The sequence below is a fragment of the Onishia taeanensis genome (assembly GCF_003268885.1).
Taxonomy (GTDB): domain Bacteria; phylum Pseudomonadota; class Gammaproteobacteria; order Pseudomonadales; family Halomonadaceae; genus Onishia; species Onishia taeanensis_A.
In genome coordinates, this window is record NZ_QLSX01000002.1 from 212,280 (window position 1) to 269,950 (window position 57,671).

At 62.5% G+C, this 57,671-nt stretch carries 47 protein-coding genes, 2 tRNA genes and 1 pseudogene (1 of these 50 only partly in view); 15 read left to right on the plus strand and 35 right to left on the minus strand.

What is annotated here, in order from left to right:
• The 6 genes from BCL93_RS03730 to purL all read right to left on the minus strand — a co-directional run bounded on the left by BCL93_RS03730 (position 1) and on the right by purL (position 9,190).
• Positions 1-76 (minus strand) — tRNA-Lys (locus BCL93_RS03730).
• Positions 77-138: 62 nt separating this feature from the next.
• Entirely contained in the window at positions 139-996 is an 858-nt protein-coding gene (rluB, locus tag BCL93_RS03735) for a 23S rRNA pseudouridine(2605) synthase RluB (protein WP_112053774.1), read from the minus strand.
• Positions 993-1,931, minus strand: coding sequence for an SMC-Scp complex subunit ScpB (gene scpB / locus BCL93_RS03740; protein ID WP_112053775.1), 939 nt, complete (start codon positions 1,929-1,931; stop codon positions 993-995). Before scpB ends, rluB begins: the two co-directional genes overlap by 4 nt.
• Before the next feature lie 9 nt (positions 1,932-1,940).
• Positions 1,941-2,915: a segregation and condensation protein A gene (locus tag BCL93_RS03745; protein WP_425339112.1), complete on the minus strand. Its 975-nt coding sequence runs from the start codon at positions 2,913-2,915 to the stop codon at positions 1,941-1,943.
• A gap of 146 nt (positions 2,916-3,061) precedes the next feature.
• Positions 3,062-5,002, minus strand: coding sequence for a DEAD/DEAH box helicase (locus BCL93_RS03750; protein ID WP_112053977.1), 1,941 nt, complete (start codon positions 5,000-5,002; stop codon positions 3,062-3,064).
• Positions 5,003-5,269: 267 nt separating this feature from the next.
• Positions 5,270-9,190: a phosphoribosylformylglycinamidine synthase gene (purL, locus tag BCL93_RS03755; RefSeq protein WP_112053776.1), complete on the minus strand. Its 3,921-nt coding sequence runs from the start codon at positions 9,188-9,190 to the stop codon at positions 5,270-5,272.
• Between the two features lie 160 nt (positions 9,191-9,350).
• Here purL and mltF (BCL93_RS03760) point away from each other — a divergent pair, with 160 nt between their 5' ends.
• Together mltF (BCL93_RS03760) and BCL93_RS03765 are read left to right on the plus strand one after the other, a co-directional pair.
• A complete protein-coding gene (mltF, locus tag BCL93_RS03760) occupies positions 9,351-10,823 on the plus strand; it encodes a membrane-bound lytic murein transglycosylase MltF (protein ID WP_112053777.1) in 1,473 nt (490 codons plus the stop codon).
• Positions 10,820-12,787, plus strand: coding sequence for a GGDEF domain-containing protein (locus BCL93_RS03765; protein WP_112053778.1), 1,968 nt, complete (start codon positions 10,820-10,822; stop codon positions 12,785-12,787). The genes mltF (BCL93_RS03760) and BCL93_RS03765 overlap by 4 nt, the downstream gene beginning before the upstream one ends.
• A 73-nt stretch (positions 12,788-12,860) precedes the next feature.
• Here the strand turns inward: BCL93_RS03765 and tadA are convergent, their stop codons facing one another.
• Positions 12,861-13,316 carry a tRNA adenosine(34) deaminase TadA gene (tadA, locus tag BCL93_RS03770; protein ID WP_112053779.1) on the minus strand — a complete coding sequence of 152 codons (456 nt, stop codon included), beginning with the start codon at positions 13,314-13,316 and terminating at the stop codon, positions 12,861-12,863.
• Between the two features lie 77 nt (positions 13,317-13,393).
• On the opposite strand from tadA, the gene BCL93_RS03775 reads away from it, so the two are divergent.
• Both BCL93_RS03775 and BCL93_RS03780 read left to right on the plus strand, forming a co-directional pair.
• A complete protein-coding gene (locus BCL93_RS03775) occupies positions 13,394-14,218 on the plus strand; it encodes an acyl-CoA thioesterase (protein WP_112053780.1) in 825 nt (274 codons plus the stop codon).
• 120 nt (positions 14,219-14,338) lie between these two features.
• Positions 14,339-14,414: transfer RNA gene (locus BCL93_RS03780), tRNA-Thr, on the plus strand.
• 100 nt (positions 14,415-14,514) lie between these two features.
• On the opposite strand, the gene BCL93_RS03785 is transcribed toward BCL93_RS03780, so the two are convergent.
• The 6 genes from BCL93_RS03785 to BCL93_RS03810 all read right to left on the minus strand — a co-directional run bounded on the left by BCL93_RS03785 (position 14,515) and on the right by BCL93_RS03810 (position 20,724).
• On the minus strand, positions 14,515-14,673 hold the full coding sequence (locus BCL93_RS03785) for a YqaE/Pmp3 family membrane protein (RefSeq protein ID WP_112053781.1): 159 nt from the start codon (positions 14,671-14,673) through the stop codon (positions 14,515-14,517).
• Positions 14,674-15,017: 344 nt separating this feature from the next.
• Positions 15,018-15,830, minus strand: a complete 813-nt coding sequence (locus BCL93_RS03790; RefSeq protein ID WP_112053782.1) for a DUF1206 domain-containing protein — start codon at positions 15,828-15,830, stop codon at positions 15,018-15,020.
• Between the two features lie 196 nt (positions 15,831-16,026).
• Complete coding sequence (locus tag BCL93_RS03795; protein ID WP_112053783.1) at positions 16,027-16,878, minus strand: ABC transporter permease; 852 nt, start codon at positions 16,876-16,878, stop codon at positions 16,027-16,029.
• Positions 16,879-16,882: 4 nt separating this feature from the next.
• Complete coding sequence (locus tag BCL93_RS03800; RefSeq protein WP_258395954.1) at positions 16,883-18,136, minus strand: ABC transporter permease; 1,254 nt, start codon at positions 18,134-18,136, stop codon at positions 16,883-16,885.
• Between the two features lie 131 nt (positions 18,137-18,267).
• Positions 18,268-19,395, minus strand: coding sequence for an ABC transporter substrate-binding protein (locus BCL93_RS03805; RefSeq protein ID WP_258395955.1), 1,128 nt, complete (start codon positions 19,393-19,395; stop codon positions 18,268-18,270).
• A 192-nt stretch (positions 19,396-19,587) separates the two neighbouring features.
• Positions 19,588-20,724 (minus strand): ABC transporter ATP-binding protein, encoded by a 1,137-nt coding sequence (locus BCL93_RS03810; RefSeq protein ID WP_112053785.1) that lies wholly within the window; start codon positions 20,722-20,724, stop codon positions 19,588-19,590.
• Positions 20,725-21,165: 441 nt separating this feature from the next.
• Here BCL93_RS03810 and BCL93_RS03815 point away from each other — a divergent pair, with 441 nt between their 5' ends.
• The gene (locus BCL93_RS03815; protein ID WP_112053786.1) at positions 21,166-22,446 is read left to right on the plus strand and encodes an MgtC/SapB family protein; all 1,281 of its coding nucleotides are present in this window, start codon (positions 21,166-21,168) and stop codon (positions 22,444-22,446) included.
• Positions 22,447-22,535: 89 nt separating this feature from the next.
• Here BCL93_RS03815 and BCL93_RS03820 read toward each other — a convergent pair whose 3' ends face one another.
• A complete protein-coding gene (locus tag BCL93_RS03820; RefSeq protein WP_112053787.1) occupies positions 22,536-23,396 on the minus strand; it encodes a PA4780 family RIO1-like protein kinase in 861 nt (286 codons plus the stop codon).
• Between the two features lie 223 nt (positions 23,397-23,619).
• On the minus strand, positions 23,620-24,687 hold the full coding sequence (locus BCL93_RS03825; protein ID WP_112053788.1) for an NAD(P)-dependent alcohol dehydrogenase: 1,068 nt from the start codon (positions 24,685-24,687) through the stop codon (positions 23,620-23,622).
• A gap of 305 nt (positions 24,688-24,992) precedes the next feature.
• Between BCL93_RS03825 and BCL93_RS03830 the strand changes: the two genes are divergently transcribed.
• The gene (locus BCL93_RS03830) at positions 24,993-25,928 is read left to right on the plus strand and encodes an AraC family transcriptional regulator (protein ID WP_112053789.1); all 936 of its coding nucleotides are present in this window, start codon (positions 24,993-24,995) and stop codon (positions 25,926-25,928) included.
• Between the two features lie 197 nt (positions 25,929-26,125).
• Positions 26,126-28,945 carry a bifunctional acetate--CoA ligase family protein/GNAT family N-acetyltransferase gene (locus BCL93_RS03835; RefSeq protein ID WP_112053790.1) on the plus strand — a complete coding sequence of 940 codons (2,820 nt, stop codon included), beginning with the start codon at positions 26,126-26,128 and terminating at the stop codon, positions 28,943-28,945.
• A 12-nt stretch (positions 28,946-28,957) separates the two neighbouring features.
• Here the strand turns inward: BCL93_RS03835 and BCL93_RS03840 are convergent, their stop codons facing one another.
• Both BCL93_RS03840 and dbpA read right to left on the minus strand, forming a co-directional pair.
• Positions 28,958-29,233, minus strand: coding sequence for a YrhK family protein (locus tag BCL93_RS03840; RefSeq protein ID WP_112053791.1), 276 nt, complete (start codon positions 29,231-29,233; stop codon positions 28,958-28,960).
• A 59-nt stretch (positions 29,234-29,292) separates the two neighbouring features.
• On the minus strand, positions 29,293-30,684 hold the full coding sequence (dbpA, locus tag BCL93_RS03845) for an ATP-dependent RNA helicase DbpA (RefSeq protein ID WP_112053792.1): 1,392 nt from the start codon (positions 30,682-30,684) through the stop codon (positions 29,293-29,295).
• 168 nt (positions 30,685-30,852) lie between these two features.
• Here dbpA and BCL93_RS03850 point away from each other — a divergent pair, with 168 nt between their 5' ends.
• Positions 30,853-31,569, plus strand: coding sequence for a YebC/PmpR family DNA-binding transcriptional regulator (locus BCL93_RS03850; protein ID WP_112053793.1), 717 nt, complete (start codon positions 30,853-30,855; stop codon positions 31,567-31,569).
• 179 nt (positions 31,570-31,748) lie between these two features.
• Here BCL93_RS03850 and BCL93_RS03855 read toward each other — a convergent pair whose 3' ends face one another.
• The 3 genes from BCL93_RS03855 to BCL93_RS03865 all read right to left on the minus strand — a co-directional run bounded on the left by BCL93_RS03855 (position 31,749) and on the right by BCL93_RS03865 (position 36,308).
• Positions 31,749-33,479, minus strand: a complete 1,731-nt coding sequence (locus tag BCL93_RS03855) for a PAS domain S-box protein (protein WP_112053794.1) — start codon at positions 33,477-33,479, stop codon at positions 31,749-31,751.
• On the minus strand, positions 33,476-34,720 hold the full coding sequence (locus BCL93_RS03860; RefSeq protein WP_220086226.1) for a substrate-binding domain-containing protein: 1,245 nt from the start codon (positions 34,718-34,720) through the stop codon (positions 33,476-33,478). Before BCL93_RS03860 ends, BCL93_RS03855 begins: the two co-directional genes overlap by 4 nt.
• 277 nt (positions 34,721-34,997) lie before the next feature.
• Positions 34,998-36,308 (minus strand): sensor domain-containing diguanylate cyclase, encoded by a 1,311-nt coding sequence (locus tag BCL93_RS03865; protein ID WP_112053795.1) that lies wholly within the window; start codon positions 36,306-36,308, stop codon positions 34,998-35,000.
• Positions 36,309-36,502: 194 nt separating this feature from the next.
• Here BCL93_RS03865 and mltF (BCL93_RS03870) point away from each other — a divergent pair, with 194 nt between their 5' ends.
• Complete coding sequence (gene mltF / locus BCL93_RS03870; protein WP_112053796.1) at positions 36,503-37,924, plus strand: membrane-bound lytic murein transglycosylase MltF; 1,422 nt, start codon at positions 36,503-36,505, stop codon at positions 37,922-37,924.
• A gap of 164 nt (positions 37,925-38,088) precedes the next feature.
• On the opposite strand, the gene BCL93_RS03875 is transcribed toward mltF (BCL93_RS03870), so the two are convergent.
• Positions 38,089-38,955, minus strand: coding sequence for an NAD(P)-dependent oxidoreductase (locus BCL93_RS03875; RefSeq protein WP_112053797.1), 867 nt, complete (start codon positions 38,953-38,955; stop codon positions 38,089-38,091).
• Positions 38,956-39,002: 47 nt separating this feature from the next.
• Positions 39,003-40,007, minus strand: coding sequence for a zinc-binding alcohol dehydrogenase family protein (locus BCL93_RS03880; RefSeq protein WP_112053798.1), 1,005 nt, complete (start codon positions 40,005-40,007; stop codon positions 39,003-39,005).
• Between the two features lie 194 nt (positions 40,008-40,201).
• Between BCL93_RS03880 and BCL93_RS03885 the strand changes: the two genes are divergently transcribed.
• Together BCL93_RS03885 and BCL93_RS03890 are read left to right on the plus strand one after the other, a co-directional pair.
• Positions 40,202-40,570, plus strand: coding sequence for a winged helix-turn-helix transcriptional regulator (locus BCL93_RS03885; protein WP_112053799.1), 369 nt, complete (start codon positions 40,202-40,204; stop codon positions 40,568-40,570).
• Positions 40,571-40,740: 170 nt separating this feature from the next.
• Complete coding sequence (locus BCL93_RS03890) at positions 40,741-41,052, plus strand: hypothetical protein (protein WP_112053800.1); 312 nt, start codon at positions 40,741-40,743, stop codon at positions 41,050-41,052.
• Positions 41,053-41,450: 398 nt separating this feature from the next.
• Here the strand turns inward: BCL93_RS03890 and BCL93_RS03895 are convergent, their stop codons facing one another.
• From BCL93_RS03895 to BCL93_RS03905, 3 genes are all read right to left on the minus strand, one after another.
• On the minus strand, positions 41,451-42,023 hold the full coding sequence (locus BCL93_RS03895) for a cytochrome b/b6 domain-containing protein (RefSeq protein WP_181463023.1): 573 nt from the start codon (positions 42,021-42,023) through the stop codon (positions 41,451-41,453).
• A gap of 134 nt (positions 42,024-42,157) precedes the next feature.
• Complete coding sequence (locus tag BCL93_RS03900) at positions 42,158-42,517, minus strand: hypothetical protein (RefSeq protein WP_112053802.1); 360 nt, start codon at positions 42,515-42,517, stop codon at positions 42,158-42,160.
• Between the two features lie 40 nt (positions 42,518-42,557).
• Positions 42,558-43,049 (minus strand): hypothetical protein, encoded by a 492-nt coding sequence (locus BCL93_RS03905; RefSeq protein WP_220086227.1) that lies wholly within the window; start codon positions 43,047-43,049, stop codon positions 42,558-42,560.
• Positions 43,050-43,786: 737 nt separating this feature from the next.
• On the opposite strand from BCL93_RS03905, the gene BCL93_RS03910 reads away from it, so the two are divergent.
• Together BCL93_RS03910 and BCL93_RS03915 are read left to right on the plus strand one after the other, a co-directional pair.
• A complete protein-coding gene (locus BCL93_RS03910; RefSeq protein ID WP_112053804.1) occupies positions 43,787-44,440 on the plus strand; it encodes a hypothetical protein in 654 nt (217 codons plus the stop codon).
• A 200-nt stretch (positions 44,441-44,640) separates the two neighbouring features.
• Complete coding sequence (locus BCL93_RS03915) at positions 44,641-44,856, plus strand: TIGR02450 family Trp-rich protein (RefSeq protein ID WP_112053805.1); 216 nt, start codon at positions 44,641-44,643, stop codon at positions 44,854-44,856.
• Between the two features lie 113 nt (positions 44,857-44,969).
• On the opposite strand, the gene BCL93_RS03920 is transcribed toward BCL93_RS03915, so the two are convergent.
• The 6 genes and pseudogenes from BCL93_RS03920 to BCL93_RS03940 form a co-directional block, all read right to left on the minus strand.
• On the minus strand, positions 44,970-46,220 hold the full coding sequence (locus BCL93_RS03920) for a dicarboxylate/amino acid:cation symporter (protein ID WP_112053806.1): 1,251 nt from the start codon (positions 46,218-46,220) through the stop codon (positions 44,970-44,972).
• Positions 46,221-46,438: 218 nt separating this feature from the next.
• A complete protein-coding gene (yghU, locus tag BCL93_RS03925) occupies positions 46,439-47,314 on the minus strand; it encodes a glutathione-dependent disulfide-bond oxidoreductase (protein ID WP_112053807.1) in 876 nt (291 codons plus the stop codon).
• A gap of 220 nt (positions 47,315-47,534) precedes the next feature.
• Positions 47,535-48,467, minus strand: a complete 933-nt coding sequence (locus BCL93_RS03930; RefSeq protein ID WP_112053808.1) for a putative RNA methyltransferase — start codon at positions 48,465-48,467, stop codon at positions 47,535-47,537.
• A 165-nt stretch (positions 48,468-48,632) separates the two neighbouring features.
• Positions 48,633-48,782 carry a hypothetical protein gene (locus BCL93_RS17220; protein ID WP_181463024.1) on the minus strand — a complete coding sequence of 50 codons (150 nt, stop codon included), beginning with the start codon at positions 48,780-48,782 and terminating at the stop codon, positions 48,633-48,635.
• Positions 48,783-48,784: 2 nt separating this feature from the next.
• A complete protein-coding gene (locus BCL93_RS03935; RefSeq protein ID WP_258395963.1) occupies positions 48,785-49,324 on the minus strand; it encodes a zeta toxin family protein in 540 nt (179 codons plus the stop codon).
• 281 nt (positions 49,325-49,605) lie between these two features.
• A pseudogene (locus BCL93_RS03940) lies at positions 49,606-49,839 on the minus strand (glutamine-hydrolyzing GMP synthase); the annotation flags it as partial.
• A 239-nt stretch (positions 49,840-50,078) separates the two neighbouring features.
• Between BCL93_RS03940 and BCL93_RS03945 the strand changes: the two are divergent.
• On the plus strand, positions 50,079-50,969 hold the full coding sequence (locus BCL93_RS03945; RefSeq protein ID WP_112053980.1) for a pseudouridine synthase: 891 nt from the start codon (positions 50,079-50,081) through the stop codon (positions 50,967-50,969).
• Between the two features lie 183 nt (positions 50,970-51,152).
• Positions 51,153-51,386: a hypothetical protein gene (locus tag BCL93_RS17225; protein WP_181463025.1), complete on the plus strand. Its 234-nt coding sequence runs from the start codon at positions 51,153-51,155 to the stop codon at positions 51,384-51,386.
• A gap of 365 nt (positions 51,387-51,751) precedes the next feature.
• Here the strand turns inward: BCL93_RS17225 and BCL93_RS03955 are convergent, their stop codons facing one another.
• From BCL93_RS03955 to guaB, 4 genes are all read right to left on the minus strand, one after another.
• Positions 51,752-53,170 carry a hypothetical protein gene (locus tag BCL93_RS03955; protein ID WP_112053809.1) on the minus strand — a complete coding sequence of 473 codons (1,419 nt, stop codon included), beginning with the start codon at positions 53,168-53,170 and terminating at the stop codon, positions 51,752-51,754.
• The gene (locus tag BCL93_RS03960) at positions 53,167-54,888 is read right to left on the minus strand and encodes a VPA1262 family N-terminal domain-containing protein (RefSeq protein ID WP_112053810.1); all 1,722 of its coding nucleotides are present in this window, start codon (positions 54,886-54,888) and stop codon (positions 53,167-53,169) included. Before BCL93_RS03960 ends, BCL93_RS03955 begins: the two co-directional genes overlap by 4 nt.
• 238 nt (positions 54,889-55,126) lie before the next feature.
• Positions 55,127-56,704 carry a glutamine-hydrolyzing GMP synthase gene (gene guaA / locus BCL93_RS03965; RefSeq protein WP_112053811.1) on the minus strand — a complete coding sequence of 526 codons (1,578 nt, stop codon included), beginning with the start codon at positions 56,702-56,704 and terminating at the stop codon, positions 55,127-55,129.
• Between the two features lie 161 nt (positions 56,705-56,865).
• Positions 56,866-57,671, minus strand: partial view of an IMP dehydrogenase gene (gene guaB / locus BCL93_RS03970; protein WP_112053812.1) — the 3' portion only. 664 nt of this gene lie beyond the right edge of the window; only the last 806 of its 1,470 coding nucleotides appear in the window; its start codon lies beyond the right edge, outside the window; the stop codon is at positions 56,866-56,868.

Consider the following 57,671-nt stretch of genomic DNA (forward strand, 5'->3'; position numbering starts at 1 on the left):
TGGTGGGTCGTGTAGGATTCGAACCTACGACCAATTGGTTAAAAGCCAACTGCTCTACCAACTGAGCTAACGACCCGCTCGACAGGGCGCATAGGTTACTCGTATCGCCCTGTCTTCGCAAGTCTTTTCAGGCAATTTTCAGCGCTTGCGCTGTCCGGTCGGCTTGCGCATGCCTTGCACCGGGCGACGCTTGCGCTTGTCGCGGCTCCAGCGGTTCTTCTCGTCCGGGGTCAGCTCCGGCACCTTGCGCGACTCGAGGCCAGCAAGGGTCGACAGGTTATCGACTTCGGCCTGGGTCAGCTCGGTCCATTCGCCGGCCTTGGCCCGCTTGTCGAGGAAGATATTACCGTAACGCACGCGCTTGAGGCGGCTCACGGTCAGCCCCTGGGATTCCCACAGACGACGCACCTCGCGGTTGCGGCCCTCCATGATCACCACATGGAACCAGGTGTTGATGCCTTCGCCGCCGAACTCCTGCACGTCGGTGAAGTGCGCGGGGCCATCGTCGAGCATCACGCCCTCGACCATGGTCTTGACGTGGGCCTGGGTCACGTCGCCCATGACCCGCACCGCATATTCGCGCTCGACCTCGGTGGACGGATGCATCAGCCGGTTGGCCAGTTCGCCATCGGTGGTGAACAGCAGAAGACCGCTGGTGTTGATGTCCAGGCGGCCAACGGCCACCCAGCGCTCGCCCTTGAGGCGCGGCAGGCGCTCGAAGACGGTGCGACGCCCTTCCGGGTCCTTGCGGGTGCACAGCTCGCCCTCGGGCTTGTTGTACATGATGACCCGCCGGGTGCTCTCGGCGGCGGTCTTCAAGCTGACCGGCCGGTCGTCGAGGCTGACCCGATCACGGGGCTCGACGCGATCGCCGAGGCTTGCCACCTGGCCGTTGACCTTGACGCGCCCGGCGCTGATGGCGGTTTCCATCTCGCGGCGCGAGCCGAAGCCGGCACGGGCCAGCACTTTCTGCAGTTTTTCGCTTGTGGTGTTCATGACTCTGAGGGTGTCTCGTCAGATGAGTGATCCGTTCCCGCGCGGCCGTCATCATCGACGGTCGGCGCTTGGCGGGCGCGGTCGGCCAGGCGTGCTTCGAGATCGGCGAAGCTGAGCCCGGCCTGCGTGGACGCCTTCCCGGCGTGTGGGTCCGCGTCGGCCATCCCGACCGTCGCGTGTTCATCGTCGGGCGCCGTAGCTCCCGCCTGCGGAGCCTGGGCCCCGTCCTGCTGTGCTGGCGATGCTGCCTCTTCTTCTGCGGCAGTGCCGCCAGCATGTGTCTCGTCTTCGCCTGATGGGGTCTCGCGGGTCTCTTCGTCGTGTAACGCTGCGTCGTCGCCTGCGGCCTCCCCGCTCGACCTCTCTGAACCATCAGCAGACTGCTCGAGCTCGTTGAAGCGCGCCTCGAAGTCCTTCAGCTCGTGCATCGGCGGCAGCCCGTCCAGGGTCTTGAGGCCGAAGTCGTCGAGGAAGGCGCGGGTCGTGGCGTACACCGAAGGTCGCCCGGGCACATCCCGCTGACCCACCACACGAATCCAGCCGCGCTCGCTCAGGGTGCGCATGATCGAACTCGATACCGCCACGCCGCGCACCTCTTCGATATCGCCACGGGTCACCGGCTGACGATAGGCAATCAGCGCCAGGGTTTCCAGCAGCGCGCGGGAATAGCGCTGCGGACGCTCGTCCCACAGCCGCGACACCCAGGGCGACAGGCGCTGGCGAATGCGCAACTGAAAGCCCGAAGCGGTCTCGATCAGCTCCAGGGCGCCGGATTCCAGGCGCTCGCCGAGCCGGGCCAGCGCCTCTCTAAGGTCGCGCCGCGGCGGCCGCTCATGATCGTCGAACAGGCTCTCCAGGCGCTCCGTCGACAGCGGCTCGCCGGCGGCCAGCAGGGCCGCTTCGAGAATCTGATCGAGATGGTGGCGCTCGTTCATGGCGCGGGCTTACTCCTGCTCGGCATCGGTGAGCGGCGGTGGGCGCCGCCCCGGGTCTTGCGTGTCATCGGTGGCCTCGAAGGGGCTTTCCTCTCCCCTTTCCGCCTCGCCGGCCACAGGCTCGTCGGCTTGCTCAGGCTGATAGGCCTGCTCCGGCTCGGCCAGCCGCGCGCGGACGTGAATCGGCGACAGTGGCGCATTCTGCACGATCTCGATCATCGCTTCCTTGGCAAGCTCGAGCAGTGCCATGAAGGTCACCACCACGCCTGCTTTGCCCTCCTCCAGCGTAAAAAGCGCTTCAAAGGGGGTATAGCGCTGATGATGCAGCGCCTCCATGATCTTGAGCATGCGTTCGCGGGTCGACAGCACCTCGCGGCTGATATGGTGCTCCTGGGTCAGCTCGGCGCGCTTCATGATGCCCGCCAGGGCACCGAGAAGCTCGTCGAGCTCCACGTCCGGATGCACCACCCGCGTCTCGAGATCGGGCAAGGCGGCAGTGGCCGGGAACCAGTCGCGGCCGACCCGGGGCAGTTCGCCGAGCGACTCGGCGGCCTCCTTGAGGCGCTCGTACTCCTGCAGGCGACGGATCAGCTCGGCCCTGGGATCGCCTTCGTCATCCTCGTCGTCGCCCTTGGGCGGGCGCGGCAGCAGGGTGCGCGACTTGATCTCGGCGAGCATCGCCGCCATCAGCAGATACTCGCCGGCAAGCTCGATCTGCATCGCCTTCATCAGCTCAACGTACTCGATGTACTGACGGGTGATCGCGGCCACGTCGATGGACAGGATGTCCAGATTCTGGCGGCGGATCAGGTACAGCAGCAAATCCAGCGGGCCCTCGAAGGTTTCGAGAAAGACCCGCAGCGCTTCGGGAGGAATGTACAGATCCTCCGGCATCTGGGTGATCGGCTGATCGAACAGCCGCGCGAGGATATCCGCCTGCTCGGCGGCGGCAGCTGGCTCATCGTCACGCGCCGTCTCGGATATCTCGCTCACACCCTGGGGGATCTCCTGCCATCGTGGCGCCGGCCCGCGTGACCGGCAAAGTCGCGCAGTCTACCAAGAGTCATGCCCCGGACGTAAGCCAGCCGTGACGCTGGCTATCTCGTTCAAGGACGAAACCCAAAGCGACATCACCTATCCGGGCCGGCCGCCTCGGCCTTGCGGTAGCGCCCCTGATAATCGAAGAGCTTGTCGCGCACCTGCCAGAAGCGCCCCACCTTGCGGCCTACCACGAAATCGGGCGCCTTGAGCCGGGCTTCGCCCTGTACCACTTCCTGAATGCTGGTCGGCCGCCAGTCGGTGCCTGGGGCCCGCAGATGCCGGGCGAGAAAGGCACGCTGGAAGGCGTGGCGCTGGGCCGGCGTCTCCAGCGCAAACCACTCGGCGAGCGCGGTGCCATCTTCATCGTAATAGCTGATCTTGAGTCGCTCCAGGCCTCGACCATTGCGCGCCGTCTCGAGCTGCATGGCGCTGACCCTCAGCACCCGGGCATCGCGCAGCTTGAGGGCCTCACGCAGCTTGTCGTCAGGGTCCACCAGCCGCTCGCCACAACCGTGGCAGGTCCGCGCCGCGATGTCATTCTCCGCACCGCAGCATTCGCAGGCCTTGAAGCGAAAGCGAAACGAGCACTGTTCACTGGCGCCCGACGCCGCGCCTTGACCTTTATTGCCGCCCGAAGCCGCGCCTTGCCCTTTATTGGCGCCCGACGCCGCGCCTTGACTCTTATTGGCGCCCGACGCCGCGCCACCTTGCCTGTCGCTTTCGTCCTTCATACCCGGTTCGTTGCGTTCGATCAGCCCCTGACAGCGCCGGCCAAAGTGCTCGATGACCAGCTCGCCGTCCATGCGCCCCCAGAACAGGTTGGCGTGGCCGCACTCGGGACATTCCACCTGCACCGGCTCGGTGTCACCGGCCGGGCGCGGCGCGGCGACCTCGGGGGCATAGATATCCCAGGGGTTGCCGGCGTAGTCGAGGATCAGGCAATCGCGCTTGCCCGGCGCCAGCCGCAGGCCGCGACCGATGATCTGCTGGGAGAGACTCACCGACTCGGTGGGTCGCAGTATCGCGATCAGATCCACGTGCGGCGCATCGAAGCCGGTGGTCAGCACCGAGACGTTGACCAGGTACTTGAGCGCGCGGGCCTTGAAGGCCGCGATCAGCCGCTCCCGCTCATCCGAGGCCGTGGTGCCAGTGATCAGCGCCGTCTCGGCGGCGGGCAGCAGGCCGGTCACTTCCTCGGCGTGCTCGACGGTTGAACAGAACAGCATCACGCCCTGTCGGTCCTCGGCGCGGGCCATGACATCGGCGACGATGCCGGGCGTGGCTCGGGCGCCCTTGACCACCTGGTTCATCTCCTGCTCATTGAAGCTGCCGCCGATGCCTGGCGCCAGCGCCGAGAAGTCATAACCCTCGATGGCCACGTCGATGCGCCGGGGCTCGCTCAGGTAGCCCTGGCGCACCATCAGCCGCAACGGCTGCTCGAAGACGCAGTCCTTGAAGAAGCAGTCCTCGTCGCCCCGCACCATGCCATGGTGATGACGATGGAAGATGAAGCCCTGCCCGAGGCGATAAGGAGTGGCGGTCAGGCCCAGCACCTTGAGGCGGGGATTGGCCTCGCCCAGAGCGCTGATCACGCGACGGTAGCTGGCATCTTCACCCAGCGAGACCCGATGGCACTCGTCGATCACCACCAGGGTAAAGTCCCCCGCCGAGAAGGCATCGAGGCCGTTGATCACCGACTGCACCGAGCCGAACACCACCTGCCGGGTCGCCTCCTTGCGCTTGAGCCCGGCGCTGAAGATATCCGCCGAGAGGCCGTAGGCCTCGTACTTGGCGTGATTCTGCTCGACCAGCTCGCGCACATGGGCGAGCACCAGCACGCGGCCGCGGGCGATGCGGGCGAGCTCGGCGATCACCAGCGACTTGCCGCTGCCGGTGGGCAGCACCACCACGGCCGGCGCGTCACTGCCACGGAAATGGGCAATGGTGCGTGCCACCGCCTCGTGCTGGTAGGGGCGCAGGGTTGGCACGTCGGAGGCGAGCGGTGTCGCGGAGGGGGCGGTTTGCGTCATGGCGCGCATTCTACCTTAGCGCCGGGCCAAACGTAGATAACCAGAGAACCAGAGAGATAGAGAGACAGGGCGTGGGTGGCAAAGGGCAAAGGCAAGCGATCAGCACCAAGAGATCGCAACGAGAGCGCCAAGAGCAGCACAAAAAAGCGCCGCCCCGAGGGGCGGCGCTTGCTGGCTTGAGATCGGGCCGGTGCCTGACTGGCCGGGCGTGGCTAGCCTGACCTGACAGGCCGAGCCCTTCGGCTCGGCGCGTCAGGGCTCCCGGGCTCAGCCCAGCCAGGCGCGAGCGTTGCGGAACAGCCGTAGCCAGGCGCCGTCCTGCGTCCACTCGGCTGGACGCCAGGAGTTGGTCACCGCACGCGCCACCCGCTCAGGGTGCGGCATCATGATGGTGACGCGCCCGTCCGGCGTGGTCAGGCCGGTGATCCCCGAGGCGGAGCCGTTGGGGTTGGCCGGATAGCGGCTGGTGACCTGGCCGTAGTTGTCGACGTAGCGCAGCGCGATCTGATCGCTGCCCTGCATGGCGCGCAGGTGGCCCGCGTCGCGGAACTCGGCACGGCCCTCGCCGTGGGCCACGGCGATCGGCAGTCGCGAGCCTTCCATGCCGGCGAGCAGGATGGAGGGGCTCTTCTCGACCTGCACCATCGACACCCGGGCCTCGAACTGCTCGGACTCGTTGCGCACGAAGCGCGGCCAGTTCTCGGCGCCGGGGATCAGCTCCTTGAGCTGGGAGAGCATCTGGCAGCCGTTGCACACGCCCAGCGAGAAGCTGTCCTCGCGCTCAAAGAAGGACGCGAACTGCTCCCGGGCGCGCTCGTTGAACAGCACCGACTTGGCCCAGCCGCCGCCGGCGCCCAGCACGTCGCCGTAGGAGAAGCCGCCGCAGGCGACCAGCCCCTTGAACTCATCGAGACTGACGCGGCCGGCGAGGATATCGCTCATGTGCACATCCACCGCTTCGAAGCCGGCGCGATCGAAGGCCGCCGCCATTTCGACGTGGCCGTTGACGCCCTGCTCGCGCAGGATCGCCATCGGCGGGCGGGCCAAGTTGACGAACGGCGCGGTGATGTCCTCGTCAACGTCGAAGCTCGGGGTCGCCGAGAGGCCCGGGTCACGGGCGTCGAGCAGGCCGTCGAATTCGTTCTTGGCGCACTCGGGATTGTCGCGCAGCGCCTGCATCCGGTAGCTGGTCTCGCTCCAGGTGCGCTGGGTCAGCTGGCGAGTGGTCTCGAGCAGCGGCTCCTCGAACAGCGTCACACGCACCTGATCGTCGTAGCGTGGACGGGCGATGACGCCGCAGGTATCGATGCCGGCGGCGGCAAACTGCGCCAGCACCGCCTCGGTGTCGCGGCGATTGACCTGGATCACCGCACCAAGCTCTTCCGCGAACAGGGCATCGACCGCCTCGACCGGCTCGTCGACCAGCCAGTCGAGCTTGATCTCGAGGCCCGCGTGAGCGGCGAAGGCCATTTCCAGCAGGGTGGTGATCAGGCCACCGTCGCTGCGGTCGTGGTAGGCCAGCAGCTGGCCGTCGGCATTCAGCCCCTGGATGACACTGAAGAAGGCCTTCAGGTCTTCGGGATCGTCGACGTCCGGGCAGTCATGGCCGACCTGGCCGTAGACCTGAGCCAGGGCCGAGCCGCCGAGGCGGTTCCGCCCGGCGCCGAGATCGATCAGGATCAGGTCGGATTCGTCCTGCTCCAGGTTGATCTGCGGGGTCAGGGTGCGCAGCGCATCGCTGACCGGGGCGAAGCCGGTGATCGCCAATGAGAGCGGCGCGGTGACGCTCTTGTCCTCGCCTTCCTCGTCCTGCCAAGCGGTGCGCATGGACATCGAGTCCTTGCCCACGGGGATGGCAATGCCCAGCGCCGGGCACAGCTCCATGCCCACCGCATGCACGGCGTCATACAGTGCCTGGTTCTCGCCGGTGTGGTCGGCGGCGCTCATCCAGTTGGCGGACAGCTTGATGTCGGAAAGCTTGCCGATCGGCGCCGCGGCCAGGTTGGTGATCGACTCGGCCACCGCCAGCCGGGCGCTGGCGGCCGGGTCGATCAGCGCCACCGGCGGCCGCTCGCCCATCGCCATGGCTTCGCCCTGGTGGGTATCGAAGCTGGCGGTGGTCACGGCGACATCCGCCACCGGCACCTGCCAGGGGCCGACCATCTGGTCGCGGGCGACCTGACCGGTGATCGAGCGGTCGCCGATGGTGATCAAAAAGCTCTTGGAGGCCACGGCGGGCAGACGCAGCACCCGGTCCAGCGCTTCGCGCAGGTCCAGGTTATCCAGCGCCACGCCGGGCATATCACGCTCTTCGCGACTGAACTCGCGCTGCATCTTGGGCGGCTTGCCGAACAGCACGCTCATCGGCAGGTCGACCGGCTTGGTGTCGAAGTGACCGTCGCGGACTTCGAGGTGATGGGCCTCGGTGGCCTCGCCGACCACCGCGAAGGGGCAACGCTCGCGCTCGCAAAGCGCCTCGAAGGTCGCGAGCTGCTCGGGCGGCACCGCCAGCACATAGCGCTCCTGGGCCTCGTTGCACCAGATTTCCAGCGGGCTCATGCCCGGCTCGGCGTTGGGCACCGCACGCAGCTCGAAGACACCGCCGCGCCCGCCGTCCTTGACCAGCTCCGGGAGGGCGTTGGACAGGCCGCCGGCACCGACGTCGTGGATAAAGCAGACCGGATTCTCATCACCCAGTGCCCAGCAGCGGTCGATGACTTCCTGGGAGCGACGCTCGATCTCGGGGTTGTCGCGCTGCACCGAGGCGAAGTCGAGATCTTCGCTGGAGCTGCCTGAAGCCATCGAGGAGGCTGCGCCACCGCCGAGGCCGATCAGCATCGCCGGGCCGCCCATCACGATCAGCTTGGCGCCGACGGGGATATCGCCCTTCTCGACGTGGCCGTCACGGACGTTGCCGTAGCCGCCGGCCAGCATGATCGGCTTGTGGTAGCCGCGGCGCTCGATACCGCCAGCGCCCAGGGCGTCCTGCTCGTAGGTACGGAAATAGCCGGCGAGGTTCGGGCGGCCGAACTCGTTGTTGAAGGCGGCACCACCGATCGGCCCTTCGAGCATGATGGAGAGCGCCGACTGGATGCGCTCGGGCTTGCCGTAGTCGAAGGCTTCCCAGGGCTGCACGAACTCGGGGATACGCAGGTTCGAGACCGAAAAGCCGGTGAGGCCGGCCTTGGGCTTGCCGCCGAGACCGGTGGCACCCTCGTCGCGGATCTCGCCGCCGGCACCGGTGGCCGCACCGGGATGCGGGGCAATGGCGGTCGGATGGTTGTGGGTCTCGACCTTCATCAGGATCTGGATCGGTTCCTGATGGCTTGCGTAGGTGGCCCGCTCACCCGCCTTGCCGGTCAGCGGCGCGGCGAAGAAACGCCCCGCCTCGCTGCCACGAATCACCGCAGCATTGTCGCTGTAGGCTGAAAGAGTATCTTCCGGCGACTGCTCGTGGGTATTCTTGATCATCTTGAACAGCGAGCGCGGCTGCGCCTCGCCGTCGATCACCCAGTCGGCGTTGAAGTTCTTGTGGCGGCAGTGCTCGGAGTTGGCCTGGGCGAACATCATCAGCTCGACGTCGGCCGGGTTGCGGCCCAGCCCTTCGAAGGCTTCGAGCAGGTAGTCGATCTCGTCTTCGGCGAGCGCCAGACCGAGCGCCTGGTTGGCCTCGACCAGGGCCGCGCGGCCCTTGGCCAGCACATCGACCTGGCCAAGCGGGGCCGGCGACTGATGGGAGAACAGCTTGGCCGCATCGGAGGCATTGGTCAGCACCGACTCGGTCATGCGGTCGTGGATCGTCGCCACGATCGCCTCGAAGGCTTCCTCGGAGAGAGTGCCGTCGAGCTGCACACGATAAGCGATACCGCGCTCCAGGCGCTGGATCTTGTCCAGGCCACAGTTGCGCACGATATCGGTGGCCTTCGAGGACCAGGGCGACTGGGTGCCGATACGCGGCACCACCAAAAACAGATGACCGTCGCGCGCGCCGGCCGGGGCCGCGGCCCCATAGTCCAGCAGACGCTCGAGGGTCGCGGTTTCTTCGGCGGACAGATCGCCGTCATGGTCGATGAAATGGACGTAGTCGGCCGTGAGGGAGGCGACTTCCGGTACCTGAGTACGCAGGGCGGCCATCAGCTTGGCATGACGGAAATCAGAGAGGGCGGGCGCACCTCGCAGTTCGAGCATGTCGTTCGAGCCTCGGGAACAAAGCATGAAATGGGGGCCGCGGCCTGCGGCAACGAATTCCCCATGATACTGGAAAGGCCGCGCCACCGAAATCCGCGAGGTGGCAGCCTGTAAAAGGGTAGTTTAAGGTGAGCTTTCCTTATTGCGACTGAATCTACTAATGCTAAAGGCCGTCGCCCGACATCTGCTGCACTACCATCGCTGGTACCTGTCGCTGGGCGTTGCCGTCACCCTGGCCCTGCTGCCGCATCGTCAGAACCCGGCTCCAAACCGCCATTTGGAGGAGGTTCGCGACCGCGACTTCCTGACTGTCGTCAGCCGCAACACCCCGACCAGCTACTACGAAGGCCGCCGCGGACCGACCGGCTTCGAGTACGAATTGGCGCGCCGCTTCGCCGACCACCTGGGCGTCAGCCTGTCGATGGAAACCAAGAGCGACATCGCCAGCGTGCTTCAGAGCGTCGCCAGTGGCGAGGGCGATATGGGTGCCGCGGCGCTGACCCTGGCGCCGTCCAGAACCGACCTCAACTTCAGTACCGCCATCCTCGAGCTACAGCCGCAGGTGGTCTATCGTCGCGGACTACCCCCGGTGGACAGTGTCGACGACCTCGTGGGTCTCGAGATCGCTACCATTCGCGACTCCGGGATCGGTGGCGTGCTGCGCGGCCTGCAGGAAGAGTTTCCCGAACTCAGCTGGCGCGAGGCCGCCGATCTGGAGGTGGCCGACCTGTTACAGCGCGTCGAGGAGGGTGAACTGGATGCCGCGGTGATCTTCACGCATCAGTTCACCCTCAACCGCCTGTTCTTCCCCGGCGTCGATGATGGCGTCACTCTCGGTGAACCCCTGAGCATGGTCTGGGCCTTTCCGGCCGACTACGGCCTTGGCCTGCAGCGCGAAGCGAACGACTTTCTGGCGTCGCTACGGCGCGACGGCACGCTCAATGCTCTGATCAAGCGTTACTTCGGTCAGGAGGACTATCTCGAGTACGTCGGCGCCCGCACCTTCATTCGCCAGCTTCAGGAGAAGCTCGACGACTACGATGACCTGTTTCGCAAGGCCGCGAGGGAGACCGGGTTCGACTGGAAACTGCTGGCAGCGCTCGGGTATCAGGAATCCCACTGGGAGCCACGCGCCACCTCGCCTACCGGGGTACGTGGGCTGATGATGCTGACCAACGCCACCGCCTCCGAAATGGACGTCAGCAACCGTCTCGACCCTGCACAAAGCATCGACGGCGGTGCCCGCTACCTGCGCGAGATGATGGACCGCCTGCAGGAAGAAATCACCGGCGATGACCGGCTATGGATGGCGCTTGCCGCCTACAATGTGGGCCTTGGCCATCTCTATGACGCCCAGAAGATCGCCGAGATGCGCGGCGGTGACCCCTATGCCTGGCCGGACGTACGCGAGGCGCTGCCACTGCTGCAGAATCGCGCCTGGTACTCCAAGGTGCGTCACGGCTATGCCCGCGGCGGCGAGCCGGTGATCTACGTGCGCAATATTCGGCGCTATTACGAGATCCTCAACTACGTCGACCGCAGTCAACAGCAGTTCTTCCAGCTCAACGAGCGGGCAGAAAGCGAAACGGCTGACGACGGTCAGCAGTATGATCGCATCCCACCGATCCTATGAGCCGACGCCTTCTCACCCCCGTTTCTCTGCTGCTGTGCTGCTCGGCCCTTGTCACTATCGTGGCGGCTGGCCTATCGCAGGACATCGGTTTCAGGGACCCCAGTCTGGTGGCCACCCTGGCACTCACGCTAGCCAAGCTCGCCTGGCTCTGCCACTGGCCGCGCCTGGCACGCAGCATGGCCAGCGTCACAGTTGCGTGCCTGACGCTCGGACTCTTGAGCTATCTGCTGCCCGAATACTGGGTCGCTACGGCACGCTGGCAGGCCATTGCCGCCTGGCTTCAGCCAGGCACGGGCCTAGAGGACTGGCGAGCACCGTTGCTCGCGACACTCTGCCTGATCCTGCTCGGCGGCGCCCAGCTGACGGGGCGCCGTGCCTCGCTGGGCAGCCCCATGCTGCTCGGTCTGGCGGTACTGATGTGGCTCGCTCAGTTGGACGTTGGCATCATGCCAGCCACGCGGTGGGTCATTGACTATACGGCGGCACCGACCGCGCTGGTGCCCATGGGCTGCCTATTGGCCGCTCATGCACTGCGCCTTACCATCACATTCATCGCTGAGCGCCAACTGCTGGTCCGCCCTCTGTCGATGGCGCTGCTACTCGGCGGCCTGGCCCTGGCATTCTCCCAGCACCTGCAATTCCTCGAGGACCGCCGCCTGCATAGCGTGCTGAAGGAAGAAAACGACCGGCTGGCCGATAACCTTTCCGGGGAGGTCCTCGATCATCTGCGTGCCATGCGGCGCTTCGTCAACGGCTGGCGGCTATTAGATTCGCCCCCGGATGCTGCCAGCTGGGCCGTGATGGCCGAGCCGCTGTATCGCGACTTCGGCTATTTCGTGAACATCGCCCTGGTCGAACCCGATTCGCGCATTCGTTATGTCTACCCCATGGATGCGGCCAATCAGCGCCTCCTGGGCATAAAGATATCCGAAAACCAGCCTGCCGGGCGCCCGGCCCAGCAACGAGCGCTGATCGACCATCAGGAAGCGATTACCGACGTCATCCCACTGCTGCAGGGTCAATACGGCATCATCTACTACCTGCCGACCCAAATCGCCACCGGCCGCTTCATTGGCGCCAGCGCCATGGTGCTCAGCCTGCAGGCCCTGACCGACACGCTCACGGAGACCGTCGACGCGCAGCGCACCCGGCTCGAACTGCGTCAGGCATCGAAACCTCTGGCCATCCTGGGGCCCGGCGACGGCAATCGCGCCTGGGCGAACACCGCGCAGATCCATATCGGTGATCATCCGCTGACGCTGACGACCCTGCCCTCGCGGCTGCGACTGCTGGAGTACCACGCCAGGCTGCCAGCGGTCGGCCTGGCCACCGGTCTGGGCCTTTCCTATCTACTGTTCCTGGTGCTGTTCTCTCACCGGCACCTGGCCATCCAGCACCGTCTGCTCCATGGCTCCCACGCCCAGCTGCGCCGGGAAATCAAGGCCCGTAGCCGCCTGCAGAAGGAAGTCGAATGGCTGGCCCGTCATGACGAACTGACCAACCTGGCCAACCGGCGGATGCTGATGGAAACCCTCAAGGCGCAGCACGACACTCGCCCGCTGTGCGTGATGATATGTGACCTTGATCACTTCAAGCGGATCAACGACAGCCTCGGCCATCCGGCAGGCGACGAGTACCTGAAACGCCTGGGCGAGCTGGGCGAGGCCGTGGCGAGCCGAGCCGGCGGTCTGTTTGCTCGCTACGGCGGCGAGGAATTCATCGTACTGCTGCCCGGCTGCGATACCGCGCGGGGCCTGCAGGTGGCCGATGAGCTCAAGACCTCACTCCAGTCCGCCAACCTCCAGCACCATGACGGCGAAGCATTGACCATGAGCATCGGCCTGACCGCCCTCGAGCAAGGGCCTCTGGATATCGCCACGCTGATGCAGGTCGCCGACGAGGCTCTCTATCAGGCCAAGGAACAGGGACGCAACCGAATCGTCAGCGCCACGATGCCGGTCTAGCCACGCCGCGCAACGACGACCCGAACACCGACGCGCGCGCTGGGTCACGCGCTTTCGCTCATGCCCCTGCCGGTCACTGACGGCGATCGGCGAAGAACGCCTTCAGCAGCCGCTTGGCCTGGGCGGCCAACAGCCCACCTTCCACCTCGACTCGGTGGTTGTACCAGGGCTGGGCGAAGAGGTTGGCGCGGGATTCCACCATGCCCGTCTTGGGCTCGGCGGCGCCGTAGACGACTCGCGCCAGGCGCGCGTGGATGATCGCCCCGGTACACATCAGGCAGGGCTCCAGCGTGACGTAGAGGGTGCAGCCGTCGAGGCGATAGTTGCCACGCCTCGCAGCCGCATCGCGCAGGGCACGTACCTCGGCATGGGCACTGGGGTCATGGCTGCCGACCGGGGCATTGAAGCCCTCGCCCATGATCTCGCCGGCGTCGTCCACCACCACGGCGCCCACCGGCACCTCACCCGCTGCGAGGCCAAGGCGCGCCTGATCCAGGGCGCGGTGCATGTAGAATTCATCGCTGCGCATCGGCGAGCCTCTCGGGTATGCTGTGAAGATTGAAACAAGCGTATGGCGCTCGCAGCGCCATGTCAGAGGATCACATCATGTCTCAAGCGTTGGACAATCTGGTGGCCCTGCTGGGGCTGGAGATGATCGAGGAAAATCTCTTCCGAGGCCATAGCCAGGACCTGGGCTTCCCCCAGCTGTTCGGCGGTCAGGTACTCGGTCAGGCGCTTTCGGCCGCCACCCGCACGGTGCCCGCCGAGCGTCGCGTGCATTCCCAGCACGGCTATTTCCTGAGGCCGGGCGACCCACAGCTGCCGGTGGTCTACCAGGTCGACCGGGTCCGCGATGGCGGCAGCTTCACCACCCGCCGGATCACCGCCATCCAGAAGGGCAAACCGATCTTCTTCTGCAGCGCCTCCTTTCAGGGCGACGAGCGCGGCTTTCATCATCAGCTCACCATGCCCGACGTCGACGACCCGGAGACGCTGATTCAGGAAGGCGCCAAGGTCCAGCGCTTCAACGGTCATCCCATCGAATTCCTGCACCTTGACGACGAGGCCCCAGGCAGCGACGGCGCGCCGCGCAAACGCCTATGGTTCCGGCTGGCGGGCGAGCTACCCGACGACCCTGCCCTGCACCGCTATCTACTGGCCTACAGCTCGGATTTCAATCTGCTGACCACCTCGCTGGTTTCCCACGGCGTTGCCTTCGGTGACCCGCAGCTGCAGATAGCCAGCCTCGATCATTCGCTGTGGTTCCATCAGGACGTCACCGTCAATGACTGGCTACGCTACGACATGGACAGCCCCTGGGCCGGCGGCGCCCGCGGTTTCGCTCGCGGCAGCATCTATGACCGTAAGGGCCGACTGGTCGCCTCTTCCGCCCAGGAAGGCCTGACCCGCGTTCGCGATTTCGAAGGCTGACGGCAAGCATTCAAGAACCGGCACCCAAGGACGGACACCCGGCGGGATGAACTGGCAGGCAACGGGCGTTGCCCCTATTCTCAGCTCGGGGCTCCGCTCAGGCATTCTAGGCCCCGTCGTGCCGGTGTAGCTCAGTTGGCAGAGCAGCGCATTCGTAATGCGCAGGTCGGTGGTTCGAATCCACTCATCGGCACCAGAACAAGCAATAACGTGCAGGCGCTGGGGAATAGGCTCTTAAGAGCACGTCCGCCCATGACGTCATGCATAACTGGCACCGCCTTAGTAGTCCTGTCGCCTCACCGCCGCGCGATGATCCACACCGCATGAACGATGCCGGGTATGTAGCCGAGCAGCGTCAGCAGGATGTTGATCCAGAACTGCAGACCGAGACCGACTTGAAGAAAGACACCCACCGGAGGCAGCAGGATCGCGAGCACAATGCGGATAACGTCCATGAGATAACTCCTTGTATTGATGGCGATGAGCCTGCTTGCCTGTATCGACCACTGCGTGTCTCGGAATGTTCAGAGCGTAAACAGTCAAGAGCGCAGGAAGAGTAGAAAGGCGCGCTGTCCCGGACCTCTTCGAGCCTAGCGGGGCCAATGCCATCAGCTAGCGCTACGGGTATGAACCTGACCTCACCATTCCTCACCATCGCCAAGGGCCAGGTTTTCGTAAAGGTTTACTTTCTCGGCGTTGATCTCGCTCGGCTATGTCTAAGAGCAAGTCTCAGTGCAAGTCTTAGAGCAAGTCTCGGGGCTAGCCTCAGGGCTATTCCCGAGGCTTGTCGTGTGCCCACTCAGTCGACGCTGGTATCCCGGAAGGCGGAGTTGATGAGGCAGTAGAGCCCATAGCCGAACAGGCCGAGAGCCACCACGCCCAGTAGCCAGGGGCCGAAGGGCTGGGCGGCCAGAACGTTCAGCGCGCCGCCGAGCCCTTGAGCCTGACTCGGATCGGTTCGCCATGCAGCGATGCACAGAAAGAGACCGATGATCATGAAGACCACCCCGCGAGCTGAGAGGCCCCAGCGGGTGATGCCCTCGAAGAAGCGGCGCTGCGCCGTGGACATGTCCTGGTGATGCCAGTTCTTGAGGTAGGAGCGGGTGATGGCCCGCCACAGCTGACGCAGGCCGACCCCCAGGAACACCAGACCGACGGCGAAGATCAGGGCCACGCCTCCCCGGTGGCTCATCAGCAGGGCGGTGCGATCCTGAGCGGCGCCTTCCCCCGACGCCATCGCCAGGTTACGCAACAGGTCGAAGCAGTAGACCCCCAGGCTGCCGTGGGTGAGGGTGCTGACGAGAAAGCCCAGGCGTGTCCCGCTTCCCTTGAGGCCCAGCCCTACCTCCTCGGTATCCAACAGGGCCTGCAACAGGCGCCACAAGGCGTAAGCGAACAGCCCGATGCCCAGCAGGCCGAGCATGACATCTCCGAAAGGTCGACTAACCAGTTGGTTGATCGCCTGCTTGGAACCCACATTGTCCCCGCCAAGCCCAACCGCCGCCAGGGAGGCGAGGCCACCAATCAGCAGATAGACGATTCCCTTGGCGACATAGCCGGCGCGAGCTGCAAGGGAAAGGCCCTGCTTGAGTCGTGTCTCGGATCGCGTCATGGGGGCTCCGTGCCGAGGGGCGGGGGTCGAGGGGAACGCCTCAGGCTCAGGATCACGATGGTAAGGGCCCCCCGGGCGTTTGACTACATGGTCATGCCGGGAAACCCTTTCCAACAGTTCCGCTATAACCAACGACGCCGACCGCGAGCGGTCGGCGTCCAGAGTGAGGCCGGCGAAGTAGCCCAGGTGGGAAGTGTCAGCCTGGGCTCATGCCACGCAGCCGCTCGCTGCGGCGGCGCAGCAGTTCAAGCGTTGCCAGCAGCAGCATCGACAGCACTACCAGCATCGTCGCTACCGCCAGGATGGTCGGGCTGATCTGCTCACGAATGCCTGACCACATCTGAAGCGGCATGGTGCGCTGCTCGGGCCCGGCGATGAACAGCACCACCACCACCTCATCGAAAGAGGTGATGAAGGCGAACAACGCCCCCGACACGACCCCCGGCGTAACCAGCGGCAGTACCACCTTGAAGAAGGTGCGTGTGGGGTTGGCACCCAGGCTGTGAGCAGCGCGGATCAGGGTGGTATCGAAGCTCGACAGGGTCGCCGTCACCGTGATCACCACGAAGGGAATGCCCAGCGCCGTATGGGCTAGGATCACCCCCAGATAGGTCTGGGCCAGTTGGATCTTCGAGAAGAAGAAGAACATCGCCGCCGCCGAGATGATCAGCGGCACGATCATCGGCGAGATCAGAAGTGCCATAATCAGCCCGCGGGCCGGCATATGCCGGCTCGACAGGCCAAGCGCGGCGATAGTGCCAAGCACCGTGGCCAGCACCGTCGAGGAGATACCGACGATGAAGCTGTTCTTGATCGAGTTCAGCCAGGCGCTGGAGGTGAAGAACTCCTGATACCAGCGCAGCGAATAGCCTTCCGGATCGAAGTTCAGCATCGCCTCCGAGAAGGTGAAGTACGGCTCGGCATTGAACGACAGCGGGATGATCACCAGCAGCGGGCCGACCAGAAACAGGAAGACCAGCGCACACAGGACGAGAAAGACGTAATGCCAGATGCGCTCGCCACGGGTGGCATAGGAAGGAATCGCCATCACATTACCCCAGTTTGACTTTGTCGACGCCGATCAGGCGGTTGAAGATCATGTAGAACACGATGACCACGAACAGCAGGATCGAAGCGATCGCCGCGGCCAGGCCCCAGTTCAGCGAGGTCTGCATATGGTAGGCGATGTAGTTGGTAATGAAGCGTCCCGACTGGCCGCCTACCAGCGCCGGCGTGATGTAGTAGCCGATCGACAGAATGAACACCAGAATGCCGCCGGCGGCGATGCCGGGAATGGTCAGCGGGAAGTAGACGCGCCGGAACGACAGGAACGGCTTGCCGCCAAGCGACCGTGCGGCCCGCATGTAGCTTGGAGGAATCGTCTTCATCACCGAGTACAGCGGCAGAATCATGAACGGCAGCAGGATATGGGTCATGGCGATGATGGTGCCGGTCTTGTTGTGAATCATCTGCCATCGCGCTTCGTCGGCGACGATCCCCAGCGCCACCATCATGTCATTGAGCACCCCCTGGGACTGCAGGATGGCGATCCAGGTGGTGGTGCGCACCAGCAGTGAGGTCCAGAACGGCAACAGCACCAGGATCATCAGCAGGTTGGCACGCCGCGCCGGCAGGTTCGCCAGCAGAAAAGCGACCGGGTAGCCGAGCACCAGCGTCAGCAGGGTGATCAGGCCACTCATCCAGAAGGTGCGCCAGAACAGCGCCACATGGATCTGCAGGTAGTCCGGCACCTCGACAATGTCGCCGGCGGGCGTGTACTGAAGATCGACCGCCGCCAGGTAGTACGACAGGGTATAGGGCGAAGATTCACGCTCGATCAGTTGCCAGGTCTCGAGCTCGCCCCAGGCGTCGTTGGCATCGATCAAGGCCGCCTTGTAGGGCGGTTCGATGCGTGACAGGCGCCGGGCGGTGCCCATTACCGCCGAGCGCATGCCCGACTTCTCGTAGTTCAGGCGACTCGACACCAACCCCAGATTGCGCTCTTCCTGACCGATCTCAAGATCTTCTGCCAGGGCGGCGTAGACCGGCTCATCGGGCAACGAGGCGCCGTCCCAGCTCTCGAGAGCCGCCACGGTGCGCGGCAGGGCATTGGAGACTTCGGGGTTGTCGACGCTGCGCCAGAGCATGTCGAAGATCGGCATCACGAAGGCGATGATCAGGAAGGCCAGCAGCGGCGAGACCAGCAGCAGGGCCTTGAGTTTCAACCGGCGCGAGGCGCGGCGCAGACTGACTTTCAGCGGCACGCCGTCGGCAGTGGTCAGCGGAGCAGAAGGGGAATCAGACACGCGAGCCTCTCCATTCGGGTCACCGGTGATCAACTCACCGGGCATTCGCGACCCCGCCGCGCATCACGGCAGGCGTGATGCGCAGGCGAGGCACGGAGAAAGAGAGCGCCGCCCGAAGGCGGCGCTGAGTCTTACATGGCCAGCCAGGCGTCGAAGCGGCGGCTCAGTTCATCGATGTTGTCGGCCCAGAACTCGTCATTCTTGGGAATGGCGGTAGCGAAGTTGGGCGGGAAGGTCGGCATGTGCGGGGTCATCTCGATGCCGGTCTCGGCGTGGGTGGAGACCATGCCTGAGGACGATTTGCGGGCCGGACCGTAGGAGATGTAGCGGGCCTGGTCGGCGAGACGCTGGGTATCGGTGGCGAAGTTGAGATAGTCCTTGACCTTGTCGAGCTTGCCGGTCGGCACCACCCAGCCATCGAGCTCGAAGACCTGGGCATCCCAGATGATCTCGAAGGGCTGCCCCTCACTCAGCATGGCGTTGAAGATCCGCCCGTTGTAGGCCGAGCCGAAGGCGACCTCCTGGTCGGCCAGCAGTTGGGGGGGCTGGGCGCCTTCCTGCCACCAGATCACCTGATCCTTGATGGTATCGAGCTTGGCGAAGGCGCGCTGCACGCCCTCCTCGGTGGAGAGCACGTCATAGACGTCTTCCGGTGCCACGCCATCGGCGACCAGTGCCCACTCGAGGTTGTTGATCGGCTTGCGCATCAGGGTACGCTTGCCCGGGAAGTTCTCCAGGTCGAAAACGTCGGCGATGGTGCTCGGCTGCTTGTCCTCGGGGAACATCTCGGTGTTGAAGGCGACGATGTTGGAATAGACGATCGAGGCGACGAAGCACTCATCCAGCGCCCCGTCGACGAAGTCCTCGCTGGGCGGCGTGCCGTCCGGCGCATCCGCCAGCAGGGCATCATGGTCGAGGGGCTCGATCAGGCCCTCGGCGCAGGCGATCAGGGCATCGGCGGGCAGCATGTCGACCAGGTCCCAGGTCACGTTGCCGGCCTGGGACTGGGCACGCAGCCCGGCCAGGGCGTTGCCGCTGCGGTCGATGTTGACGATCTCGTCGCCGGTCTTCTCCATCCAGGGCTCGTTGTAGGCCTTCTGCTGGCTCTCACTGTAGGCCCCGCCCCAGGAGACGATATTGAGGGTTTCGGCCTGGGCGCTGACCGCCGCGGCCAGCGCACTGAGGCCGACCAAGGCCAACGAGGCACGCCGGATGCGCAGCGAGCGACGACCTGCCACCTGCTTCATGACGTTGTACATGACATTCTCCATTTATTGTTGTGCTTGGTTTTACCGTACGTTTTTTGCTGTCTTTCGTTTTGCCGTACTGGGTTTTGCCGTACTGACTCTTTCCCTGCTTAGCGGTTGAGATATTGCCGATGATGCCGCGCTGCCACGCCTCGCGTGATCCACGGCGTCTCTGCAAGGGGATAGGTCTCCCCAGGACCCTGCTTACGCATCCAGCGCGCGGCAGTCGACGCTGCACCAGCCGACCTGGATGTCCTGACCCGGCCGCAGGCTTTCAAAGCCGGCGGCATTGGGCGTTTTGAGGATGAATTCGTCGCTGCCGCACACCGACAGGCGGGTGCGCAGGTGATCGCCCAGGTAGATCACTTCCTGAACGCGAGCGCTGAAGACGTTATCGAAGCGCTCGGCGTCACCCTCGCGGAGGATCGAGACCCGCTCCGGGCGCAGCGACAGCGTCGTGCGCGACCCGGGGCCCTCGACGGCCACCGGCTTGGCGGTCACCGTCTCGCCGCTGTCCAGGCGCACCGTGCATGTCTCGCCCTGCTGCGCGGCCACCTCGCCGACTAGGCGGTTGTTCTCGCCGATGAAGTAGGCCACGAAGGCATTCTCGGGGGCCTCGTAGAGGGTCTCGGGACTCGCCAGCTGCTGCACCACGCCATCGTTGAAGACCGCGATGCGATCCGACATGGTCAGCGCCTCGGTCTGGTCGTGGGTCACATAGATCATGGTCACGCCCAGGTCGGCGTGGATGCGCTTGATCTCGTACTGCATTTCCTCGCGCAGGTTCTTGTCCAGCGCGCCCAGCGGCTCGTCCATCAGCACCAGCTCGGGTTCGAAGACCAGCGCCCGCGCCAGCGCCACCCGCTGCTGCTGGCCACCAGAGAGCTGGGCGGGGCGACGGTCGCCGAAGTCGCCCAGGTGCACCATGTCCAGCGCCCGCTTGACCTTCTGGTTGATCTCATCCTTGGACAGGTCCCGCACCTCGAGGGGAAAGGCCAGGTTCTCGGCCACGCTCATGTGCGGAAAGAGCGCGTAGTTCTGGAACACCATGCCGATGCCGCGCTTGTGGGGCGGCAGACCGTTGATCGGCGTGTCCTTGAGCAGGATCTCGCCATGGGTGGGGGTTTCGAAACCGGCCATCATCATCAGGCAGGTGGTCTTGCCCGACCCTGACGGCCCCAGCAGGGTCACGAACTCCCCCTGGCGGATATCGAGGTTGAACCCCTTGACGACCAGACTCTCGCCGTCATAGCTCTTCTGGACATCGATAAAGCGGGCAAATAGCGATTCTTCATCGGCTTCGGCCGGGGCACTGGGCGCTGCTGCGAGGGTCTGGGTCATGCCGGGTTCCTGTGCGTCGCCGTTATTGTGATTGTTCGGGCACGGCTGCGGAATGCGGCCTCCAGCGAGGATGGGCCTCATTCTTTTCCACAGCTCACATCGACACTAGAGCGGATATCTATCGCAAGACAAGCACGGGGTGGGACAACCAGCGTTGAATGGCGCTGGTGTCGGCCGGTGTGGTTTCTGATAGCTGCGGCGATTTCCGTGTCGTCAGATCAGCGGGTCGAATACCGCCAGAGGCCCCTCACCAGCGGCGTGGTTGACCCGATACACCTGGTTGATCTAAGCCTGCCCGGATGAGCTCGGAAGGCCTCGTTGCCCGCAAGAAACTTGGTGGCAACCGGCTAACTGTGCTGACGACAGCGATGCCTACTGAGGGCCATACTGACGCCATTGATGCGAATCCCGCCGATATCGGACGGGCAAGGAGGCGTGCCCATGGACGAGGTCACCCGCCAGTTTCTGACCAGCCATCATCTGGCCATCCGGCTCGCCGTGGCGCTGCTGCTGGGTGCACTGATCGGCCTGGAACGGGGCTGGGAAGCCCGAGGCGAGGCCGCCGGCCAGCGCATCGCCGGCATTCGCACCTTCGCACTAGTGGGCCTGCTCGGGGGCATCGCCGCCCTGCTTGCCGAGCGCATCACGGTCTGGGCCTTTCCAGCGATCTTTCTCGGCGTGGTAGTGACTAGCCTGATTGCCTATCAGGCCCGGCTTCGCGAGGTGCCCGACTACAGCATCACCAGCATGGTCGGTATGCTGCTGACCTTCTGCTACGGCGCTATCGCCGTGGCTGTCGACCCGACCCTTGCCGCCGCAGCGGCGGTGATCACCACGCTGATTCTCGACAACAAGCACGAGATCCACGGCCTGCTCAATAAACTGCAGCGCCATGAGCTGGATGCGGGCTTCAAACTATTGCTGATCTCGGTGGTGATCCTGCCCCTGCTGCCCAACCAGAATCTGGGCCCGGGCGGGGCCCTCAACCCCACCACCATCTGGTGGCTGGTGGTGATGATCGCGGCGATCTCCTTCGTCGGCTATTTCGCCATGCGCCTGGGCGGCACCCGCCGTGGCATCCTCTTCACCAGCCTGTTCGCCGGACTGAGTTCCTCCACCGCCCTGACCCTGCATTTCGCGCGCCTGTCGCGGCGCTCGGAAGGGCTCGGCCCGCTGCTGGCCGCCGGCATCCTGATCGCCTGCGGCACCATGTTCCCGCGCATTCTGCTCTACTGCCTGGTGATCAATCCGGCCCTGCTGGGCCCCTTGATCGTGCCGGTCGCGGTGATGGCGGCGCTACTGTGGCTGCCGGCGCTCTGGCTATGGCACAACCACCATGACGGCGCAGCGCTGGAGGAACCAACGCCCACTCAGAACCCGCTGGAGCTCAAATCGGCGCTCTTGTTCGGCGCGCTGCTGACAGCGGTAATGCTGCTCGGCGAGTGGCTGCGCGAGTGGCTCGGCGATGCCGGGATCTACCTGCTGTCGGCGGTCTCGGGCATTGCCGACGTGGATGCCATCACGCTGTCGCTGACGCGCATGGCCGAACACAGCCTGGCACTGCCCACCGCCGTGCTCGGCATCGTGTTGGCGGCGTCGGTCAACAATCTGGTCAAGGCGGGACTGGCGAGCGTCATCGGTAGCCGGCAACTGGGTTGGCGAGTGGCAGGGCCGATGATCGTGTCGCTGATGGCGGGGCTGGCGGTGGCCTGGCTGATCTAGGCCACCGACCAACCGCCTGGGGCGCTGCAAGGAAAAGGGAGTCAAGCGGGCGAGCCGCATGAAAGGGACCAGAAGCCCAAGGGCTGGGCTCAGCGGTCCTCTTCGTCATCGGCGGCGACACGATCCCGGCGGTCGCTTTCTTCCTCGATGACGTCATCGATGACCGCCATGAGATCATCGACATCGACCTCGTGGGTGTCGTGGGCGAAGCAGCCGGTCAACTGACTGTCGGGAGTGAGTTCGCCGGCCTCGAAGCGGGCCCAGATCTCATGGCCGTACTCGGTTTCCAGCAGCGACGGGGCGAAACGGCCGAAATAGGCGCGCATGCGATCCACATCCCGGCGCAGCATCATCGCCGCACTATTGTTGCCCGCGGCATCCACCGCCTGAGGCAGGTCGATGATCACCGGCCCCGCGGCGTCGAGCAGGACGTTGAACTCCGACAGGTCGCCGTGCACCAGGCCAGCACACAGCATGCGCACGACCTCGCGGATTACCTGATCATGGTAGTCCAGCGCCTCGGCCTCGCTCAGCTCGCAGTCGTCCAGGCGGGGAGCGGCCTCGCCTTCGGCGTCGGCGACCAGCTCCATCAGCAGCACGCCATCGATGAAGCCATGCGGCTCAGGTACGCGCACACCGGCCGACGCCAAGCGGTAGAGGGCATCGACCTCGGCATTCAGCCAGGCGGATTCCTGCTCCTGCTGGCCGTAACGGGTCTTCTTCGCCATCGCCCGGGCTCGGCGACTGTTTCGCACCTTGCGGCCTTCCTGATATTGCACCGCCTGCTTGAAGCTGCGCTGGCTGGCTTCCTTGAAGACCTTGGCACAGCGCAGGGTGTCGCCGCAGCGCACCACATAGACATTGGCTTCCTTGCCGCTCATCAGCTGGCCTTCCACGGCGTCAATCATGCCGTCGTCGACGAGCGGTTGCAGTCTCTTGGGTATCTTCATAACGCCTTCACGGGCCCTGCCTTGCCGGTTGCGCGCCCATCAGTCAGGCGCTGTATGCATCATCGCATGTTCACAGGGGGAGAGGGTAAACCACCGCAGGCAAAATTTGGCCAGCGTCATGGCTATCGCTGCCCTCTCAGCGACTCACCGCCGTTTTCATTCCAGCATAAAAACGCCCGCCCACGGCGAAGCCGGGGCGGGCGCAGGGTTAACACCAGGCGGATCAGGCCGCTTGAGCATCCTTGAGGCTGGCCATGTCGATGACGAAGCGATACTTCACGTCGCCCTTCTGCATGCGCTCGAAGGCCTCATTGATGTTCTTGATATCGAGCATCTCGATATCGCAGGTGATGTCATGCTCGGCACAGAAATCCAGCACTTCCTGGGTTTCCGCCAGGCCGCCGATCAGCGAGCCGGCCAGCACGCGGCGCTTCATCACCAGGTTGCCGCCCACCAGCGCCGGGTCCACTTCCTGGATCAGGCCGACCAGGATGTGAGTCCCGTCGTACTTGAGCGTCGCGAGGTATGGGTTGAGGTCGTGGGGAACCGGCACGGTGTCGAGCAGGAAGTCGAAATGCTCGGCCGCGGCCGCCATCTGCTCATCGTCGGTGGAGACGATGACATGATCGGCGCCCTGCTTCTTGGCCTCAGCGACCTTGGATTCCGAGCGGGTGAATAGCGTGACTTCACAGCCCAGCGCCTTGGCAAACTTGACGCCCATGTGACCCAGGCCGCCCATGCCGATAATGCCGACCCGGTCGCCGGCCTTGACGCCATAGTGGCGCAGCGGCGAATAGGTGGTGATGCCGGCACACAGCATCGGAGCCGCCACGGCCGGATCGAGCTTATCGGGAATCGAGACCACGAAGCGCTCGCTGACGACCACGGAATCGGAATAGCCGCCCTGGGTCATGGTGCCGTCGTGGCGATCCGGGCTGCCATAGGTCATGGTCATGCCTTCCAGGCAGTACTGTTCCAGGTCGTCCTTGCAGGCACTGCAGTGGCGGCAGGAATCCACCATGCAGCCTACACCGACCACATCGCCGACCTTATATTTAGTGACATCGCTACCCACTGCGGTGACGCGGCCGACGATCTCGTGGCCCGGCACCAGCGGATACTGGCTCATGCCCCAATCGTTGCGGGCGAAGTGCAGGTCAGAGTGACAGACACCGCAGTAGTCGATCTCGATGGACACGTCGTCCTGGCGCGGTGTGCGGCGCTCGAAGCTGAACGGTGCGAGGTCCGACTCGGCCGAATGGGCGGCATAAGCGTTGGCTTGATGGCTCATGAGTTGCGTGTCCTCCTGAGAGAGTTGGGCTCATGCAAATGATGAGAGAGCACCATTGTGGTCCTGCGACCGCATCACTGCGACAAACGATCCTGTGTCATTTTTGCCTATTCCTCCAAATCATGACGCCCAGCAGCGGGTTTTCTCGCCAAAAACGGCATTATTCAGTCATCATAGGGGCATACGGCCTAGCTGTGACGCACCGGCTCTCACCGACTCTCTTCCATCTACTCGCTCACCGACTTTCCGTGGCCCAGCACCTTAGGCTGACCGCCTTGATTGACCACTACCGACAGGAATCGCCCATGTCGCTCTCTTCCCGCCTGATGACGCTGATCAAGCCGCTGATCGATCGCGACGGATTCACCCAAAGCGCGGTACCTGCGGTCTCGTTGATGGCCTGCCACCACCAGGTGCCGCGCACCCCACTGATGTACGAGCCGAGCCTGGTGATCGTTATCCAGGGCCGCAAGATTGGCTATCTCGGCGATCGCGAGATCCACTACGATCCGGGCCAGTACCTGGTACAGACTCTGCCACTGCCCTTCGAGTGTGAGACCTTTGCCTCACCCGACGCGCCGCTGCTGGGGCTTTCCGTGCGCATCGAACCGGCGCTGCTCAGCGAGCTGGTACTCGAGATGACAGGGCTTGAAACAGGGCTTGAAACAGGGCCCGACACCGGAGGCGACGCGACATCGCACTCAAACGAACCGCTGCCGATGGCGTCGGTGGCGATGACCGCCAGCATGCAGGAAGCGGTCGTGCGGCTGCTGCGCGCCCTGAACGACCCGCTGGATGCACGCGTGATGGGCGAGGCCCGGGTGAGAGAAGTGATCTTCGAGGCCTTGAAGGGCGAACAGGGCGCGGCGCTGCGTGCTCTGGTGAATCATCAGGGCCACTATTCTCAGATCATCCAGGCACTGGCCCAGATGCATGCCGACGTCACCCATAACGCCTCGGTCGAGGTGCTGGCTCGGGATGCCCACATGAGCGTCTCGTCGTTCCATCAGCACTTCAAGCAGGTGACCCGCGCCACGCCGCTGCAATACCTGAAGCGACTGCGCCTGATCAAGGCGCGCCAGTTGCTGAGCCATGACGACCTGAACGTCAACCAGACCGCCGATGCGGTGGGCTATCGCAGCGTTGCCCAGTTCAGCCGCGACTACAAGCGCACCTTCGGCGCCAGCCCCCTGCAGGATCGTCGCCAGAACCGCAGCCTGTCCGATGCCGACGCCAGCTGATCGCTCACGGCGGCAGGCGCCTGCCCTATCCATCGGCCCTATCCACCAACCCTATCCACCGGCCCTATCCTAGCCTGACCTGAGGTGACCGGACCTGAGTTGATCCCAGTCAGGGTGACCGCTGAGCGCATCGACTAGGCTAAGGCCTGGTGACTATTTCTGCCGTCCCAGGCTAATGCCAACAAGTGAGCGCCGACGTGTCGATTCGCAATCTGGATGCCCTGTTCACCCCCTCTTCCATCGCACTGATCGGCGCCAGCAACCGCCCGGACTCGGTAGGTGCGGTGCTGGCCAAGAATCTCTACGAGGGCGGCTTCGCCGGGCCGGTGATGACCGTCAACCCGCATGAGACCGCGATCCGCTCGACACTCAACTACCGCTCGGTGGCCGAGCTGCCGATCGCCCCGGACCTCGCCGTGATCTGCACCCCGCCGAACACGGTGGTGGAGCTGGTCAGTGAGCTTGGCGAGCGAGGCTGTCGCGCCGCGGTGGTGATCACGGCAGGCTTCGGTGAAGGTAACCATGCAGAGGGGCAGGCGCTCAAACAGGCGGTGCTGGATGCCGCTCGGCCTCACCAGATGCGCATCATCGGCCCCAACTGCCTGGGGATCATGGCGCCCCATGCCGGCATCAATGCGAGCTTCGCCCATGTCGCACCGACCCCCGGAAATCTGGCCTTCGTCACCCAGTCCGGCGCGGTGGCCACCTCGGTACTCGACTGGGCCGTGAACCGCGGCATCGGTTTTTCGCACATGTCGTCGCTCGGCGCGATGAGTGATGTCGACTTCGGCGACATGCTTTATTACCTGGCACTCGACCCGCACACCCATGCGATCCTGCTCTATGTCGAGGCGGTTAGCGAAGCCCGCAAGTTCCTCTCGGCGGCGCGCATGGCCTCGCGCAACAAGCCGGTCGTGGTGGTCAAGGCCGGTCGCAGTGACGACGGCGCCCGGGCGGCGTTATCGCATACCGGCGCAATGGCCGGCGCCGATGCGGTCTATGACGCGGCCTTCCGCCGCGCCGGCATGTTGAGGGTCAAGACACTCGACGAGCTGTTCCAGGCGGTAGGCACCCTGGCCTCCGGCGTGCGGGTCAAGGGCGACCGGCTCGCGGTACTGACCAACGGCGGCGGCATCGGCGTGCTGGCGGTGGACGAGCTTGCCGAGGGTAACGGCCGATTGGCCGAGCTGTCCCCTGAGACCCTCGCTCACCTGGACACTCGCCTGCCGGCCACCTGGTCCCACGGCAACCCGGTGGATATCCTCGGCGATGCCACCGGCGAGCGCTATGTGGTGGCGCTTGAGGCGCTGATCGAGGCCGATGACGCCGACGCCATCCTGATCATCAACTGCCCGACGGCCGTGGCCGACAGCTTTGGGGCCGCCCAGACGGTGATCAACACCTTGCATACTCGCCACCTGCCGGTGCTCAGCTGCTGGTTGGGCGAAGCCGCTGGCGCCGAGGCGCGCCGGCTCTTCGCCGACCGCCGCCTGCCCTTCTACGATACGCCCGAGCAGGCGGTACAGGCCTTTGGCCACCTGTGGCAGTACCACCGCAACCACGAACTGCTGATGGAAACGCCCCCGGCGGTCACGGACCTACCCGAGGACGCGCCGGCCAAGGCCAATGCAATCATCGACGCGGTGCTCAACGAGGGACGCGACGTGCTCACCGAACCCGAGGCCAGCGCCCTGCTGGCCGCGTTCGGGGTGCCGGTGGTGCCTGCTCGCCAAGCCCGGGACGGCGAGGAGGCTGCCCGCTTGGCCGCCGAGCTGGGCTTCCCCGCGGTGGTGAAAATTCTGTCGAAGGACATCAGCCACAAGTCCGATGTGGGCGGCGTAAAAATCGACCTGACCTCCAGTGAGGCCGTGAGCAGGGCCACCGAGGACATGCTGGCCCGGGTACGTCAATCGAGCCCCGAGGCACGCATCGAAGGGGTCAACGTGCAGCCGATGATCAGCCGTCCCGGCGCCTTCGAGCTGATTCTGGGCGTCGCCGAGGACCCGATCTTCGGCCCGGTGATTCTGTTTGGCCAGGGAGGCACAGGAGTGGAAGTGATCGGCGACCGAGTGATCGGCCTGCCGCCGCTGAATCCCTTGCTGGCCCGGGAGATGATCGAGCGCACCCGCGTATCGCGGCTGCTCAAGGGCTATCGCGACCGCCCCGCCGTGGATAGCGAGGCCATCGTGCTGGCACTGGTCAAGCTCTCGCAGCTCGTCGCCTGCCTGCCGCGGGTGGTATCGCTGGATATCAACCCGCTGCTGGCCGATGCCGGCGGCGTGATCGCTCTGGATGCCCGGGTCGTGGTGCGCGATGCCAGCAAACCGCGAGCGCCAATGACCATCCGCCCCTATCCGCGAGAGCTCGCCCAAGACATCGTCACCCAGTCCGGCCAGCACTACCGCCTGCGGCCGATCCGCCCCGAGGACGAAGACGCCCTGGTGGAGATGCTCAGACGCTCCGATCGTAGCGATATCCGGCTACGCTTCTTCGCCGCGATCAAGCGCTTCGATCATGCCTTCGCCGCCCGCCTGACTCAGCTCGACTACGAACGCGAAATGGCCTTCGTCGCCCAGCCTCAAAACGCCGATAGCATTCTCGGCGCCGTTCATCTGATCGCCGAGCCCAATCAGGAGCGCGCCGAATTCGCGGTAATGGTGAGAAGCGACATGAAGCAGTCGGGGCTGGGCTACTGCCTGATGCAGGCGATGCTCGACCACGCCCAACGCATGGGGATTACCTGGGTAGAAGGCGAGGTGATGCTGGAAAACGATGCCATGCGCCGTATGGCCAGAGAACTCGGCTTCAAGGAGCAGGAGTTGGAGCGCGGCGCCGACTCGGTGGCCATCTCGCTCAAGCTCGACCATGCCGCAGACGACGGCACGGACGCTGGCAAGGCCGCTGCCCCGGAAGGCTCAAACGATGGTTCCAAGAACGATTCCAAGAACGATTCCAAGAACAGTGGCTCGGCACCAGGCAGTGCAACTACCCCTGCTGAGTCAGCCAAACCCGACTAAGAGCGCCGGTGGCTATCCGTCACCGTTAATGTCGGGAATGCGCTGCAAATGCAGATGGCGCGCCAGGCGAATCGCCGGGCGCACCAGGAACTGGAAGCTGCCGATGATGAACATCCAGATCGCCAGATGCTCCTGAGCGGGATACAGGAACAGAATGCTGCCCGCCAGAAACCATAGCGCAATAAGCACATCGTTGAAGATGCTCAGCGCCTCGTAGCGCTGACGGATGACCAACTCCTCATGGCCCAGATGCAGGGTAAGCGAGTTTTCAGATTGTTGCTGGGCCATGCGCGCCTCCTTTTAGCCATGCGTATGAACGTGCTGACAAACGAGTGTGACTGCCTTGCCTAGCGGCTGACCCGCCGGGCGCGAAATGAGCGCCCCTTGAGCTTGCCATTGGCGAGCTGATCGAGGGCTGCCTTGGCCTGTTCGCGGCGCACCGCGACGAAGGTGCTGCGATCTAGCACCTTGATTTTGCCTACCGCATCGCCGGCGATGCCTCCTTCGCCGGTCAGGGCGCCAAGGATATCGCCAGGGCGCACCTTCTGCTTACGCCCGCCGTCGATCTGCAACGTCACCATCGGTGGCGCAAGGGGCGCCTCGGCGAGCGCCTGGCGAGACGGCAGCGTCTCAGGTGCAAAGGCCTCGTCGAGGCGCTCGCCGAGCTTCTCCAGGCGAAACGCCTCCTTCGGGCCATAAAGGGTACAGGCGATACCGCTGCCCCCGGCCCGCCCGGTGCGGCCGATCCGGTGCACGTGCACCTCGAGCTCGCGGGCGATGCCGTAGTTGAAGACCGCATCCAGAGCGTCGATATCCAGGCCACGAGCGGCCACGTCGGTCGCGACCAGGATCGAGGCGCTCTGATTGGCGAACAGCACCAGGGTGCGATCCCGGTCGCGCTGCTCAAGGTCACCGTGCAAGGCCAGGGCGCTGAAGCCGTGCTCGCAAAGCGCTTCGGCCACCTCGCGCGTCTCGCGCTTGGTGTTGCAGAACACGACGCTGGTGGCGGGCCGATGGGTCAGCAGCAACAGGCGCAGGGCCTCGAAGCGCGCGTCTTCGTCGGCCACCTGGAAGAAGTGCTGACGGATGCTGGTGCTATCGTGGGTCGATTCGACCTCCACCGTGACCGGCTCGCGCATCAGCGACTCGGCGATCGGGCGAATGGCATCGGTATAGGTGGCGCTGAACAGCAGCGTCTGGCGATCCTTAGGCGTAACGCCGATGATCGCCTCCAGGGCATCCTTGAAGCCCATGTCGAGCATGCGATCGGCTTCATCGAGCACCAGGGTCGAGAGCGCATCGAGGGACAGCGTGCCCTTGCGCAGATGTTCTTCGACGCGGCCAGGCGTGCCGACGACCAGATGGGCGCCGTGTTCCAGCGAGCCACGCTGCGGGCCGAAGGGAGCACCACCGCAAAGCGTCAGCACCTTGACGTTGGGCAGGGCGCGGGCCAGGCGGCGCAGCTCGCCGGCCACCTGATCAGCAAGCTCGCGGGTCGGGCACAACACCAGGCCCTGAACGTCCAGGCGCGCGAGGTCGAGCCTCGACAGCAGCCCCAGGCCGAAGGCCGCGGTCTTGCCCGAGCCGGTCTTGCCGCGCCCGATCACGTCACGGCCGTCAAGCATCGGCGGCAGGCTCTGGGCCTGGATCGGCGTCATGGCGTGATAGCCCAGCGCGTCGAGATTGGTCAGCAGCGCATCGGCCAGTGGCAGGCGCGCGAAAGAGGTGGCATCAGACACGGTGGGCGGTCCTTGGCAGCGGGAAAAAGCGAGGATGGGCAGGATACCAGACCCTTGCCGTGATCGTCTGGAAACCGCGCGGCATCTCGCGGCAAGAAATACCCCTGTTACCGATTTCGGTTGTTCAGTAAGATTTCCGCTTCGATCACGACGCAACAGGATGACACGATGGGCAGGGCCTTCCAGAACCGCAAGGAATCCATGGCCAAGACGGCCGATGCGAAAACCAAGGTCTACAGCAAGTACGGCCGTGAGATTTACGTGGTCGCCAAGTCGGGCGGTACCGACCCCAGCAGCAACCTGACGCTGCGCGGCCTGATCGAACGCGCCAAGAAGGATCAGGTGCCTTCGCACGTGATCGACAAAGCGTTGGACAAGGCCGCCGGCGCCGGCGGCGAGGACTTCTCGCCGGCCCGCTACGAAGGCTTCGGTCCGGCCAGTTGCATGATCATCGTCGAGTGCCTGACCGATAACCCCAACCGCACCTTCGGCGACGTGCGCAACGCCTTCAACAAGGGCAAGGGCAAGATCGGCACGCCGGGCAGCGTCAGCCACATGTTCGACCACTGTGCGATCCTGCGCTTTGCCGGCGAGGACGAGGAGGACGTGCTGGAGTCACTGATGGAGGCCGATGTCGATGTCACCGACATCGAGAACGAGGACGGCCACATCACCGTTTTTGCGCCGCATACCGAATATGCCAAGGCCAAGCAGGCGCTGATCGACACTTACGGCGAGATGGACTTCGAAGTGGACGAGATCCAGTTCCTGCCCCAGACCCATACGCCGGTTGAGGGCGACGACGTGGCCCCGTTCGAGAAGCTTCTCGATATGCTCAACGACCTGGACGACGTGCAGAACGTCTACCACAACGCCGAGCTGTAAGCCTGTCGCGCCGGGCTCGTTCACGGCCCGGCGCATGCCCCTATCTACACCTATCTACGCCACATTGGCATGACGCAGGCGGGGCCAACACTGCTAAGGCCGGGCTATATAGCAGTGAAGAGACGGTGACGTGACGTTTCGCGACCTTGGCAATCTAGGGGCCTGGGCAATCTCGGGAACTAGGCAATCTCGCGAAACAGGATCACGTAGCGCCTTCTTTCTTCGCGAATAACGCCATTCGCCGTGACCCGCACCGTCCGCAGCTGACCATCACGTCGCTCAAACTGACATGCCTTTTCCCAGCGCTTCCCCTGATCGAGCATGTCGACCAGATCGGGATGTACCATCAGAAACAGCCGCATCGCCGAGCTGGCCTCTTCCTTCGAAAAACCGCTCATCTCCGCAAAGGCGCTGTTGGAGATCAGCACCTGCTGCTGGTCGTCGAGCACGATGGCCGCATCGCGGGTCTCGGCAAGCACTTCCTTGGCCAGGTCGAGCTCCTCCTCAGTCTGCTCGATGTCGGTGATATCGGTAGCGATGCCGCCGATCAGGTAAGGTGCGCCATGATCATCAGTGATCGGAAACTTGCTGAACAGAAAGCTCCGCGCCCCCGACCGCGTCTTGAGGACCTGCTTGTATTTGACCGGCTCACAGCTAAGCAGCACATGACGGTCCATTGCCAGCGCATACTCCATGATCTCGTGATCGAGCACTTCCCACATCGGCCGTCCCAACAGTTGTTGCGGCGTGGTATTCAACGCCTTGGCATATTGCTGGTTGACCAGGCAGTAGCGGTGATCCAGATCCTTGAGAAAGATCAGGTCGGGGGAATGCTCGATGATGCCGGCCAGGTACTTGTCGCGCTCATGGATACGCCGCAACATCTCCTCGAAGGCCCGACCGACGCGGGTAAACTCCTCAAAACGCCCGTCCTTGAAGGGTTGGGGCGCCCCGCTGTCCGGCATCTGCTCGGCATAACGGGTTAGGTTACCCAGCGCGCTGGACGTCAGCCGGTTGATCACCAACATCATGATGACGCCGAACGCCACCACCATCAGGCTGGCATACCCCAGGTTGGTGGTATAAACATCGCGCAAGGCATGGTAGCTGTCGCTGGGCAGCGCCGTGAGGACCCGATAGGCCTCACTCCTGTCGACCCTGAGCACATGCTCGCGCAGGATGCCTGCCGGGGTGATGCGCACCTCGTCATCGGAGGCTTTCAGGGCGTTGAGTTGCTGCAAGGCATTCGCTCCGCTTTCCAGCGAATCGAGGATCGTGCCCCCCTGACTCAGTGCAATCGCGCGAGCACCAAACATCGACTGCAACTCATTGAGGATCCAGAAGTTGTCGTTGAGCAACACGAAGGTATGCAGTCGGCCAACCACCTCGCCAAGCCGCGGCTCGACCACCGGCAGCGTCAGTCGCAGCAGACTATAGTGCTTTTTTTGAGTATCAGGCCCGATATCGGCATCGACGGTGACCCAACGCCCCAACCGCGGCTCTGAACGGCTCAGCGCCTCGAGCGGCAGTTTCAGGTTCAGCAGGCTGACATTGGGTGCTGCCTGAAATTGGCCATGGTGCTCAATCACCATGGCATCGATATAGCGGGAATAGCTGTCTCGCATCAGCCCATGCATGACCTGATCCAGCAGCGCGTTATCGTCGAGCACCAGGGCCCGCTCGAGCGCCGCGGACTGGCTGACCTCCTCGCTGTACTGACTAATGTTGCGAAAATGACTCTCGACGACGCTATCCAGCATGCGCTGGTCGCGAGTATGGGCCTGCTCGGCTTCCTGCTTCAACGCGCGCTCCGCCCCCAGATAGGCGGTCGTCAGCAAGGTCAGCGACACCCCCGCAAGCATCGCCAGCACCAGCGCCAGCAACAGCCGCGAGAAACGCCAGGTCCTCATTCGAGTGCTCCTGCGGCAAGCTCATTTGCCAAGGCGCCATCGGCCATGTCGCTGTCACCGCTACGTTCACCGCTACGTTCACCGTTACGGCCACCCTCGTCGTTGTCATTGTTATCGTCACCGACGCCGCTGAGACGAAACGCCTGGCGTTCGAGATAGCTGAGTACCTCGGGCGACACCGAACGCTCGACCAGCATCATCTGGCCGGAAAAGACCTGCGGCACCCGCTGTGGCGCCTGCATCAGATCCAGCTTGCTGGCCTCGGCCATGGCGATGCCGTTGTCGTCGTTCATCCGCATGACAGTCAGGTCGAGCTCTCCTTGCCGAAGCGCCGCCAGCTCTGCCTTGCCGCCGCCCCAGCCGTTGATCAGCACATCCAGGCGCCCTGCTTCACGAAGCGCACGCAAAGCGCCCAGTGCGGTATCCGTGGCGCTGGCAAAGATCATCTTCAGGTCAGGGTGCTGTTGGAGCGCGCGCTGCGTGGCTCGATAGGCTTTTTCGGCCTCACCATCAGTGTAGAAGGCTACGACCTGTTCGATGTCGGGATACTTGGCGGCGGCAGCGGCAAAAGTCCCACCCCGCATCTCGCTGACATATCCCGGAGCGAAATACAGCATCAGATACTTGCCACGGTAGTCGATGAGTTCAAACATCCGGTCGGCAAGTAGCTGCGTTCCCTGCACATGGTCGAAGCCGACATACAGGAAAGGCGGTGTGCTCTGCCAGTCCGCCAGCGGTGTTGTGATGTTCTGCAGGATCAAGCGTGTTCGGTGCTGAGCCAGGATGCGCTCGATCATCCGGCTTTGGGGCAGCAGGTCCAGGGTAAAGGCCAGGTAATCGGGGTCCCATCTCAGGGCGTCAGCGAGCTGCTGTTCCTGAAGGTCCAGGTCCCCACCGGGACGGGAGAAGTAGGTCTTGAGCTCGAAGGGAATCTCTAGCCGTTCCAGACGACGAGCCATCGCCCTGCTACTGCGCCGCCAATAGCCCGAGGCCTGCTGGCCGGGATAGACCATGGCAATGCGCACTGCACGTGCCGGCGGCGTGGCCAGCGGGTCAGCCGGTGCCTCAACCTGCTCGGTAAATTGCGCCATTAACTCACGCTGCTCAGGATGGCGGGTCAGGTGTTCATTGATGTTCAGATAGCCCGGCGCCGCCGCATAGGGCGATGCCGCGGCCATCAAGGGGATAAAGCATTGCAGCAGCAGCGTGATCAACGCCAGCTCTCGACACCATCTTGCCATGGGCCACCTCTTCCTGGGCCTCCGCCCTCCATACCAACTCCCTTTGGGCCATCGCCGGTCCGGCAGCGGAAACACTATGCCAGCCGCCAGGCCGAACACTTCGCAGCGCACGCCACGATTTCTGCAGTGAATAGGTGACATGCGAGCCTGACAGGTAGTGGCATGGAGTCGTGCAGTTGCGTAAGAAACGATGTTACGGACGTGTGACGTTACAGCCAACGTCCAGAACGACAGCGGGCCCCTCAGCGCCGGTCACGAGTATCTGGCGGGGACGCGCTCAGCTAACGCAACGCTTGACGGCGTACATGTCGGTATCAGCATGGCGGAACAGCTGCTGGCGGTCACTCCCCTGCTCGGGGTACAGCGCGGTGCCAATGCTCACCGTTATGTCGAGCTCGAGGCGCTGACCACCCAGGCGGAAAGGCACGGCAAGCGCAGCACGGATCTTGTCCGCCACAACGACGACCGAAGGCTTCTCCGCGATATCGGTCAGCAGCACCGTGAACTCATCGCCGCCCATGCGCCCCACCATGTCGGACTCGCGCACGATACTCTCGAGTCTTCGAGCCACCTCGCAAAGCAGTTGGTCGCCCGCCTCGTGCCCAAGGGTATCGTTGATGTCCTTGAAGCCATTCAGATCGAGATACAGGAGCGCCAAATGCTCGCGAGAGCGATGGGCGCGCTTCAAGCACATGTCGAAATGCTGATTGAAGAGCATACGGTTGGGCAGTTCGGTCAGCGGATCATGACGGGCCATGTGCTGCAGGCGAGCCTCTGTCTGCTTGCGCGAGATGGCGGCAGCGACCTGAGTGGACACGAACTGCAAGAGCCCCTTTTCCTCCTCAGTGTAGCGAATGACATCGGTATAGCTCTGCATCACCACGGCACCGATCACCCCCGCCTGCGAAATCAGCGGCACGCCCAGCCAGTCGACCCATTCCTGGCCCTGCGCTTCGGCCTGCTCAGCGGTGATCAGCAGCGCCTGACCGCTGTGAATGACCTCGGCGAGAGGCGTGCCGGACACTAGCGGCTGCGATGCCGGTAAAGGCACCCGCTCATCGATGTAATAAGGGAAGGTCAGCCAGTCCTTTGCCGCATCGAACAGGGCCACCTGAAAGTTGTCCGCCGGCAGCAATTCGTCAATCACCTGATGAATCAGCTGGTAGAGCTCGACCAGGCCATCGGCCTGGTACGCTGCCTCGGAAATCCGGTAGATCGCCTGCTGCACGCGCTCGGCTCGCTTGATCTCGGTGATGTCTCGAGCCACCGCCAAACGGATGCGTTCGTCGTCCAGCCAGCGCGCCGTCCACATGATATCGACGGCGTGCCCATCCCTGTGGATGTAGCGATTCTCGAAATGCATCTTGAGCTGGCCGTCCATGACCTCGGAGGCGGTGGCCAGCGTGCGCTCCCGATCATCCGGATGCACCAGGTCAATCATGGCCGTGCCAATCAATTCCTGCTGGGTATAGCCAAGAAGGCGTTCGCAGGCGGAACTGATGAACACGAAGCGCCCCTCGACATCGACCGCACAGACCGCGTCAGGCAATAGATCCAGCAGTTTGTCGAGGAGCAGCTCGGAATTCATATCGTCTCAATCCAAGGTCAGCAAGGCACGCTTACGCAGTCCCGATGCATAGTACGGCACTCAGGCAAGCAGCCGTTGAGCAAACAGCCGTTGAGAAGGAAGCGGCATTAGGCTGTTAATGTAAAAGACTTCTCTTTGGTATTCGAATGATTGTGCGCTTTCCTTTCGAATACCGTCGGCTATGGAGCAACCTCATGTCCCGATCCTCGCTGGGCATCCTGCTGGCAGCGGTCCTGTTCATGCTCGCGGGCTGTGGCGATTCCTCAGCCCCCGCAGCAGACCTGGCCACTCCCGAAGAGACCGGTGTCCTCAAGGTCGCCACGCGCAACGGCGCCACTACCTATTATTTCGACCGCCACGAAAACCCCGCCGGCCCCGAATACGACCTGACACGGCGCTTCGCCGACGATCAAGGCTGGGAGATCGAGTGGTCGCTCTTTGATTCTACCTCCCAGGTGCTCGAGGCCCTCGAGTCCGGCGAGGTCCACCTGGCCGCCGCGGGGCTGACCCAGTTGCCCAGCCGGGATCAGCGTTTCGCGCCGGGGCCCGGCCATACCGATATCGTCGAACAACTGGTCTGCCACCGGGATATGCGTCCCCTGCCTCGCCAAATCGAGGACCTGACCAACGTGGAGATCCGCGTCACCGCGGCGTCGAGCTATTCGCAGCAGCTCGCCTCGCTGGTCAATGATCAGACCGGTATCTCCTTCGAGGAGGACCCACGTTCCACCGAGGTGCTGCTGGAAGCGGTGGCCAACCGGACGCTGGACTGTACCGTCGCCGACTCCAACATCGTCAGGGTGGTGCGTCGCCACTTCCCCCATCTGGAAGTCGCCATGAACCTGACCGCCGGCAGCACCCTGGGCTGGTACCTGCCTCACGGGCAAGAGGCGCTGGCCGACCAGGCGAAAGTCTGGATGGATAGCGACGCGGGCCAAGCCGCCATCGAGACGATGACCGAGCAATACTACGCCTATATCGGCGAGTTTGATTTCGTCGACCTGCGCGCTTTGAACCGTCGCATTGACGACCGCCTGCCGAACTTCATCGACCTGTTCCTCGACGCAGAGAAAAGTACCGGCATGTCGGCCGATCTGCTGGCCGCCCTGGCCTATCAGGAATCCCACTGGGACCCCAGCGCGGTCTCCCCCACCGGCGTGCGCGGCATCATGATGCTGACCCGCAACACCGCCGAGTCGCTGGGCGTGACCAACCGCCTGGACCCTGAGGCCGCCATCGACGGCGGCGCCCGCTATCTGGCCGACCGCCATGCGCGACTGCCCGAAGATATCCCCGAACCGGACCGCACCTATCTCGCGCTTGCCAGCTACAACATCGGCCGCGGCCACCTGCTGGACGCCCGCGAACTGGCCCGCAGCCTGGGCAAGAATCCAGATTCCTGGGAAGACATGAAGGAGGTACTGCCGCTCAAGGCCGACAAGCGCTACTACCCGCAGACGCGCTACGGCTATGCCCGCGGCTACGAGCCGGTGCACTACGTCAAGCGCATCCGCAACTACATGGACGTGATTGGCCCCGCCATCGACCCGCTGGAGATTGCCGAGGCCAACATGACGTCGACCCAGGCGCCTTCACATAACGCGTCCACGCAGTAGCCATCACCACGAAAGGCAAGCGACCAAGGCCTGCCGCGCCATGAGCGCGCGGCAGGGCCTTCGTCACCTAGACCCGAGTGCTAGAACAACTTAAGTGCCAGCCCCCGGGGCAAGAACACCCCTTGGGCTGGAGGAGAACCAGGCTGGAAGAGAACGGGGCTAAATCACTCGCGTCCCAGGAAGGCGTGAATTGCCGAGAAGTCATCGCGGCCGCGCCCGGCCTGCTTGGCGCTGCCGTAAAGCGACTTGGCCAGCGAGGCCAGGTAGAGCGGCTGGTCCGCCTCATGGGCGGTCTGCTCCAGCAGGTGAAGGTCCTTGTGCATCCACTCCAGCGGGAACTGCGCCTCATAGTCACCTTCGCGAATCAGCTCGGCCTTGCCGGCCAGAAACGGCGCGGACACCGGCAGGTTGGGCAGCATGTCCATCAGGAAATCCTTCGAGAAACCCAGCTTCTCGCCCAGCAGGGCCGTTTCGGCATAGACCAGCATGGACTGCGCCAGCTGCGCATTGACCAGCATCTTGAAGGCCGAGCCCTGACCGACGGCGCCGACATGCAGCGTCTTGCGGCCCATCGACTCCAGCAGTGGCTCAAGTGTCTCGAGTTCACGTGCCTCGCCGCCAACCAGAAAGGTCAGGGTGCCATCCTCGGCCGGCTGCTTGGTGCCGGCGACCGGCGCATCGACGAAACGCAGCCCGCTGGCCTGGGCGCGCTGGGCAGCGTCACGGCTGAAGGACGGGTTGACCGTTGAACAGTCGACCCATAGCGCGCCCTGTGGCATCGCCGCCACGAAGCCGTCCTCGGCAAACGCCACCGTCTCCACGACCTCGGGGGAAGGCAGCATGGTGAAGACGATATCCGCCTGTTCGACGGCCTGAGCATAGGAGGTAGCCCGAGTGGCACCGGCACTCTCCAGAGCCGCCATGGGCTCCGGCGAGCGGTTGAAGACCGTCAGTGAGACGGCCGGGTTGTCGAGCAGGTTGCGGGCCATGCGCCCGCCCATGATGCCAAGGCCAATAAAGGTAACGTTCATGATTGCACTCCCTGTCGAGAAGGGTGGGCCGTCTGACGGACGGGGTTTCAGAAACCGCGCAATACGATCTTGCCGCGCCCCTTGCCGGATTCCAGCAGCGCATGTGCACGCAGCAGGTTCTCGGCGTTGATGGTGCCGAACTCTTCGGCGAGGGTAGTGGTCAGCTCGCCGCGGTCGACCATCTCGGCCACCCGCTCGAGCAGCCGGTGCTGTTCGATCATGTCTTCTGTCTGGAAGAGCGAGCGAGTGAACATGAACTCCCAATGCACCGATACGCTCTTGCGCTTGAACGGCATGATGTCGAACGACGCGGGGTCATCGATTACCGCAAGCCGCCCCTGGGGTGCGATCAGCTCGGCGATCGCGGCCAGGTGCTCGTCGGTATGGGTCAGGCTCGCCACATAGTTCACGGAAGGAAGGTCGGCTGCCTTCAGTTCGTCGACCAGCGACTGGCGGTGATCGATGACATGGTCGGCGCCCAGCTCCTGCGCCCAGGCACGGGTTTCCGGCCTTGAAGCGGTCGCGATCACGGTCAGGTCGGTAAGCTGCTTGGCGAGCTGGATCATGATCGAGCCCACGCCGCCAGAAGCACCGATGATCAGCAGCGAACCGGCGTTTTCCTTGGCCACCTGCAGGCGATCGAAGAGCATTTCCCAGGCGGTGATCGTGGTCAGCGGCAGCGCCGCCGCCTCGGCAAAGCCAAGTGATGTCGGCATCTTGGAGACGATGCGCTCATCGACCTGATGGAACTGCGCATTGGTGCCGCTACGATCGACAGCGCCGGCATACCAGACCTTGTCGCCGGGCTGAAACAGGGTCACGTCCTCACCGACGGCCTCAACCACACCGGCGGCATCCCAGCCCAGCACCTTGTACTCGCCACCCTCAGGCGACACGTTCTGACGAATCTTGGTATCGACCGGGTTGACCGAGACGGCCTCGACACGCACCAGAAGATCGCGGCCCTGAGCCTCGGGGGTCGGCAGCTCGATATCCTCGAGTGCTTCTGAGGCAGTGACCGGCAGCGACTGCTTATAACCAACGGCTTTCATGGTGAGCTCCTATCAGCAAGTGTATTGCCGACCGAGTATAGGGGTACCATGGTGGCTAACAAGTATGCACACTCCTGTGCGGTAGTGATTTTTCCGTGCCTTAGCCTCTATAAATATCCTAGGTACACTTTTGTATACCGCAACCAACGGGCAAGACCCCGCCCGCGCGACACTCGAACAGGCGATACCCGAACATGGATCATAAAAACATGCGGCATCAGAATTACGCCTGCAGCTTCGGCTGCTCCGTGGAAGCCGCCATCGAAGCCATCGGCGGCAAGTGGAAGGGCGTGATCCTCTTCCACTTGACGGATGGCACCAAACGCTTCAACGAGTTGCGCCGGCTGATGCCGTCGGTGACCCAGCGCATGCTGACCAAGCAGCTACGCGAGCTGGAGCGCGACGGCATTGTCCACCGGCACGTCTATGCCGAAGTACCCCCCAGGGTCGAATACCGCCTGACCGCCTTCGGCGAGACACTCGAGCCGATCCTCAAGGAGCTGGAAGCCTGGGGCAGCCAGTACCTGGACAAATTATCGGCGTTGCGAAGCGCGGACGAATAGGGAGCGCTTGCTCACTTCTCAGAGCACGCCACTACAGCCCCTGCGACCCGGCACAACAACACAGTGCTGGATCGGTGGCCAAAACCCTGTATGCTGAGCGGGTACCACCGACAGTCAATGGAGTAGGCATCACGATCGATCATTCTTACCAAGCCAGCACGGAGGTTCTCATGAAGGTATATCGACCTGAATGGCAGTGCACGTTTAACGTAAACGAAGGCGTGGAAGAAACAGCCAGTTGGAAGGAACGCATCGCCTGGAGCATCAGGGCGCTTGCCAACAGGCTGGATGGTGGCGGACGTACGATCCAGATTGACTGCGATGTGACCCCTCGGGTGAGCCAGGAAGATGTCGATGTCTGCCTGGGCAAAGGCTTCGAGGTGACGCACAGCCTGCTCACCCAGCTTGCTCACCAGGCCGCCTGCGAAAACGTCATGCGTGACGCCAAGGCAGAGCTTTACGAGGAGAACACGCAGTATTGAGGGAACAGGCTGGCGTGATAGAACTGGCGTGATAGGAATGGTGTGACAGAGCGGGGCAAGCACGCAGGTTGCCCGTTCGACAGTGAGTCAGGTCGCTTCAAGCCAAGCCTATGTAAGGTAAGCAAAGGCAAGGTAAGTACCTGAAGCAGAGCACCTGTTTCACCGCACTTGCTTCACAGCACTTGCTTCACAGCACATGGTTCACCGCACTCGTAGCATTGTACGTTTAGCAATAGCACGTGAGCAGGGACGCTGCGAAAGCGTTAGAAGCTAGAGAGTTAATCGATGCAAGCTAGACCGCCACGACACCCCATTCAGCCACGCTGGATGGGGTGTTTTCGTTCAGGTCGTGTCACCAGCAGTCCCGCGCTGGCTAATGGCCCGCAGGGCGAGTGTACCTAAAGGCTGGGCGCGCGATAGCGCAGGTAGATATGCAGAATGCCCATGGCGGCATGCCCCACCAGATAGGCTTCTATCAGCCCGGTCAGCAGCCCGTGCACTTCCTTCACCTGATACGCCCACGACGGCTGAAAATTCCAGCACAGAAACCAGGTAAAGCCCGACAAGACCACCAGCAGCAGCGCTCCCAGGCCGAGCCCATGCATGACCGCAGCCAGTCCAGCCGGCCCCGGGGCTGGCAGCTTGAACTTCAATAGCGTCTGAATATCGGCCTTCAGCGGCTCCAGATCGCCGACCAGGTAAGGAAAGTAGTACTTCAGGCCCCGCTGCTTGATCACGGCAAATAGAAAGATCAGCGATACCGGCACCAGCAACAGCCCCGTCCCGATATGCAGCCAGGTGCCCACGCGCTCGGGAAGCTGGCTCGCCACCTCTCCCGCCCGAGTGAAGCCCATGAAATTGCTGAAAATGATCTGGCTGATCACCATCAGTAAGACGGCGATATGAAACGACAGCACGAGCGGCGTCTGGCGCTCTCGGAAATAGCTCATGGTGCTACTGAGTACGTTCATGCAAGTCCTTATGTGGTGGCGACCCAAAGGCTTCCTAACTCGCCCGATCCTGAAACCCATGGCCTCTTCAACGGATACGATGCAAGGCGATCAGAGAGTAATAGCACCCATGCCTTACCGCGGTCTTAAGTCGCCTAGCCTGCCTCTCCCGCTTTCACGGGCCGGCGCACCACGCCATCGACCAGCAGCCTCTTCTCACCACCGACGATCCGGTAGATCACCGTCGAACGCTCCTGTACGCGCCCATAAGAAACCCCGTTCAACGTCAGTCGCCCGTCCTTGATCTCGACATGATCACCGTTCACATCAATAACCGCGTTACGCCCCGACACCGCCGCTTCCACAGTGCTACCGCCAGCGGCGGTGCGAGTGCTCGAAACCACCACCGAGCCACCGCCCTGGGTATGAACGCTGGTGGCCGCGGGCACTGACTGGCTTCCGCCGGCAAGCATCATTTGCAGCACCATAAACGTCGCCATGCTTTTGGCATTCATTTCACCGCCCTCTATGGATCGCTCATCCCCGCACACACCGCTAGCGAGCACCCACCGGAACCATCAGATGCTGATAGTCGGTGCCCTTCCACATCAGATAAGACCCGCCGTTCTCGGGGTCGGTGGGATAGGCATCGAGCAACGCCGAAGGGGCAATGATCATCAGATGCGGCCCTTCCTTGATCCACTGATTATCCTCGCTGGGCCCCTCGGCATAGGGGTCGATATTACTGGCTCCCGCGTCTCCCGCCAGCATGTAGGCAATGCCCAGCGCCTCGGCGGTGAAGGACTCCTTGGCTTGCCAGGCCTTGGCCCAGGCCATCCAGGTCTCATCCAGGCACATCGGCGCATTGCCGGTCAGCATCGGTGGCGTCGGCATACAGGTATAGCCATTGCTGCCTTCCTTGAGCACCTTGCCTTCCCAATCCACTACCGTGGCGCCCTCGGCCATCCCCGGCCAGGCCGCGCTCAAGGCGTTCTCAAGAGGAGCCGACTGCGCCTGCGCCGGGCTCGCCTGGGCAAGGGCAATCACCAGCAACGCCCCAGCAACGGCCCAATGGCTGACGTACTCAGCCCTACCTTCCGGCTCTTCACACCACCGCTGATTACACTTAAGCCGACTGACGACACACCGGCTCACATCTCTTGATTCCATCATGCATGTGTTCATCGCACTGCCCTCTCTCATTGCCCTCAGTACCACCTGAAAAGACGACCAACGCAGACCCAGCCAGCCGGTGCTCGCTTGCGCGCCCTGACGGGTCGGGCGCTGCTCTATCAGTCAAGCCGAGTGCGGTAAGACGCTCCACTACCCGTTGTCGATACCGGGTGTGCGGCTGAGCAAAATCAGGGCCTCGTATGATACGCCGTCAGCCAAACGACCAGTGAACGAGCTGGCGCCGTAAGAATGTCAAGCAGGCCGTGTCACGGGTGCGGTAAAAGAGCGCACTCAAGCATTTGATGGTTGATTCAGATCAAGCACCGGAGCAACATTCTGTGTACATGAGCTGCCCTCTAATCGCCGCCCCCATTGCCAATTTCAGCGTCATTCGTTTCGGCACTTTTCGGTACCTTTCTAGATACTCTTCTAGATACTCTCATAGAGACTTTTCTAGATACTCTTCTAGAGACTCCCTTAGAGACTAGAGACGTTCTTCAGTACACCCTAGTAGCGGCCATACCGCCGTCTAACGTGAAGAAAGGTTCAAGGGCACCGGGGCAGTCAGTTTTCATCACAGTGATGTGTCAGCACATAAGGAGCCTAGTGACATGCTGAGTATTCTGATCTTTTTCCTGATCTATGCCGGTGTTTCAATTGCCGTTTATCAGCTATATGACATCTATCATAGCCAGAACTTCGCTGACGAAGAGAAGCGCGCCCGCATCGGTGGGCAGGAAGTTGAAGAGCTGGCGCATCAGGCCAAGGAATACCGGGAAACGGGCTCCTCAATGGGGTTTGTAAAAGGCGTGAAGGCCTTCTTCGGTAGCGATTTCGACCCGCGAGTTGCGCTGGCAGCCTTCTCTCAAGGCGATAAGCTTCCCAACGTGGAGCCTCTGCTGCGCCGGAAAAGCAACATCATCTGCAACGGCAAGATCAGTATTCGTCATCCTTTTGGCATCAAGACCAACCCGCCCGCGAAAGACTCCCGGGGCGTTGCCATCGCCGTCATCATCATCAACTGCCTGCTGGCCCTTTTCCTGGGTGGCCTGAGCGTCTACTCCATCGGCTACGATGTACCGGCCGCCTGGATGCACGATGAATCGATCCTGATGCTGCTGATCTATGCGCTGATTCTGTTCACGCACTTGATTGCCAAACTCGACAAGTACATGAATGATCTCTACCAGATCGGCCAGTTGAATCGGCACTTCCCCGCCCAGCCGCTTGACCAGCAGACACAGGATGCTGGCCTATCTACATAAGGTCGTACTTTTAGATAAATTGATGCTTTTATAAAGGTGGTAAGTCCATAAGGCGACAAATGGGCGAGCAACACCTCATCCACCGATACCACCATCGGCCGGGATTCATAAAAAACGCCCCAAGACCTCAGCGTCAGGGGCGTTTTTTCATACAGCGGAAAAGCCTATTCACGACCGATAAACACAGGAGCACAGCACCGATGCACGCCATCAATCCCGACAAGCTTCACCACAGCAAGTGGACCGCCGTTGCGCCCAAGCATAAGGAAAAACATTTCATGGTCACCAAGCTGTTGCGCGACGAGGAAGAAAACGTCGTGCAGGTGGTGCTGGAAGCCGTGCTAACCCGGCGGGAATTCACCCTGCCCTGGCAGGCACTCAAGGATGAAGAGACCTGGCGGATGGGCTGGAAGTAAGCGCCGCCCCCTGTACCGGCGCTTCTCCCAGCCGCTAGACGGTGGTTCAATCAGATGACTGGCGCCCCCGTTGCCTGCCTGGTGGATACCGGAGGCTAAGCAATTCGCCCTCCTCAGGCCGTTGAGGCCGACGCCTCGGGCTGGGCAGCATGCTTCTCTTCCGTTCGGGAAATGATCGAGGTACCGACCAGGTCCCCCGTGACGTTGAGCGCGGTGCAGCCCATGCCCACCAGGGCATCGATGGACGCCAGCAGCGCCACCGTTTCGATCGGCAGCCCCACCTGAGCGAAGACCGTCGCGATCATCACGATGCCGGCTCCCGGCACCCCGGCGGTTCCAATCGAGGTCAGGGTACCGATCAGCACGATCTGGGCCATGCTCATCAGATCCAGCGGCGCCCCGATCACATTGGCCGCGAACACCGCCGAAATCGCGATGCGGATCGCCGCGCCATCCATGTTGATGGTCGCGCCCAGCGGCAGGCTGAAGCCGTACAGGCTGCGCGCATAGCCAAGGCGGCGTGCGGCATTCAGCGTCAGCGGCAGCGTGCCTGAACTGCTCTGGGTGGCGAAGGCGGTGGCCATCGGCGTGCGGGCCTCACGGAAGAACGCCCGCAGCCGAACGCCGAACAGCTTCATCAACACCCCGTAGACGACCACCTGCGCCGCCAGCGCGATGTAGAGCACCGCGACCATGTCACCAAGCGAGAGCAGCGTTTCCATGCCCTGCTGGCCGACCGTCTTGGCGACAATCGCAAACACCCCGATCGGCACATAGTGGAGCACGCCGGACATGACCTTGAGGGTCACTTCGTTCAGCGCCTCTATCACGCCATACAGCCGCTCACCGAGCGCGGCATGGCTGTCGGAGTTGCGCAGCATCAACAGCGCGATGCCGAACACCACCGCCGTGAAGATAATGCCCAGCAGGTTGCCCTCAACGAACGCCGCGACGATGTTGTCCGGCACGATGTTAAGCAGCACGTTGGCGATGCCCGGGTTATCGGGCACGCTGACCTGCGCGCTTTCATCCAGCGTCATGCCGCTGCCGGGGGCAAAGAACGTCGCCACCGCCAGCCCGACCACGATCGCCAGCGCCGAGGTCACCACGTAGTAGCCGAACAGCTTGCGACCCAAACGCCCCGTGCTGCCAAGCGGCGCCTGGTTGATGCCAACCATCAGCGTGAACAGCACGATCGGCACGATCAGAAACTTCAAGAGCCTAAGCAGCAGCTCACCAAAGGGCGCCAGCCAGTGCGCGGCGTCCTGACCGCCCAGCAGGCCAACGACCACACCCAGCACCAGCGCGATGCTGACGCGAAGAATCAGCGATGCCTCCATATAGGTGCGCAGCAGCGCTTTCATAACCTACCTCCCATCATGACGTTCCTCTCAAGGCCCTCAACCGGCCGTGACGCCCATTGGCGGCGATGGTCGTTGTTGTCAGCGGTTACCTCGCCCAACGGTGATCGTTGGCGAGGCCACCAACAGGACAGCGCCCACAAGGCATTCCTCATGGGCGCTAGGTGATCCAAAGGCCATGTAGCTGGCAGCGCGATCATCGCTGCCGGCAGTGCCGACCCTTAGTCTTGGGTTTCGAGCTTATCCTGGGTCTTCAACTCGAAGTCGCTGGCGTCGTGGCGCTCGTGCAGCTGCATTTCCGGCTCGCCGAAGGTGCGGTTGACCATTCGCCCGCGGGTGACCGCCGGGCGCGCGTCGATCTGCTTCGCCCAGCGCAGCACGTGCGTGTATTCCTGAACCTGCAGGAACTCGGCGGCGTCATACAGCCGACCCAGCACCAGCTGGCCGTACCAGGCCCAGTTAGCGATATCGGCGATGGTGTACTCATCCCCGGCCAGATACTCGGACTCCGCCAGGCGACGATCCAGCACGTCAAGCTGACGCTTGGTCTCCATGGCGTAGCGGTTGATCGGGTACTCGAGCTTCTCCGGCGCATAGGCGTAGAAGTGACCGAAGCCACCGCCCAGGAAGGGCGCGCTGCCCATCTGCCAGAACAGCCAGTTCATGGTCTCGGTGCGAGCGGCCAGGCTGCCCGGCAGGAATTCACCAAAGCGCTCGGCGAGATACAGCAGGATGGCACCGGATTCGAAGACCCGGGTCGCCGGCGTGGTGCTGTGATCCAGCAGCGCCGGAATCTTCGAGTTCGGGTTGATCTCCACGAAGCCGCTGCCGAACTGGTCGCCATCACCGATGCGGATCAGCCAGGCATCGTACTCGGCATCCTTGTAGCCAAGCGCCAGCAGCTCCTCGAACATCACCGTGGCCTTCACGCCGTTGGGTGTGCCCATGGAATAGAGCTGGAAGGGATGCTTGCCGACCGGCAGCTCCTTGTCATGAGTGGGCCCGGCGATAGGGCGATTGACGCTGGCGAACTTGCCGCCGCTGGCCTGATCCCAGGTCCAAACCTTCGGTGGGACGTACTCATTGCCTTGGCTCATGAAGCGCTCCTCGGTATCGGATGACGATATCTAGTGACGGTATCTAATGACTCGGTTTACCCACCTAGGTGGGGGCACGTTAGCTTGCTATCAACCTGTGACAGACAATAGCGTGCGACAGTTTCGTGCCCAATGCCATATCAGAGTCTTACTGGCTTCCGAGCGCTGCGCTGCCACACTCGACAGCAGACCGGGGCGGTGGTGCTCATCAGGGCATTGATCAAGATGCTTCCGGGCTGTCAGCTTTCGGGCTATCGCGACCCAGGCGCGACAGCCGCACGTCTACCGTTACCGTCAACGATTCCAGCGCCGCGGCCTTTTCGCGGCCTTCGGCGCTGGTGCGATACAGGTGCGGGGTCATCGCCAGCAGGTCGGCGATGGCATCAACGCCCTCCAGATCAAGCGAATAGCGAATGCTCTCTGTGGCCAAGGGCGTGAACCCTTCAGGCGCCTGGGGTTCTTCCGCGCGCTCGGGCTTCAGGCTCGGGTAGATGATCTCGCGCAGTTCCCGCAGATGATCCGGCCCGGCCTCGACCATCAGCAGCGCGCCGCCTGGCTTCAGCACGCGAGCGAACTCCGGGTAGACGGGAAAGCCGAACATGCACAGCACAACATCCAGCGTACCGGACTGCACCGGCAGGTTGGCGTTGCTGCCGACCACCCAGCTGGCTTGCTGGCCTGCCTGCTTGCCTTGCTTGGCGGCGGCGAGCACCGCCCACTTGGAGATATCCACACCCAGTTGAGCCAGGGTTTGCCCATCACCTGTCGTTTCGCCTGCTTCCTCACCCCAGGCCTTGGCCAGCTCGCGCAGGTAGTAGCCTTCACCGCAGCCAGCATCCAGGCAGCTTAAGGCGGTATCGGCACTGGCATCGCCTGGTACATCGTTTGCCAAGTGGCTCAGCGCGGCCTGGCTGACAGCCTCGGCGATCGGCCGGTAGTGGCCGGCATTCAGGAAGCGCTGGCGCGCCGCCACCATCTCCTTGCTGTCGCCGGGATCGTGCGAGCGCTTCTTCTGCACCGGCAGAAGGTTGACGTAGCCCTGCTTTGCGATATCGAAACTGTGGCCGACGCCACAGCGCCAGGTGCTGCCGCTCTTGTGCAGCACGTCGCCGTCCAGCGGGCAGGCCAGGGCCTGAAAGGGGATCGTGCTCATGTCTTGCCTCACCGTCTGATGATGAATGCCTTACGCAAAGAACCTGCCACGCGGGCGAATTCTCGTTGACCAGCCACGAATGATGGCACATGACCTTCTTTAGAGGCGGGAGAAACACAAAAAAGCCTGCCGCTGGGGCAGGCTTGATGAATTGGCTGGTGGGTCTCAGCGCCGCTCACTGGCCTGGTTGATGACCTGCTTCTGGCGAGCAATGGCATTGCTGATGACCTTAGCGTGGAGCGCCTTCTTCTGCTCAGCGCTAGCCTGGCGCTGGAAATGCGTCAAAGGCGTTGATTTTACGGTCTTTCCTTTCATAGTCAGCCCTCGGCTGCAAATAGCTGGTCCAACTGCTCATGAGCGTAGCGTTCGGGCAAGCAGTCCTCAATGGACTGAACGTCCGACAGCCACTCCTCGCTGGAGCCATCGTTGTTCTTGATGATGATATCCACCGTAAGCTGGTCGCCGAACCCCTCTTTGAGCTGGGTGACTACATCGCGCACATCCAGAAACTGGCTGATGAAGCTCTGCAAAGGGATGTTGCGTCCCTCGACCTCCTCGCGACTCTTCACGAACTCCCAGGCCAAGGCGGGGTCTTGATAGACATAAAAAATCTGCACGGCTCGCCCTCGTCTCAAGGACCGTTGCACATTCTTTCTGGCGACCCCCAACCTCGACAGCGTGCCATCCAGAATGAAGGATTGCCGCTGATTCAGCATCAGGTCATGGATCTTGTCGACGACGATGGATACGGCGCGCTGAAACAGCCAAGAGTTGTTGCCCGTATACCCCGGGAAGTGATCTCGCAAATCATCAGGATCGATTCGCAGAATACTGCCGAAGCCTTCGAACCCTTCCAACTTGAGATCATCAAGCGCGGCGACATACTCCTTGGAAATCTCGGTCTTGCCTGCCCCCGGCTAGTCCGCCATAAAGATCGATAAGGGTTCATCTTCAGGATGGGAAGTCTTCTTTACTGGTCAGTGACTTGGCAATTCGCATCTTGTGCTTTCTGGCAAAGGCCAAGGCGTCATCAGCGATTCCCTCGTCATCGAGCATGCACCTACTCCTCATAAAAGCAATCGGGCCACCCATCTAGGGTGGACCGATCAAGGTTTGCGCCGTTGGCCTACCTCAGTCATCACTCCCACTCAATCGTCGCGGGCGGCTTGCTGCTGACGTCGTAGGTGACGCGGGAGACGCCTTCCAGCTCGTTGATGATGCGGTTGGAGACTTTCTCCAGCAGCTCATACGGCAGGTGCGCCCAACGGGCGGTCATGAAGTCGATGGTCTCGACGGCACGCAGGGCGATCACTCACTCCTAGCAGCTGCCGTCACCGACCACACCCACGGACTTGAGCAATACCGTGACGGCGTGTCTAGGTCCCAGTACCACGGCGAAAATATGCGCATCTGCCCCGGGCACCAGCCTGCTCGCCGGACTCGAACAGGATCGGCTCAGACCCCACTGCCAGCAGATTGGCCCCATCACTCAGCCCAATCATGTCTCGCCCGACATGGATTCTTCTCTCGGTTACACTAGCGCGACCGCCGATAGGGTGAGGCTTTCTCACCACGTGTTCACCCAGCCCTTCCCGACCTGTGATGCATTCCATGTCCATTTCCGCACGCCCTTCGAAGCTGAGCCTGCCTCAGGTCAATCCTGGTGTGTCGACGGTGCTGGAGTATCTGCTGCTCAAGTTTCCGGCCATCGATGAGGCGACATGGCGTGAGCGCATGGCCACCGGCAAGGTGCATCGCGATGACGGCTCATGGATTACGCCGGCGTCGCCCTTCAAGCCACATCTACGCGTGTTCTATTACCGCGAAGTGGCAAGCGAGCCGAGCATTCCCTTCGCAGAGCAGACTGTCTATCGAGATGAGCACATTCTGGTGGCCTACAAGCCGCACTTTCTGCCCGTCACGCCCGGTGGGCGCTACGTGAACGAGTGTCTGCAACAGCGTCTGCGCAAAAGCACGGGGATCGAGGCGCTGCAGGCGGTGCATCGCCTGGATAGAGTCACGGCAGGACTGGTGCTGTGCTCCCTCAATCCCGAGACCCGCTCGCTGTATCATCAGCTGTTCAAGTCACGACATATCCACAAGACCTATCAGGCCATCGCCGAGATAGACGGCGATAAGTCATTGGTGGGTCAGCAGTGGGACGTAAAGAATCGCATCGAGCAAAGCGAGCAGCGCTTTCGCATGCGGGTCAGCGCGGGCGACGCCAACAGCCATTCGGTGATCCGCTGCGTGCAGCAAACCGACACGCAGGCGCTGTTCGAATTACACCCCGTCAGCGGGCGCCGCCACCAGCTGCGCGTGCACATGCAGTCACTCGGCTGGCCGATCCTGAATGACCGCTACTACCCGGTGCTGCAGCCACTCTCGCCGGATGATTACACACGCCCCTTGCAGCTGCTCTCCAAGGGCTTCGAGTTCATTGATCCCGTGACAAATGAGCCTAGGTGCATTGAATACGATGGCGACCTGGAGCTTAAATAGCGTGGTGCTCTGGTCGACCGTTTCTCCGAGCCCAGGCTCACCTTCGCCATCATTCTGCTGCTGGGAGACGCGCTGATCGCGCTACCGCTGCTGCTGAGAATCAATCCCTGGCTGGCACTGATCCCCATCGCGCTTTGGGGCGCCGTGGGCTGGGCGCTACAGGTACCGCAGAATAATGAACTGATGAAAGCCCGCGAAGCGCAGGGCGACGGCAACCTTGCAGAGACGTTAAACGAATCGGCGCTTTATTTGGGGATTGCTATCGGCGCATCAGTCGGCGGACTAGCCCTTGCCATTCAGGTACCAGTCGACATGCTGTCGGTGGGCGCAGGGGTCGTGGCGCTGTTGGGAATGGGCGTGCAGGTTTGGCTGATGAGGCGAACCATTGCGGGAGGTGAAGCGTGTCCTCATTTTTGAGGTAGTGAACTATACCGTTGTTTTCGCTGATATAGAGTGAGAGTTGCTTTTACACCTGTAGCAAGTCGCGGACCATCGTTTGATTGAGATTTTCGTCGCCCATCCTGTCCTCCTGATGGCTGCACTATAGCCAGTGCAGCTCTGGAGGAGAGGCAACTCATAGCAGTGCTTCGAACACTTCCCACTCGATGATTAATCGATAGATAAATATCAATATAAATCAATAACTTATAGTGCTTTGCTTTGTAATAACCATACGAAACACCATGCTCGGACTGTTCACACCAGCGCTACCTAACGCAGCACATCATCTACCCATTGACTGAGGCTGTTTGCCGGTAGAAAACCGACTACCAAAAAGTGGCTCAAAAAATAGTTACGTCGTGGTAGTGATACCTAGCCTGGACGTAAAGGTCCGCATCTGGCTGGACGGGAGGTGGCAGGGGCTGGTTACTCCCATTTGCCAGTGCAACCCCATGCTGCACAAGGCGTAGGCGAGATTTGAGCCTGTTTCTCTCAGTCACCAATTCAGTGACGGAGTTAAACCATTCTTGTTCCACCGTCTCGATGGCTTCTTGTAGCTTGCTTTCCTCTGCTAAGCGGTCGTGGATTTGCAGTGATGAGTAATACATGGCCACGGGAAAGTCTAAAGCGCAGGCGGCTGGGGCAAACATTGCGCTATCGCCTTCATGCTTGCCATAGCCCCAGTCAGACCAGACTTGATGAGCGGTGGCCCAAATCAAGGCTTTTCCTGCAGCGTTGGTTGAATTTGCAAACGGGACAAGGATATTTGCAACTGGCGCTGCTGCTCGGTGTGAGTAGTTGAGCGAAAGCGCCTTGAAGAATGCTGTCCAGTGCGCTTGGGACAGTTGTTGAAGTACCGACCCTAAGGCGGCATCCAGGGATGGGTTGTGGCCAGGAGCCTTGAACAACGCTTGCATCCACGCAGCCCAGTCCGCGGCAGACGTCTGCGCAACTTGAAGTAGCAAAGCCTGCAGTGTGCTCTGGATGCTTTGCCCGGGACCTGCCGAGCGGTCCTGACACGAATTTGCAACGCTAACGAACTTGAAAACTAGGTTGTTGACCCTGGATGCAAGGACTACGGCTTGCATGCCGAGCACACTGCAAATCATGAGCGAAAAAAGAACATCGTTTCGACTCTCAATAATGGCGGCAAGCTCAGCAGGTTCGGCGTTGAACATGAAAACCACGGCCGACCGAAAATCTGACGAAGGGAAGACGTTCATGTGCGGGACCATCTGCCACAACCGCTCAAGATTTCCACTGCTAGCCAAAGATTCGATTTGCTGACGGAATTCTGGAAACCGCCATTCATTGAATCCAGGACCTACGTCGGTGCTCTCTATGAGGTGCCGTAAACCCGTAATCAGCTGGGTTGACGCGACTTGAGTGGCAACACCGGAGAGTCCCGCCAGGTTTGCATCTAGTGCCGTTATTGCGCCAAGCATCGCACGAAGCTTGTTGAGTGAATTTCCGACACTAGCATCCCAGTTGCGAAGTGCGGTCAGCAACCACCGTATTGCTGCCTCCCACGCTTCAGACGCAGCAGCATCAGGAGGCGTCCCCATTGCATACATGTAGGGTAGAAATGGGAACTCGTCACCAGTGCTGTGACCGATGGGTTCGGCGTCAAAGGCTTGCAACTGAGAGTCCGTGCTGAGTTGAGTGAGTAGTTGGCTCAGTGCAAGCGGTGCCGTAGAGGCGCCCGGGGTCAAGGCCGCTTGAAAGCGGGCCTGGGCAAGACTCATTGCAGCCGGGTTCATGGCGTCCTCCATACGAGATAGTCGCTACCGCTCAGTTCGTCCCAAAGGTCCAGAAACGCTTGCCGAATCAGCTCGCCATCGGCGACCTTTTGAAGGATGTGGTGCTTCTGGCCAAAACTGTTGACCGATGTTCCAAGGGACCACGCTGATGCCGGCCCGATGTCTGAGGGGAAAATCAAAAAGCGGTCATGAAACGGCCAGCCAGCGCTGCCTTCGCGTATGCGGAACTCTAACCGCAGGTCTTTGCAGTTGCCCTTCAAGTTCATGAAGGTCTCAAGTTGTTTATCTTGCCAAGATTGTTGGGGGGGCGGTGCAGACTGTGGCTTCAACCCTACCCAGCCTGCAAGGGGGTGACTGCGAAGCCATATCTCAACCCTTTGGCAAAAAGCGACGGCTTCGGATAACTTTTCCTTATCCTTTGCCATCGGAGGCTCCGCGCCAGCTGTGAGTGCGCGTAAGTCAGCACCTTTGTGTGGGCAGTGGAAGAGCGTAGCAAGAACGTCTTTGGCATCAAGATATGGGTCCCACAACCACGCACCAGTCCTGCCATGCATTCGAAGTAGTGCGCGAATGTCCTTGAATGCATCGTCCGTGCCGGCACCCGAGTTCCCTCCGTACTGAATGAATTCCTTCCGCTCCCGGATGCTCTTTAGGTTATCTCTGAAGACTCTGTTTTCCCGCCATGGCTCGCGCGGATTGGACGTTGGGGTTCCGATAGTGTTTGGAGACCGTTCTTCAATGAGCGGTACGGCTACCAACTCTAGTGCCCCATTTGGCGCTGGGAGATAGAACTCCCGGGTGCTGATACTTTCCCCTACAACATGGATGTTCATGTTGATGCTCGTGATGAACGCAGTTTGCGCAGAAGCGCCAAGCACTAATTGGTACTGGTCATCCCATAGAACGTATCTGGCTCCACCTCCAAGTGAGTGAAGTTGGAAATTCACCAGTGAACCAGTGACATCTTCGGAGCCGTACCCCTCCACGGTTGTGTCTTCATACTTCTCGCATGACACCCTTAGCTGTCGCGCGGGCATGGAGTTTTGCCAGATGGGCTGTACAAGAAAATCCCCGTTTTGGGAGCTTGAAACCTTTGTCGTCACGACGGTCACAGGCAATTGGATGAGAACATTTCCAAGCCGGTCAGACAGACCATCAATGCCCATCTTTACGAAGGGCCTTAGGTCCGCCGCCAGTTGCTTGAGAAGCTTTGGCTCATCCAAGAGAAATTTCACATCTGTTTTCAGACTATCGAAAAGCTCAAGGACATGGGAGCCTTCCCAGAAGTTATTCTTGAGCACACCGTTCCATGGGTGTGGAAGCGCTGTGTCAGCAGGCACAAATTGCGGAGGCATGGGGGTAAGTGCTCCGACCTTCAATGCAGAAATGCCAGGCTTCCACTCGCCAGCAATGCTGAAATTCTGAAGCGCTTGCAGGACTTGTTGCGTAGACACCCGATAGCGCGAGATGCCAAATTTCCATGGAGTGCCACGCAGCTCAATCGGCTTATTGGTTAGGAAGTCGGGCTTGGGGGGACTCCCATCCGGCGGCGGGCTGGGCTCTGCAACAAGCAAACTCATGAAGTTTGAAGTCTGCTGCGGGGCATCTCGGTGGAAGCCGAATATCTCCGTTACTTCGAAGCTGTTGTAGTTGCCGATTACACCTGGCACCAGCAGCTTTTGCAGGTGGCAAATATGTTCTGTAATACCCCAAGGCATTGCGTTCCCCCTTGTTTATGCAACCTCTTTTTTGCGATGGATGCCCAATTCCTCATTAGATGCCATTCAGGTAGAAACGAAAGTTCCGGCACTGACATTCACTATGACCTGACATGGTATCGTTAACACGTCCGCTTGAGCGTTCACTTCATGCCATAAAAAATGCCATTGATAATGCAGTAAACATCATCAATGGCACCCAATAAACATTATGAAATCAACAGGTTAAATAATAGTCTCACTCCCACTCGATCGTCGCGGGCGGCTTGCTGCTCACGTCGTAAGTCACGCGGGAAACGCCTTCCAGCTCGTTGATGATGCGGTTGGAGACCTTCTCCAGCAGCTCATACGGCAGGTGCGCCCAGCGGGCGGTCATGAAGTCGATGGTCTCGACGGCGCGCAGGGCGATCACCCACTCGTAGCGGCGGCCGTCGCCGACCACGCCCACGGACTTCACCGGCAGGAAGACGGCGAAGGCCTGGCTAGTCTTGTGGTACCAGCCGGCGTTGTGCAGCTCTTCGATGAAGATGGCATCGGCCTCACGCAGGATGTCGGCGTATTCCTTCTTCACTTCGCCGAGAATGCGTACCCCGAGGCCCGGCCCCGGGAAGGGGTGACGGTAGACCATGTCGTAGGGCAGGCCGAGCTCGACGCCGAGCTTGCGCACCTCGTCCTTGAACAGCTCGCGCAGCGGCTCGACGAGCTTGAGCTTCATGGTCTCGGGCAGGCCACCGACGTTGTGGTGCGACTTGATCACGTGCGCCTTGCCGGTCTTGCTGGCGGCGGACTCGATCACGTCAGGGTAGATGGTGCCCTGAGCCAGGAAGTCGACGCCTTCGATCTTGGCGGCCTCGGTATCGAACACGTCGATGAAGGTGTTGCCGATGATCTTGCGCTTGGCTTCCGGGTCGTTGACGCCTTCGAGCTTGCCGAGGAACAGGTCTTCGGCATCGACGCGGATCACCTTGACGCCCATGTGCTGGCCAAAGGTTTCCATCACCTGGTCGCCTTCCGCCTTGCGCAGCAGGCCGTTGTCGACGAACACGCAGGTCAGCTGGTCGCCGATGGCCTTGTGCAGCAGCGCGGCAACCACGGAGGAGTCGACGCCACCGGAGAGACCCAGCAGCACGTGACGGTCGCCGACCTGCTCGCGCACCCGGGCCACCTGATCCTCGATGATCTGGGCCGGGGTCCACAGGCGCTCGGACTGGCAGATATCCAGCACGAAGTGCTCGAGGATGCGCTGGCCCTGCAGGGTGTGGGTCACCTCGGGGTGGAACTGCACGCCGAAGAAGCGCTTCTCTTCCCAGCTCATGGCGGCGATCGGGCAGCTCGGGGTGGAGGCGGTCACGGTGAAGGTATCCGGCACCTCGGCGACCTTGTCACCGTGGCTCATCCACACGTCGAGCAGCGGCTTGCCGCTGTCGTGGTCGATGTGGTCCGAGATGTTCTTGAACAGCGCGGTCTCGGCGTCCAGGCGAATCTGGGCGTAGCCGAACTCGCGCTTGTTGGAACCGGCCACCTTGCCGCCGAGCTGCTCGGCCATGGTCTGCATGCCGTAGCAGATGCCGAGCACCGGCAGGCCCATCTCGAACACGCACTGAGGCGCACGGGGCGAGTCGAGCTCGGTGACAGACTCCGGGCCACCGGCGAGGATGATGCCGTTGGGGTTGTACTCGCGAACCTCGTCTTCGGTGATGTCGAAGGCGCGCACTTCGGAGTACACGCCGATCTCGCGCACGCGGCGGGCGATCAGCTGGGTGTACTGGGAGCCGAAATCGAGGATCAGGATCTTGTGGGCGTGAATATCGGTCATGAAGAAAACATCTCTGTGAGGCCGCAAGCCAGTCCAAAAGCTAGCGGGTCAAGACACCGTGTCTGGATACCCAACCGGGGCCGGGTACCGGGTCACTCAACCCGCCGGTCAAAAAACGAACGGCGGGGATAAGCCCCGCCGCCGTCTAGCGCATGCTGTGATCAGCTGGCCCGATAGTTCGGGGCTTCCTTGGTGATCTGCACGTCGTGGACGTGAGACTCGTTGAAGCCGGCGCCGGTGATCTGCACGAATTCCGGCTTGGTGCGCATCTCGAGCACGCTGCTGCAGCCGGTGTAGCCCATGGAGGCGCGCAGGCCGCCCATCAGCTGGTGAACGATGGCGCTCATCATGCCCTTGTAGGGCACGCGGCCTTCGATGCCTTCCGGCACCAGCTTCTCGGCGCCCTCGGACTTGTCCTGGAAGTAGCGGTCGGCGGAGCCCTGGGTCTGAGACATGGCGCCCATGGAGCCCATCCCGCGGTAGGCCTTGTAGGTACGGCCCTGGTAGAGCTCGACCTCGCCCGGCGCTTCCTCGGTACCGGCCAGCAGGCCACCGATCATCACGCAGCTGGCGCCGGCGGCGATGGCCTTGGACAGGTCACCAGAGTAGCGCACGCCGCCGTCGGCGATCAGCGGAATATCGTAGGGCTTGAGCGCCTCGGCGACGTTGGCCACCGCGGTGATCTGCGGCACGCCGACGCCTGCCACGATACGGGTGGTGCAGATCGAGCCGGGGCCGATGCCGACCTTGACGGCGTCTGCGCCGGCTTCGGCCAGGGCGATAGCGGCATCGGCGGTGGCGATGTTGCCGCCGATCACCTGCACCTCGGGGAAGTGCTCCTTGACCCAGCGCACGCGGTCGATCACGCCCTTGGAGTGGCCGTGGGCGGTGTCGACGACGATGGCATCGACGCCGGCCTCGACCAGCGCGGCGATGCGGTCCGGAGTCTCCGGGCCGGTACCGACGG

What these genes read in the sequence shown, in the direction of transcription:
- BCL93_RS17225 (WP_181463025.1), top strand. Translation starts at nt 51,153, where the DNA reads ATGAAAGCCCGCGAAGCGCAGGGCGACGGCAACCTTGCAGAGACGTTA.
- BCL93_RS03840 (WP_112053791.1), bottom strand. Translation starts at nt 29,233, where the DNA reads ATGGCCCAGCAACAATCTGAAAACTCGCTTACCCTGCATCTGGGCCAT.
- BCL93_RS03850 (WP_112053793.1), top strand. Translation starts at nt 30,853, where the DNA reads ATGGGCAGGGCCTTCCAGAACCGCAAGGAATCCATGGCCAAGACGGCC.
- purL (WP_112053776.1), bottom strand. Translation starts at nt 9,190, where the DNA reads ATGCTCGAACTGCGAGGTGCGCCCGCCCTCTCTGATTTCCGTCATGCC.
- BCL93_RS03885 (WP_112053799.1), top strand. Translation starts at nt 40,202, where the DNA reads ATGGATCATAAAAACATGCGGCATCAGAATTACGCCTGCAGCTTCGGC.
- BCL93_RS03765 (WP_112053778.1), top strand. Translation starts at nt 10,820, where the DNA reads ATGAGCCGACGCCTTCTCACCCCCGTTTCTCTGCTGCTGTGCTGCTCG.
- BCL93_RS03865 (WP_112053795.1), bottom strand. Translation starts at nt 36,308, where the DNA reads ATGAATTCCGAGCTGCTCCTCGACAAACTGCTGGATCTATTGCCTGAC.
- tadA (WP_112053779.1), bottom strand. Translation starts at nt 13,316, where the DNA reads ATGCGCAGCGATGAATTCTACATGCACCGCGCCCTGGATCAGGCGCGC.
- BCL93_RS03795 (WP_112053783.1), bottom strand. Translation starts at nt 16,878, where the DNA reads ATGGCGATTCCTTCCTATGCCACCCGTGGCGAGCGCATCTGGCATTAC.
- BCL93_RS17220 (WP_181463024.1), bottom strand. Translation starts at nt 48,782, where the DNA reads ATGAAAGGAAAGACCGTAAAATCAACGCCTTTGACGCATTTCCAGCGC.
- BCL93_RS03875 (WP_112053797.1), bottom strand. Translation starts at nt 38,955, where the DNA reads ATGAACGTTACCTTTATTGGCCTTGGCATCATGGGCGGGCGCATGGCC.
- BCL93_RS03910 (WP_112053804.1), top strand. Translation starts at nt 43,787, where the DNA reads ATGCTGAGTATTCTGATCTTTTTCCTGATCTATGCCGGTGTTTCAATT.
- BCL93_RS03785 (WP_112053781.1), bottom strand. Translation starts at nt 14,673, where the DNA reads ATGGACGTTATCCGCATTGTGCTCGCGATCCTGCTGCCTCCGGTGGGT.
- BCL93_RS03895 (WP_181463023.1), bottom strand. Translation starts at nt 42,023, where the DNA reads ATGAACGTACTCAGTAGCACCATGAGCTATTTCCGAGAGCGCCAGACG.
- BCL93_RS03750 (WP_112053977.1), bottom strand. Translation starts at nt 5,002, where the DNA reads ATGACGCAAACCGCCCCCTCCGCGACACCGCTCGCCTCCGACGTGCCA.
- BCL93_RS03900 (WP_112053802.1), bottom strand. Translation starts at nt 42,517, where the DNA reads ATGAATGCCAAAAGCATGGCGACGTTTATGGTGCTGCAAATGATGCTT.
- BCL93_RS03880 (WP_112053798.1), bottom strand. Translation starts at nt 40,007, where the DNA reads ATGAAAGCCGTTGGTTATAAGCAGTCGCTGCCGGTCACTGCCTCAGAA.
- BCL93_RS03920 (WP_112053806.1), bottom strand. Translation starts at nt 46,220, where the DNA reads ATGAAAGCGCTGCTGCGCACCTATATGGAGGCATCGCTGATTCTTCGC.
- BCL93_RS03775 (WP_112053780.1), top strand. Translation starts at nt 13,394, where the DNA reads ATGTCTCAAGCGTTGGACAATCTGGTGGCCCTGCTGGGGCTGGAGATG.
- BCL93_RS03955 (WP_112053809.1), bottom strand. Translation starts at nt 53,170, where the DNA reads ATGAACCCGGCTGCAATGAGTCTTGCCCAGGCCCGCTTTCAAGCGGCC.
- BCL93_RS03830 (WP_112053789.1), top strand. Translation starts at nt 24,993, where the DNA reads ATGTCGCTCTCTTCCCGCCTGATGACGCTGATCAAGCCGCTGATCGAT.
- BCL93_RS03960 (WP_112053810.1), bottom strand. Translation starts at nt 54,888, where the DNA reads ATGCCTTGGGGTATTACAGAACATATTTGCCACCTGCAAAAGCTGCTG.
- BCL93_RS03790 (WP_112053782.1), bottom strand. Translation starts at nt 15,830, where the DNA reads ATGACGCGATCCGAGACACGACTCAAGCAGGGCCTTTCCCTTGCAGCT.
- BCL93_RS03930 (WP_112053808.1), bottom strand. Translation starts at nt 48,467, where the DNA reads ATGAGCACGATCCCCTTTCAGGCCCTGGCCTGCCCGCTGGACGGCGAC.
- rluB (WP_112053774.1), bottom strand. Translation starts at nt 996, where the DNA reads ATGAACACCACAAGCGAAAAACTGCAGAAAGTGCTGGCCCGTGCCGGC.
- BCL93_RS03945 (WP_112053980.1), top strand. Translation starts at nt 50,079, where the DNA reads ATGTCCATTTCCGCACGCCCTTCGAAGCTGAGCCTGCCTCAGGTCAAT.
- BCL93_RS03890 (WP_112053800.1), top strand. Translation starts at nt 40,741, where the DNA reads ATGAAGGTATATCGACCTGAATGGCAGTGCACGTTTAACGTAAACGAA.
- BCL93_RS03825 (WP_112053788.1), bottom strand. Translation starts at nt 24,687, where the DNA reads ATGAGCCATCAAGCCAACGCTTATGCCGCCCATTCGGCCGAGTCGGAC.
- BCL93_RS03860 (WP_220086226.1), bottom strand. Translation starts at nt 34,720, where the DNA reads ATGGCAAGATGGTGTCGAGAGCTGGCGTTGATCACGCTGCTGCTGCAA.
- scpB (WP_112053775.1), bottom strand. Translation starts at nt 1,931, where the DNA reads ATGAACGAGCGCCACCATCTCGATCAGATTCTCGAAGCGGCCCTGCTG.
- BCL93_RS03915 (WP_112053805.1), top strand. Translation starts at nt 44,641, where the DNA reads ATGCACGCCATCAATCCCGACAAGCTTCACCACAGCAAGTGGACCGCC.
- guaA (WP_112053811.1), bottom strand. Translation starts at nt 56,704, where the DNA reads ATGACCGATATTCACGCCCACAAGATCCTGATCCTCGATTTCGGCTCC.
- yghU (WP_112053807.1), bottom strand. Translation starts at nt 47,314, where the DNA reads ATGAGCCAAGGCAATGAGTACGTCCCACCGAAGGTTTGGACCTGGGAT.
- mltF (WP_112053777.1), top strand. Translation starts at nt 9,351, where the DNA reads ATGCTAAAGGCCGTCGCCCGACATCTGCTGCACTACCATCGCTGGTAC.
- BCL93_RS03820 (WP_112053787.1), bottom strand. Translation starts at nt 23,396, where the DNA reads ATGAAGATACCCAAGAGACTGCAACCGCTCGTCGACGACGGCATGATT.
- BCL93_RS03815 (WP_112053786.1), top strand. Translation starts at nt 21,166, where the DNA reads ATGGACGAGGTCACCCGCCAGTTTCTGACCAGCCATCATCTGGCCATC.
- BCL93_RS03810 (WP_112053785.1), bottom strand. Translation starts at nt 20,724, where the DNA reads ATGACCCAGACCCTCGCAGCAGCGCCCAGTGCCCCGGCCGAAGCCGAT.
- BCL93_RS03805 (WP_258395955.1), bottom strand. Translation starts at nt 19,395, where the DNA reads ATGTACAACGTCATGAAGCAGGTGGCAGGTCGTCGCTCGCTGCGCATC.
- mltF (WP_112053796.1), top strand. Translation starts at nt 36,503, where the DNA reads ATGTCCCGATCCTCGCTGGGCATCCTGCTGGCAGCGGTCCTGTTCATG.
- BCL93_RS03855 (WP_112053794.1), bottom strand. Translation starts at nt 33,479, where the DNA reads ATGAGGACCTGGCGTTTCTCGCGGCTGTTGCTGGCGCTGGTGCTGGCG.